The sequence below is a fragment of the Caballeronia hypogeia genome (assembly GCF_001544875.2).
Taxonomy (GTDB): Bacteria; Pseudomonadota; Gammaproteobacteria; order Burkholderiales; family Burkholderiaceae; genus Caballeronia; species Caballeronia hypogeia.
Genome location: NZ_FCOA02000012.1, coordinates 169,080 through 213,920, shown reverse-complemented (window position 1 = coordinate 213,920; position 44,841 = coordinate 169,080). Strand labels below are relative to the sequence as shown.

The window sequence follows — 44,841 nt, the reverse complement described above, 5'->3', positions numbered from 1 at the left end:
AACGGATTCATCGACATCTTCACGTTGGCGATATCGACGCCCGTGTTGTCCGACTTCACGCGGACCTTCACGTTGTAGTCGACCACGCGCTTGACTGGCACCAGAATTTTCATGCACACGCTCCAAAGTTACGATTACGTCAACCCAGCGTCATTATACGAGCGACGCGTCGACTGTTCCCCTCCTTAACTGGGGGGGATCGGGTTGTCGTGTTCATCGTGCAATAGGTATGGGACGAATTTTATCGAACGATCGTTCTATTTATATCCACGAAAACCCGAACTCCACCCTGAAAACGATTACTAGGCGGTGATCACCGCCCCCGCGTATTTGCCTTCGATGTACTGCTTCACCTCCGGCGAGTGATATGCCGCGACCAGCTTGGCGACCCACGGCTTGTCCTTGTCGGCGGCGCGGATCGCGATGATGTTCACGTACGGCCCGTGCGGGTCCTCGATCGCGATCGCGTCCGACTTCGGCTTGAGGCCGGCTTCCATCGCGAAGTTGGTGTTGATCGCGGCGGCGTCGACGTCGTCGAGTGAGCGCGGAATCTGCGCCGCGTCGAGTTCGACGATCTTCAGCTTCTTCGGGTTCTCGACGATGTCGAGCGGCGTCGCCTTGAGGCCCGCGTCGGCGCGCAGCTTGATCAGGCCTTGCTTCTGCAACAGCAGCAGCGCGCGTCCGCCATTGGTCGGATCGTTCGGCACCGCAATGCGCGCGCCGTTGCCGAGCGCCGCCAGCGACTTCAGCTTCTTCGAGTAGATGCCCATCGGGAACGTGACCGTGTCCGCGATCTTGATGAGCTTGTAGCCGCGATCCTTCACTTGCGCGTCGAGATACGGCAGATGCTGATAGCTGTTCGCGTCGAGATCGCCGGCGGCGAGCGCGGCGTTCGGCTGCACGTAATCCGAGAACTCGATGACGGTGATCTTCAGGCCGTTCTTGGCGGCGACCTGCTTCACCACGTCCATGATCTGTGCGTGCGGACCGCCGGTCACGCCCATCTTGATCGAGTCCTCGGCGTGCGCGACGCCGTTGAACAGCGTTGCGCTCAAAAGGGCTGCGGCGAACTTCAGAATGAATCGACGTTGCATGGTCTTGGATAGGTTTATTTGTGGCTTAGACGGCGAACGAGCCAGTCGCCGAACGATTGCACCAACTGCACGAACACGATGAGAATGACCACGACCGTGATCATCACTTCAGGCAAGAAACGCTGATAGCCATAACGGATGCCGAGATCGCCGAGCCCGCCGCCGCCGATCGCGCCGGCCATCGCCGAATAGCCGACGAGCGACACGAAGGTGATCGTCAGGCCTGCGACGACGCCCGGCAGCGATTCCGGCAACAGCACCTTGAACACGATCTGGCTGGTGGTCGCGCCCATCGATTGCGCGGCTTCGATCAGTCCGCGATCCACCTCGCGCAACGCGGTTTCCACCAGACGCGCGATGAACGGGGCGGCGGCGATGGTCAGCGGCACGACCGCGGCCGCCGTGCCGATCGACGACCCGACGATCAGCCGCGTGAAAGGAATCACCGCGACGAGCAGAATGATGAACGGCGTCGAGCGCACCGCATTGACGATGCCGCCGAGCACGCGATTCACGCCGATGTTCTGCAGCACGCCATCGCGATCGGTCAGATACAGCAGCACGCCGAGCGGCAAACCCACGGCCGCGCCGACGAGCCCCGAGATGCCGACCATGACCAGCGTTTCCCAAAACGACTGCACGAACATGTCGAACATTTCACTCAACATGGGACATCTCCTCCACCACGACGCCTTGCGAGCGCAAATACGCGATCGCCTCCGCGACCTTCACCGGTTGCCCGCCCGCGAGCACCGCCAGCGAGCCAAACGCCTGACCCTGAATCTCGTCGATCTGGCCGTGCAGGATGTTGAAATCGAGTTCGTAGCGGCGGATCGTTTCCGAGAGAATCGGCTGATCGACGCCCGAGCCCGTGAACGCGAGCCGCAGCAGATGTCCGCTGCCGGTCCTGAGACGTTCCGTGACGCGCGCCTTCAATGCCGGCGGAAGCTCGTGCGCGATCACGTCGCCGATCAGCGCGCGCGTGACTTCGTGATGCGGCTGCATGAACACATCGACGACCTTGCCCTCCTCCACCACGCGTCCAGCGTCGAGCACCGCGACGCGATCGCACACCTGCTTGATGACTTCCATCTGGTGCGTGATCAGCACGATCGTCAGACCGAGCTCGCGATTGATCTTGCGCAGCAAATCGAGAATGGCGCGCGTGGTTTCGGGATCGAGCGCGGAGGTGGCCTCATCGGAAAGCAGCACTTTCGGATTGCTCGCGAGCGCCCGCGCGATACCCACGCGCTGCTTCTGCCCGCCGCTGATCTGCGCCGGGTACTTGTCCTTGTGCTGCGTCAGGCCGACGAGCTCCAGCAAGGGCGAAACGGCCGCGTCGATTTCCGCGCGCTTCTTGCCGGTGAGCTCGAGCGGCAACGCGACGTTGTCGAACACCGTGCGCGAGCTCAGCAAGTTGAAGTGCTGGAAAATCATGCCGATGTCGCGGCGCGCGGCACGCAGATCGTCCTTGCCGAGCGCCGTAAGATCGCGTCCGTCGACGATCACGTTGCCTTCGCTCGGGCGCGTCAGCAGATTGATAGTGCGCACCAGCGTGCTCTTGCCCGCCCCGCTGCGCCCGATGATGCCGAACACTTCCCCGGCGGGAATCGACAGATTGATGCCGTGAAGCGCTTCGACCCAGCCCCGGGGACCCGCGAAACGCTGCGAAAGATTGCGTATTTCGATCATGAAAATGAAAACGGCGGAAGGCTCGCCAGGTGACACGCACCCGCGCAGCCGGCCGCCGCTCGTTCTAGCTGTTTAGTACCGTCGCCGCGATTTTACAGGACACGCTACATTCTGTTTAATAATGATTTTCGATCGGCTAATAACGTGGAGAAATTTACCGGCTCATGTCACGCAACATCCATTCGACCAGCATCGTCACGACGCGACACGGCGTCGAACTGTTCCTGCACCGCTGGCAGCCCGCGCCGGGCGTCGAACTCAAGGCGCGCATCGCGCTCGTGCATGGACTCGGCGAACACGCCGGACGCTATGACGCGCTCGCGATCGCGCTGAACGCGACGGGCGTCGAGCTGATCGCGATCGATCTGCGCGGACACGGGAAATCGTCTGGCAGGCGTGTTTCGGTGCGCTACTTCGTCGACTATCTGCGCGATGCCGACGTGCTGCTCGAAGCCTGCGCCGCGACGCCGCCCACGGACCTCCCGCTATTCCTGATGGGCCACAGCATGGGCGGCACGATCGCCGCCCTCTACGCGGCGGAAAACACGCAAGACAGAAAGCTGGCCGGATTGATCCTTTCGAGTCCGGCGCTTACGCCCGGCGCCGGCACGCCACGCTGGAAGGCGAAGCTGAGCCGCCTCGTCGCGCTGGTCGCGCCGCGCATGGCGGCGTTCACCCTCGATCCCGCGCTGCTCTCGCGTGCGCCGGGCGTGGTCGAGGCATATAAGCGCGATCCGCTCGTGCATCACGGTCCGGTACCGGTGCGCACAGCGGCGCAGATTCTCGCCGGCATGGAGCGCGTCGCGGCGAAGCGCGGCGAAATCGAACTACCGCTGCTGATTTTCCACGGCACGGCGGACGCGATCTGCGATCCGGCCGGCAGCCGCGACTTCGAGGCGCACGTCGGATCGACCGACAGCACGCTCGCGATGCACGAAGCGAGCGCCCACGAAACGCTCAACGATCTGGATCGCGACCGCGTGATCCGCGCGCTGATCGACTGGACGCTCGTGCGCGCCGACTACGCGCGCACGCACGCGCGAGACTAGATTTCGGCGAGCACGCGCAGATGCGCGACCACACTGCGCCCGAGCGCCGACAGGTTGTAGCCGCCTTCGAGGCAACTTACGATGCGCCCTTGCGCATGCCGTTTCGCGACGCCGCGAATCTGCTCGGTGATCCACGCGTAATCGTCCTCGACGAGGCCCATGTTGGCCATGTCGTCCTCGCGGTGCGCGTCGAAACCGGCGGAGACGAAGATCATCTGCGGCTTGAATTCCTCGAGCCGCGGCAGCCACATCAGGTCGACGACCTCGCGCACCTGCATGCCCTTCGTGCGCGCGGGCAGCGGCACGTTGACCATGTTCGACGCGTGATTGTCGGCGCCGCTGAACGGATAGAAAGGATGCTGGAAGAAGCTGCACATCAGCACGCGCGAGTCGCCGCTGAACGCGGCTTCCGTGCCATTGCCGTGATGCACGTCGAAATCGACGATCGCGACGCGTTGCAGTCCGTGCACTTCCAGCGCATGACGCGCGGCGATCGCGACGTTGTTGAACAGGCAAAAGCCCATCGCGCGCGCGGGCTCGGCGTGATGGCCGGGCGGACGCACGCTGCAGAACGCGTTCTCATAGCGTCCTTCGATGACGGCATCGGTGGCGGCGATCGCCGCGCCCGCCGCGCGCAACGCGGCGCGATACGACTCGGGGCACATCGAGGTATCCGGGTCGAGTTCGCTTCTGCCCGACTCCGGCGTGCGGCTCTTGAGGTAATCGATGTGCGCCTGCGTATGCACGCGCGCCAGGTCGGTTTCCTCGGCAAGCGGCGCTTCCTCTCGCTCGATGAGCGCGTCGATGCGGCTCGCGATCAGTTGATCCTCGATGGCCTGCAGGCGCGCCGGGCATTCGGGATGCCACTGACCGTTGTCGTGCGCCAGGCAGTCGGGATGGGAGTAAAAGCCGGTGGCCATGATGTCTCGCAATGCCGCTTTCGTCGGCTCTCGTCTCGTATTTTTTCGTCATACGCGACCGCGTGCCGCGCATTTGACGTTAAGTTACCACACCGTTCGCCCCGGCCGCCCCGGCCCGGACACACGGCCGATACCGGCGCGATGCGTCGGTTATACTGCCCCGACGCTTAGCCGGCCGAGCGAAACGCGCGAGGCTTGTCGCAGGCTGTTGCGTTCCGTTGAGAATCGTTGCGGATCGTTGCGGATCGATTCAACTTCACAAGGCGTTTGGCCGGTCGTGCATCAGGCATCGCGCCAGGCGTCCCAACCACGCACACTATGACCTTCCAGTTTGCTCCGTTCGACTCCACGGCTCCATCCAGGCCGACCAAGCGCGCGCTCGTCGCCTCACTGCTCTGCGCGTTCGGCCTTCTCTCCGCCAGCAGTGCCTTTGCGCAGTCGCAGCAGCCGCAGACCGCGACGCCGCAAGGGCAGGTGTTCGAAGAAGAGATCGTGCCGCAGCGCTACGCGAACAACCCGAACGTCGATGCGTTCATCAACGACATGGTCGCGCGCTACGACTTCGATTCCTCGGCGCTGCATGACCTGTTCGCGCGCGTGAGCTATTCGGCGACCGCCGCCAAGCTCGTGCTGCCCTCGCCCACGCCGCAGGCCAAGAACTGGCGCGCGTATCAGGCGCGCTTCATCGAGCCGGTGCGCTTCAACGCGGGCGTGAAGTTCTGGCGCGCGAATCAGGCCACGCTGCAGCGCGCGGCGGAGCAGTTCGGCGTGCCGCCCGAGATCATCGTCGGGATCATCGGCGTAGAGACGATCTACGGGAAGTACATGGGCAACTTCCGCGCGCTCGATGCGCTGACCACGCTCACGTTCGATTACCCGAACACGCCGAACCGCACCGAGCGCATGGCGACGTTCCGCAAGAATCTCGCAGACCTGCTCGTGTGGACGCGCGATTCACAGATCGATCCGACCACCGTGCTCGGTTCGTACACCGGCGCGATCGGCATTCCGCAGTTTCTGCCGAGCAGCATCGTCCAGTACGCGGTCGATTTCGACGGCAACAGCCGCATCGATCTGCGCACGAGCCCGGCGGACGCGATCGGCAGCGTCGCGAACTATCTCAAGCAGAATGGCTGGGAGCCGGGCCGGCCGGTCGTGTGGCGCATTGCCGGCGATGTCGGCAGTCAAGGCATCGCGCAGGCGGCGGCGGATGGCGCGCCCGAACCGAAATGGTCGCTTGCGCAACTCACCAAGGCCGGCATGCTGCTCAACGAGCCAGGTCTGAATCTCGAGGCGGAAGCGCCGACACCGCTTACCGTCGTCGATCTGCCGACACCCGGCCGCGCGACCGAATATACGCTCGGGCTGAAGAACTTCTACGTGCTCACGCGCTACAACCGCAGTTTCTTCTACGCGCTCGCCGTCTATCAGCTTGGCGAAGCGGTGAAAGCGCGCATGATGGCGGGCGAGGCGCCGCAGTGATGCCGCGTAGGATTCGCATGTAAAAAACCCCGGCGTGCCGGGGTTTTTTATTGTCCAGGGTACGTAAAGCTCAGGCGGGAAACACGCCGGTCGACAGATAGCGGTCGCCGCGATCGCAGACGATGAACACGATCGTCGCGTTCTCGACCTGCCGCGCGATGCGCAGCGCGACTTCGCACGCGCCGCCCGACGAGATGCCCGCGAAAATGCCCTCCACCGAGGCCAGCCGACGCGCCATCGCCTCGGACGCGGCCTGACTCACGTTCTCGACGCGATCCACCCGGCTGCGATCGAAGATCTTCGGCATATACGCTTCCGGCCACTTGCGGATACCCGGAATGCGCGAGCCCTCTTCCGGCTGCGCGCCAATGATTTCGATCTGCTGGTTCTGCTCTTTCAGATACTTCGACACGCCCATGATCGTGCCCGTCGTGCCCATCGACGAGACGAAGTGCGTGAGGCGCCCTTCCGTCTGCTTCCACAGCTCCGGACCGGTGCCTTCGTAATGCGCGAGCGGGTTGTCGGGGTTGGCGAACTGGTCGAGGATGATGCCTTTGCCGTCGCGCTGCATCTGATCGGCGAGATCGCGCGCGTATTCCATGCCGCCGGTGACCGGCGTAAGCACGATCTCCGCGCCGTACGCGGCCATGCTCTGACGACGCTCGACGGAGAGGTCCTCGGGCATCAGCAGCACCATCTTGTAGCCGCGCATCGCGGCGGCCATGGCGAGCGCGATGCCGGTGTTGCCGCTCGTCGATTCGATCAGCGTGTCGCCGGGCTTGATGCGGCCGCGCTCCTCAGCTTTCCTGATCATCGAGAGAGCCGGGCGATCCTTCACCGAGCCCGCCGGGTTGTTGCCTTCGAGCTTGCCCAGCACGATGTTGTTACGGCTGCGGATTTCATCGTCCACGACGCGGACGAGTTGCACGAGCGGCGTGTTGCCGACCGTGTCTTCGATAGTCATGTAAGCCATATGCGGAGCGGATTTCATCCCACGGCAGAACGCGACTGCAGCGGGATTTTTGATATAGGGATTCGTGGATTGTAGCCCAGCGCTCCCACCGATGCCGGCGCAGCCCTGAGGGTCACGCGGATATCCCGCTTCGGGACGTTCTGCGCGGCCTCATCGGCAAGCCAGCGCCTCAATCGAAGGCGTATCGTAATGTTCCAATTCGGGGGCGGTATGAGCACGTGTTCTCTTGATACCATCGCCCGCGACCGCCGCCGTCCGCGGTCCGCGGTCCGCGCCAAAAGGAAACACGCCATGCTCGATCTCAACGATTTGTATTATTTCGCCACACTCGTCGAGCGAGGCAGTTTCACCGCGGCGGCGCAAGCGATCGGCGTGCCCAAGGGAACACTGAGCCGCAGGCTCAGCAGGCTCGAAACGCACTTGGCGCTGCGCCTGATCGACCGTACCACGCGCCGTTTTTCGCCGACGCAGGCGGGCGAGAAGCTTTACGTCTATGCACGCACCGCCGTCGAACAGGCGAGTACAGCGGAAGCGCATCTGCGCGCGCTGACGGGCGAGCCGGCCGGGCGCATCCGCGTCACATGCCCGCACGGCATCCTGCGGGCCCTGCTCGCGCCATTGCTGCCGCAATTCCTTGCAATCCACCCGAAGGTCTACATCGATCTCGTCGCGAGCAGCCGTTACTGCGATCTGATCGCAGATGGCTTCGATATCGGCTTGCGCACGCATCAGCACGATCTGGCCGATTCCTCCCTGATCGCTCGTCGCCTGGCCGTTCTGAAAATGATATTGGTCGCAAGTCCTCTTCATTTTTCCGGGCAGGCTCCTGTGAACCCCTCGGACCTGGACGGTCTGCACGGATTGCATCTCGAAACGCGGGACGGGCCCGCCGCATGGACCCTGCACGGACCGGATGATCGACGGACGACCATCCATCTCCAGCACAAACTCGGTTCCGACGACGTGTCGGTGCTCAAAACGGCGGCAATGAGCGGACTAGGCGTAGCCGTCATGCCATTGGCGGTTTGCCGTGACGAGCTTGCGAGCGGAGCGCTCGTGCGAGTGCTTCCAGAGTGGGAAGTACCTGACCGAAATCTCAGTCTCGTCCTACCGGCTTCGAAAGGACTCATGCCGGCCGTACGCGCCTTCGCGGATTTTGTGGTCGCGCACATGCCCGATCTGGCTGAATAGTCTCTACCCGTCGATCACAAAATTTGACTGTTTCCACGACAGGATACTTTGTTCTGCAATCCCGACTTCAACGGTTGATTACGTGCAGCTAATATTTGGCAGACCATGAATATGTGGTCGGCCACGCTTTCTCGAGCTGGCCGTCTTTCTCTATCGGTTCCACCATGAAACAGCTCTCTTTCCTGAAGCGCACGGCATCCGCGCTGGTCGTCCTGTCCGCGCTCGGCATCTCTCAACACGCTCTCGCGGAAAACGCAACCATGAACGCAGGCAACTCCATTACCGCATCCGAAAACACCGCGCTGAAGAAGCTGAAGCGTGAAGACACGGTCCTTCTTTTGGTCGATCATCAAGTGGGTCTGTTCACGGGCGTGACCGATATTTCGACTAGCGAACTGAAGCATAACCTCGTGGCCCTCGCCAAGGCGGCGCGCGTGCTCGGCATTCCGGTGATCGTGACCGCGACGATGCCCGACGGCATGTGGGGCCCGACGATTCCCGAACTGCGCGCCGCTCTGCCGGACGTCCCGGTGATCGTGCGCGGCACCATCGACGCATGGCAGGATCCGGCCGTGCAGTCGGCGATCAAGAAGACCGGCCGTCACCAGTTGCTCGTCGCGGGCGTGTCGACCGAAATCTGCGCGTCGTTGCCCGCGTTGTCCGCCAAAGCCGACGGTTATGACTCGCGCGTCGTGATCGACGCATCAGGCACGTTCAGCGAAGCCAAGAAGACGGCAGGCCTCGCGCGCCTGCAGATGGCCGGAATTCCGATCGTCGATTACGCGACCGCGGCAGTCGAAATGCTCGGCAGCAACGACGACCCGAAGGCACACGACGTCTACGGCGCGCTCGATATCCCGTTCGCCGGACTGGTCTACAACCTCCAGCAGGCATTCACCAAGAAGAAGTAACGGCTCGCGTACCGCAAGCTGACTCAGCGAGGCGGGCTCCCTGCCTCGCGCGATGCATCCGGCGTCCGGGCCAATACGTGCAATGCCGACGCTCCCCGGAAGGGCGCCTATTTCGGCGTGAACAGCGGCACCATGCAGGAGAGTCGATGGGGATTGCGTGGCGTCGAAGATCTGGGCGGCGGAATCAAGGCAATCTTTACGCTGGAGAATGGGTTCAGCGTCAGTCTGGAACAGGCGCCGGAACCTCGTGATGCCTGCACTCTCGCTTGGCGCCGCCTATTCGTACACCGTGCGCAAGCCGACCACGGTCGCCGCTGGCAAGAGCAAGTACAACTATCATCAGTTCGGCGTTCAGGCCAACTATGCGTTGTCCAAACACACGGACCTGCGCATGTCGGGCGTGATGCAAATTGCATCGGGCGGCTCGACGGGCGAATACCCGGCCGCTGCGATTTTCAACCCGCCAGGCACGTACGGCGCGTCGTCGGGCACCGGCGACTCGTGGTGAACGCCGGCATCCGTCACCGCTTCTGACAGACTCGATTCGCGACACGTTGAGGCGTCACGACTCATTGTTTCACCGCTGAAACACTGACTCTCAGCTTTTGGCCTTTGCTCACTGACGTCCCCATAATATGCTCTCCGGCAGTGGGGTTGACCTGGCCTTCGTTGCACGCGTCATCGCCCCGCGACGCTCGAACGTGTCATCTATTTAAGATAGCAAATCAAATTCATTGAATAACCGGCACGCAGGACAATCGAAGAAGACGCCGGGTTCGGTTAGGAAGAAAGGCATGAACAGCAAACTCAGCATCTCCCGCGTGGTCGACGGTCACGACATGCGCATCGGCACGGGCTTCACCGCCAAGCATTTCAGCGAAGACATGTTCGACGGCCTGATCGATCCCGTCGTGATGGTCGATCACTTCCACATGACGTCTCCCACCTTCGAGCCACATCCGCACGCGGGCATCTCGGCGGTCACGTACATGTTCGAGGATTCGACCGCGCCGCACGTCAACTACGACTCCATGGGCAACAACCATGTGCCCATCCGCCCCGGCGAACTGCACTGGCTGGCAGCCGGGGCCGGTGCGGTTCACACCGAGCAGCCGGAAGGACGCAATCCGCACGTCCACGCGTTGCAGATCTTCGTCAATCTGCCGGCCGCAAGGAAATTCGATGCGCCCTTCGCGACCCATGTCAACGCCGAAGACGTGCCGGTCCATCAGGCGAACGGCGTGCGCATGCGCGTGGTCGCGGGTGAATCGCAAGGCCTGAAATCGACGCCAACGCTGCCGGAGCCGTTCACGCTGCTCGACGTCTTTCTGGATGCAGGTGCGAGCGTCGAACATCTCCTGCCTGCGGATTGGTGCGCGATGATCTGCGTCGTGTCGGGTCACGTGACGCTGACCCACGGCGAGCAGTCGGCGCGAGTCGGTCAAGCGCAAGCCATTGGCGTCGCGGCCGGCGCGGTCAATGCCACGCTCGAACTCAGTGCCAGTGAGAACGCGCACTTCGCGCTGCTTTCCGGGCGGGCGTTGCGCGAGCCGCTGGTGAAGCACGGTCCGTTTGTGATGAACACCGCAGAACAGATCAACGATCGTATCCGCGCGTATCAGCGCGGCGATTTCGGCCGGCTCGACATGTCGTGACCCGCTTCATCGCAGGGACGCGATCCACGCGACCTGCGCAACGTGTCCGGCCGGCGAAGCGCCGACCGGACACGCAGGGCGCCTACTTCTTCACCACCACAGGCTTGGACGACCCGGACGCGGAAACTGGCGTCGCGACGGCGGAATTGGCTGCGCCCGGCGGTGCGGCGGAAGCCGTTTTGGGCGCCGCACCGATGGTCAGCCCCTCCGCTTCGAGGCGCTGGACGGTCTTGCCGCCCATGCCTTTCACGCGCGTGCCGAGATCGCCGGCGTCCTTGAAGGGGCCGTGCGCCTGACGTTCATCGAGAATGGCTTTCGCCTTGGCCGGACCAATGCCCTTGATGCCGCGCAGGGCATCCGCGTTGGCAGTATTGACGTCGACGGCCGCGAACGCGGAGCCGATGGAAAAGATCAGCGCGAGTGCGGCGATCGACGAGCGTGCTTGCTTGAACATGACTGAGTCTCCATGAAGAACGGCCGGCGGCTGCCGACCGTGAGACCCAGTGTAGGGAGACTACAGACGCGTTTATAGCTGGCCGAACAGCCAACGCACATAGCGATCGACGCCTTCCTGAACCGTCAGGAACGGCGCCTCGTAACCCGCTGCGCGAAGCTTGGACTGGTCCGCCTGCGTGAAGCACTGGTACTTGCCGCGCAGCGCATCCGGAAACGGAACATATTCGATGAGCCCGCGCTGCACCAGTTCCGCGAGCGACAGCGAAGCCTCGCCATTGAGCGCGCGCAACGAATTCACCACCGTCGACGCAATGTCGTTGAACGGCTGCGCCCGCCCGGTGCCCAGATTGAAGATGCCCGACTTCTCCGGATGATCGAAGAAGAACAGGTTGACCTTCACCACGTCCTCCACCGAGATGAAGTCGCGCGTCTGCTCGCCCGCCGCATAGCCGTTGTATTCGCCGAACAGCTTGACCTTGCCTTCCGAGCGGAACTGGTTGAAGTTGTGGAACGCGACCGACGCCATGCGCCCCTTGTGCGTTTCGCGCGGGCCGTACACGTTGAAGTAGCGGAATCCGACGATCTGGCTTTTCGCGTTCGGCAGCACCTGGCGCACGATCTGATCGAAGAGGAACTTCGAATAGCCATACACGTTGAGCGGCTTCTCGACCTCGCGCTCCTCCACGAAACGGCTCGAACCGCCATAAGTCGCCGCCGACGACGCATACAGGAACTGCGCGCCCTGCGCGAGACAGATGTCCATCACGTCGCGCGAATAGCGGAAGTTGTTGTCCATCATGTAGCGGCCGTCGGTTTCCATCGTGTCCGAACAGGCGCCTTCGTGGAACACCGCGCGCACCTTGCCGAAATCGCCGCGCCGGAAGCGCTCGACGAACTCGGTTTTATCGAGATAATCGTCGATCTCGCAATCGACGAGATTCTTGAACTTGTCCGCGCGCGTGAGATTGTCCACCGCGATCACGCGATTCTCGCCGCGCTCGTTGAGCGCCTTGACGATATTGCTGCCGATGAACCCGGCCGCACCGGTAACGATGATAGTCATGGTGAATTCAGGCGAAGAGTTCGTTGTAGTCGACGGTTGCCGTGCCGAGCTTGCCGACCACGATACCCGCCGCGCGGTTCGCATAGACGATCGAGTCGACGAGCGGCACTCCCGCGCCCAGCATGGTCGCGACGGTGGCGATGACGGTGTCGCCCGCGCCCGAGACATCATACACTTCGCGTGCTTCCGCCGAAGTGTGCAGCACCTGGCCTTCGGTGAAGAGCGTCATGCCCTCTTCCGAACGCGTGAGCAGCAACGCCGAGAAATCGAGTTCCGCGCGCAGTTTCGTCACGCGTTCGTGCAGGTCGTCCTCGGATTTCCACTGGCCGACCACTTCACGCAGCTCGGCGCGATTCGGCGTGATGAGCGTCGCGCCGCGATAACGGTCCCAGTCATCGCCTTTCGGATCGACGAGCACCGGCTTTCCGGCGCGCTTCGCGTCCGCGATCATCTGCGTGACGTGCGTGAGGCCGCCCTTCGCGTAGTCGGACATCAGGATCACGTCATGCTGCGGCAGGATTTCCGCGAAGCGCGCGAGGCACGCGCGCAGCACTTCGTGATTCGGCGTGTTCTCGAAATCGACGCGCAGTAGTTGCTGCTGGCGCGACAGCACGCGCAGCTTGATGGTCGTGAGCAGTTCGGGATCGCGTTCGAGATGCGCCGCGACGCGGCTCTCGCCGAGCAGTTCGACGATACGCTCGCCCGGTTCGTCGTGTCCCACCACGCACAGGAGGCCAGCCTGCGCGCCGAGCGCCGCCGCATTGCGCGCGACGTTGGCAGCGCCGCCCAGCCGATCTTCCTTCTTCTGCACGTGCACGACCGGCACGGGCGCCTCGGGCGAAATGCGGTTCACGTCGCCGAACCAGTAGCGGTCGAGCATCACGTCGCCGACGACGAGCACGCGCGCCGCCGCGACGCGCGCGCGCGGCACGACGGGAATGTCTGCCTTAGTTGCCGGCGTTGGCTTGGCCGTTGCGGTCGAGTTCGACATGGGGACGTCCTATTGCGTAGTAGTCGATGCCCAGTTCGGCCATCGCTTCCGGTTCATACAAATTGCGGCCGTCGAAAATCACCGGCAGCTTCAATGCGCTCTTCAAGTGCGCGAAATCCGGGCTCTTGAATTCCTTCCATTCGGTCACGATGACGAGCGCGTCCGCGCCCGCCAGCGCGTCCTGCTGCGTCCTCACGAAGTGCACGCGCTTCATGTCCTCCGGGCGGTCCACGAGATCGAGCGCGAACACCCGCTCAGCCTCGTCGCGCGCAACGGGATCATAGGCGCGCACGGTCGCGCCGCGCGCAAGCAGCGCCTCGACGATGCGGCGGCTCGACGCCTCGCGCATGTCGTCGGTATTGGGCTTGAACGCGAGACCCCAGACGGCGAAGGTGCGTCCGCGCAAATCCTCGCCCATGCGCTTCGTGATCTTGTTGACGAGCACTTCCTTCTGGTCGGAATTGACCGCTTCGACCGCTTCGAGAATGCGCAGTGTGTGGCCGTTCTCGCGCGCCGTCTGAGCCAGGGCCTGCACGTCCTTCGGGAAACACGAGCCGCCGTAGCCGCAGCCCGCATACAGAAAGTGATAGCCGATGCGCGGGTCCGAACCGATCCCACGCCGCACGGCTTCGATATCGGCGCCGACGGTATCGGCCAGATTCGACAGATCGTTCATGAACGAGATGCGCGTGGCGAGCATCGCGTTGGCGGCGTATTTGGTGAACTCCGCCGAGCGTACATCCATGTACAGCGTGCGCTCGTGATTGCGGTTGAACGGCGCGTACAGGCGCTTCATCTTCTCGCGCGCGACGTCGCCCGCGCGGTCGCCGTCGATACCGATCACGATGCGGTCCGGCCGCATGAAATCATCGACGGCCGCACCTTCCTTGAGGAACTCAGGATTCGACACGACCGAGAAGCCGTGCTTGTCCGATGCATCGAGACCGCGCGCCTTCAGCTCTTCCTCGACCACGCGCCGCACTTGCAGCGCCGTGCCGACCGGCACCGTCGATTTATCGACGATCACCTTGAAGCCGTTCGAATATTTGCCGATGTTGCGCGCCGCCGCGAGCACGTATTGCAGATCGGCCGAACCATCTTCGTCGGGCGGCGTACCCACCGCGATGAACTGGATGTCGCCGTGCTCGACACTCGCTTTCACGTCGGTCGAAAACTGGATGCGGCCCGCCGCGCGGGTGCGCCTGAGCATTTCCTGCAGGCCCGGCTCGTGGATCGGCACGCCGCCGTTGTTGAGGATTTCGATCTTTCGCGGATCGACATCCACGCAAAACACGTCATTGCCGATTTCGGCAAGACACGCGCCGGTCACAAGACCGACGTAACCCGTGCCGACGATGGTTACTTTCATACGCTTTCCGGTGGTTCGTGAAATGCCGGTGGCGGAAGCGGCGCGCTCACGCGCCGCCCGGTTTGCTGACTGCTTCGTTGCCAGTCCTGCGCGGGCTCAGGCCGAGCTCGTGATCGGCTCGACGCGGCGCGGCGCATACGTCTCCCAGCCGCTGCAGCCGGGACATTGCCAATAGAAAAGTCGCGCGCGGAATCCACAAGTTTGACACGTATAGCGGGGCAGATTCTTGGTGCGCTGTTTCACCAGATTACGCATCAGTTCGAGCTCGCCACGGCGCGGCTCCTCGGCGGTCGCTTCCTGCGCTTCCAGGAGGCGCGTCATGCCGGCGAGATTCGGCGCGCTCTGCATCTGTTTTCGCGCGAGCGCGTGCGCTGGCTCCAGTCCGCGCAATTCCTGCACGTGCTTGTAAGCCACATCGAGCAGATCGTTCGACGGATATCGCGTCGCGTAGTCGATCAGCAGATCGACGCCCTCTTCCTTGCGTCCGAGCGCGGCGTACGCCTTCATCAGCTTCTCGGCGACGAGCGGCAGATACGCTTCATTCTGCTCTTCGACGCGCTTCCAGTTCGCGATCGCCACGTCGACATTGCCCGCGGCGGCTTCGACATCGCCCGCGAGAATGGTGGCGCGCACGTTGTCCGGATTCGACGCCAGCGCGAGCTTCAGCTCAGCGCGCGCGCCATCAGCGTTCTTGCGCTGCAGGGCTTCCTGCGCGAGTTCGCAATGAAAATGCGCGATCTCCATGTGCAGCGACGGCGCGCCCATTTTCTCGATCTGCTCGGCGGTCGCAATCGACTTCGGCCAGTCCTTTTCGATCTCGTAGATGGTGAGCAGCGCGCGTTGGGCCCCGAGCGAATATTCGCCCACGTCGAGCGAGCGGAAGGTTTCCTCCGCGCGATCCAGCAGGCCCGCTTTCAGAAAGTCCTGTCCAAGCTCGTAAAGCGCGTGATCGCGTTCGGCCACGGGCAAATCGGCGCGGCTCAGAAGGTTCTGATGCACGCGGATCGCGCGATCGGTCTCGCCGCGGCGGCGGAACAGATTGCCGAGCGCGAAGTGCAGTTCGATGGTTTCGGGATCGAGCTTGGCGACTTCGATGAACGCATCGATGGCTTTGTCGTGTTGCTCGTTCAGCAGAAAATTGAGGCCGCGAAAATACGAGCGCGGCAGATTCGCATTCTCGGACAGCAGCGTTTTCAGGTCATAGCGGGACGCCATCCACCCCAGCGCGAACGCGACGGGAATGACGAGCAGCCACCAGAAGTCTAGATCCATGCGATTAGTCGAAGATTGTTAGATGCCTGCTGGCGCGTATCGTCAGATGAGCGGCGGCATCGGCGGCTCTTCCTTCACGACCGGAGTTTCCCGCGCGACGCGCAACTCGCGCTTCAGGCGCCCGTTCTCCATGCGCAGGCGCACCCGGCCCGGCACGGCCGACACCAGTCCCGCCAGCAACCCGACGACGAAAAACGCGAGGCCGATGAGGATCAGCGGCGCCGTCCAGGCGTAACCGGCGAGGAAGTTCAGCGTCGCCGGCTGTGTATTGGCAAGCGCCAGCACCAGCAGCAGCACGAAGACCAGAACGCGGATCAGCCAGACGATGAATTTCATGTAGGGGTCTCGATGGAGCGGTTGCACCCGAGGGCCCGTCCGTTCCGGCCGGGCCTGAGCGGTTGAACACCCAAGTCAAAGTGATCGGTATTGTAATTGATGCGTCCAGGTGCAGGCACACGCCGGTTCGTCGCACGATTTTCAGCAAACTACGCACCCGTTGCGTACCAAACAATCGCGCATAAAAAAAGCACCCCGAAGGGTGCCTTTTTTCTGGTCGATTGCCTCGTGGCGGAAGCCGTGCTCCGGCACATCAGGCGATGCGCGTCGATCAGAGATCGTCCGCATCGTCGTCATTCGACTGCTTCAGCGGCTCGCCCGCGCGACCATCGACGCGCTCGCGCAATTCCTTGCCCGGCTTGAAGTGCGGCACGAATTTCTCCGGCACCAGCACCTTTTCACCCGACTTGGGATTGCGCCCCACGCGCGAAGGACGACGGTTGAGCCCGAAGCTGCCGAAGCCGCGAATTTCGATGCGGTGACCGTTGGCCAAGGCCTCCGACATCGCATCGAGCATCGTCTTCACCGCGAAATCCGCATCCTTGAGGACAAGTTGCGGAAATCGCGACGCCAACTGGGCGACCAATTCGCTTTTGGTCATTCTGCAGCAGTGCCTTTAGGGCTTAGCTGTTCTGGCCGTCGAGCTTGGCCTTGAGCAGCGCGCCGAGGTTGGTCGTGCCGGTCGCGGCGGCGTTCGAGTCGCCCTGCAGGCTGCGCATGGCTTCCTGCTGTTCGGCCGAATCCTTCGCCTTGATCGACAGGTTGATGCCACGCGACTTGCGATCGATGTTGATGATCATCGCGTTGACCTTGTCGCCTTCCTTCAGCACGTTGCGAGCATCTTCCACGCGGTCTTGTGCGATTTCCGAAGCACGCAGGTAGCCTTCGACTTCGCCGGACAGCGTGACGACCGCACCCTTCGGATCGACCGACTTCACGACGCCGTCAACAATGGCGCCCTTGTCGTTGATCGCGACGAAGTTGCTGAACGGATCGCCTTCGAGCTGCTTGATGCCCAGCGAAATGCGTTCCTTCTCGACGTCGATGCCCAGAACCACGGCTTCGACTTCGTCGCCCTTCTTGTACTTGCGGACGGCTTCTTCGCCGGTTTCCGACCACGACAGATCCGACAGGTGAACCAGACCGTCGATGCCGCCAGGCAGACCGATGAACACGCCGAAGTCGGTGATCGACTTGATGGCGCCGCTGATCTTGTCGCCCTTCTTGAAGTTGCGGCTGAAGTCATCCCACGGATTCGGCTTGCACTGCTTCATGCCGAGGGAGATGCGGCGGCGGTCTTCGTCGATTTCGAGAACCATGACTTCGACTTCGTCGCCCAGCTGAACAACCTTCGACGGCGCAACGTTCTTGTTGGTCCAGTCCATTTCCGACACGTGAACCAGGCCTTCGATGCCCGATTCCACTTCGACGAATGCGCCGTAGTCGGTGATGTTCGTGACCTTGCCGAACAGGCGCGTGCCCGACGGGTAACGGCGCGAGATGCCTTCCCACGGATCGTCGCCCAGTTGCTTGATGCCGAGCGAAACGCGGTTCTTCTCTTGGTCGAACTTGAGGATCTTGGCCGTGACTTCCTGGCCGACCGACAGCACTTCCGACGGGTGACGCACACGGCGCCATGCGATGTCGGTGATGTGCAGCAGGCCGTCGATGCCGCCGAGGTCCACGAACGCGCCGTAGTCGGTGATGTTCTTGACCACGCCTTCGACGATCGCGCCTTCCTTCAGCGTCTCGAGCAGCTTCGCGCGCTCTTCGCCTTGCGTCGCTTCGATCACCGCGCGGCGCGACAGCACCACGTTGTTACGCTTGCGGTCGAGCTTGATGACGCGGAATTCGAGCGTCTTGCCTTCGTACGGCGTCGTGTCCTTGACCGGACGCGTGTCGACGAGCGAACCCGGCAGGAACGCGCGGATGCCGTTGACCATCACGGTCATGCCGCCCTTGACCTTGCCCGTGATCGTGCCGGTCACGAGTTCGTTGTTGTCCAGCGCCTTTTCCAGCGACAGCCACGAAGCCAGACGCTTCGCCTTGTCGCGCGACAAGATGGTGTCGCCATAGCCGTTTTCCAGCGCGTCGATCGCGACGGAAACGAAGTCGCCCGCCTGCACTTCCACTTCACCCGCGTCGTTCAGGAATTCTTCGAGCGGAATATAGGCTTCGGACTTGAGACCAGCGTTGACGACCACGAAGTTGTGGTCGACGCGCACGACTTCGGCGGAGATCACTTCGCCGGCGCGCATGTCCTGCTTGGTCAGCGACTCTTCGAACAGGGCCGCAAAGGATTCGGTATTCGGGGTGGAGGTTTGCAGGTCGGACATAAAAATCTGTATTTGCACAGTCTTGCGCAGTGGTCCGGTATTGGACCTGTGATGCGCGAAACCGCACGGGGTTAAGAGGTTTAACACACGCCCCGCTTTTGGCGGAGCACCTTGCTTCTACTGCCTCAACGCGTTACACGCGAACTTCGCTGTACCAGCCGATGATCTGTTCGACCGCTTGATCGATCGACAAACCGGAGGTGTCCAGCGTCTTCGCATCCGCCGCGGGCTTGAGCGGCGCGGCCGCGCGGTTCATGTCCCGGGCGTCGCGCTCGCGCAAATCTCGCAGCAAGTCATCCATATTAGCAGAAAAACCTTTTTGCATCAATTGCTTATACCGTCTGGCCGCGCGCGCCTCGACGCTCGCGGTCAAAAATACCTTCAGCGTGGCGTCCGGGAAGATGACAGTGCCCATGTCGCGGCCGTCAGCCACGAGGCCGGGGCGCTTGCGAAAGGCCCGCTGGCGGGCGACGAGCGCCTGGCGCACGTCCGCGTGAACGGCGATGGCGGAGGCGCGGTTGCCGATTTCCTCGCGGCGGATGTCAGCGGAAACTTCGACGCCGTCGAGCTGCGCGCAACCTTCGCGGAAGGTGATATGAAGCGCTTCGACCAGCTTTGCAAGGCCCGCCGCGTCGTCCTTCGCCACTTCGTAGCGGATGCTGGCGAGCGCGGCGAGCCGGTAGAGCGCGCCGCTGTCGAGCAGGTGAAAGCCGAGCGTCGCCGCGACGACGGCCGCGACCGTGCCCTTGCCCGACGCCGTCGGCCCGTCGATGGTGATCACTGGAGTGGGGTCGAAAGGACGGGTCGGTTTCATCGAATCTGGCCGTTCTGGCCCGTTATTGCTGTCATTGATGTCGAAAAAATCGCGTTTCACGGGAACACCTCTCCGATTACGCTTTGACGAGCGTCGCGAAACGGTCGAAATAATCGGGGAACGTCTTGTTGACACATTTCGGGTCGTTGATGCGCACCGGCACGCCCCCGAGACTGGCGAGCGAGAAGCACATCGCCATGCGGTGATCGTCGTAGGTGTCGATCGCGGCGTTCGGCGTCAATTGCGCAGGCGGCGTGACGACAAGGTAATCCGCTCCCTCTTCCACCGTCGCGCCTACCTTGCGCAGCTCGGTCGCCATTGCGGCGATGCGGTCGGTTTCCTTCACGCGCCAGCTCGCGATGTTGCGCAACGTCGTCGTGCCGCTCGCGAACAGCGCCGCGACGGCAATGGTCATCGCGGCGTCCGGAATCAGGTTGAAATCCATGTCGATGGGGGCGAGTTTTCCGTCGTCCGACTCCACGCCGCGCACTTCGATCCAGTCCTCGCCCATCATCACGTTCGCGCCCATGCGATTCAACGCATCCGCGAACCCGACGTCGCCCTGGATGCTCGCTCGCCCGACGCCCTCGACGCGCACCGGCCCGTGGCCGATCGCGCCCGCCGCGAGAAAATACGACGCCGACGACGCGTCGCCTTCGACCATGATCGCGCCCGGCGACTTGTAGCTCGCGCCCGCTGCGACCGTGAAGCGCGCCCAGCCCTCGCGCTCGACCTTGACGCCGAAACGCTCCATCAGCTTGACCGTGATTTCGATGTACGGCTTCGAGATCAGTTCGCCCTCGACCTCGACCGTAACCGGACCGTTGCGGCCTTCGATCACCGGCAGGCTCATCAGGAGCGCGGTGAGGAACTGGCTCGACACGTCGCCGCGCACGCGAATGGGTTTGTCGATCGCGATTTTCGCGGGATGAATCTTCAGCGGCGGAAAGCCGTCGTTCAGATCGTAGTCGATAGAAGCGCCGATCTGACGCAGTCCGTCCACGAGATCGCCGATCGGCCGCTCGTGCATGCGCGGCACGCCGTGCACGCGATATTCGCCGCCGTTCACCGCGAGCGCCGCGGTCAGCGGACGCACCGCCGTGCCCGCGTTGCCGAGAAACAGCTCCGCCGACTTCGACGCAAACGCGCCCCCCGTGCCGCCGACGATCACGCGCTCGCCGTCCTCGCGCACCGCGACGCCGAGCGTCTTCAGCGCGGCGATCATGACGCGCGTGTCGTCCGAATCGAGCAGATTGGTGATCGACGTTTCGCCGCTCGACAAGGCCGCGAGCAGCAGCACGCGATTCGAGATGCTCTTCGAGCCGGGCAGGCGCACCGTGCCTGACGCGCGGGAGAAAGGTCCGAGATCGAGATGTTCCATAGTGTTTCCTTGTTTCGCGACTTACTTTGCGACGGCGTCGCCGGAGGGCTTGATGCCGCCACGTTCCTGCCATTCCTTGCGCGCCACGCGCGAGCGCGCGAACGCGGCTTCGAGCGCGGCGCCGTCCGAGGCGTCGATCGCGGCGCGAAAACGCGCCAGCACCGCTGTGTAATCGTCCAGTTCGGCCAAAAGCGCGGCGCGATTCGCGAGACAGATATCGCGCCACATTTCCGGGCTCGACGCCGCGATGCGCGTGAAATCGCGAAAACCGCCCGCGGCGAACGAGAATTTGAGCTCGGCGTCGGGCGTGGCGAGAATCTGATCGACCAGCGCGAACGACAGCACGTGCGGCAAATGACTCACCGACGCGAACACGCGATCATGCTGCGTCTCGCTCATTTCACGCACGCACGCGCCGGTCGCGCGCCACATCGACGCGATGCGCTCCACATTGTCCGGCGCATTTTCGGGCATCGGACACAGCACGACGTTGCGATCGACATAAAGCTCCGGCAACGCCGCATCGACGCCGCTCGACTCGCGACCGGCGATCGGATGCCCCGGCACGAACTGCTCGATGCGTGCGCCGAGCGCTTGTCGCGCCGACTCCACGACGTCGCTTTTGGTGCTGCCCGCGTCGGTGACGATCGTGCGCGCGTCCAGAAACGGCGCGATGCGCGCGAGCAGCGGCCCGGTCTGCGCGACGGGGGCGGCGATCAACACGATGTCGGCGCATTGCAGCGCTTGCGCGAGCGCGATGTCGTCGCCGAGCGCGGCGGCTTCGTCGATCACGCCGAGTTCGAGCGCCCGCTCGACCGACCGGACCGACCGGCCCACGCCGACGACGCGCCCCGCCAGCCCCGCGCGCTCACGCAACGCGCGCGCGAGCGATCCGCCGATCAGGCCGACACCAAAAATAACCAATTTGTTGAAAGAGAACGCGGCCACGGGGACATCGATAAAAGCGCGTCGTCCGACGCAGGGAGAAACGGGCCGCCACGAACGCTCGCGACGGCTACGAGCAATCAGCGAGCGCGCGGATACGAGCCGAGAATCTTCAGGAACGCGGCCTTGCGTCCGAGTTCGTCCAGCGCCGCGGCCACGGCGGCATTGTCGCGATGGCCTTCGATGTCGATATAGAAGTAATACTCCCACGTGCCCGAGCGTGCCGGACGCGACTCGAAGCGCGTCATGGAGACGCGGTGCTTCGCAAGCGGCTCCAGCAGCTTGAACACTGCACCCGACTCGTTCTTGACCGTGACGATCAGCGAAGTCTGGTCGTGACCGCTCGAATCGGTCGGCTGCTTGCCGACGATCACGAAGCGCGTGCGATTGTGCGGATCGTCCTGAATCATCGAGAACACGACGCCCAGGCCGTAGTGCGTCGCGGCGCGGTCGCCGGCGATCGCCGCCACGGTGGAATCCTCAACAGCCATGCGCGCGGCCTCCGCATTGCTCGACACCGCATGGCGCTCCAGATGCGGCGCGTTCGCGGAGAGCCAGCGCTGACACTGCGCGAGCGCCTGCGGATGGGCGCACACGCGCTTGACGCCGTCGAGCGTGCCGGAAGCGGTCAGCAGATTGTGATGGATCGGCAAGGCGAGTTCGCCGCCGATCAGCAGCGATGTCTGCAGCAGCAGATCGAGCGTGCGCGACACCGCGCCTTCCGCCGAATTCTCGACGGGCACGACGCCATATTGCGCGGCGCCCGCTTCGACCGAGCGGAACACTTCGTCTATGGACGGGCAAGGCACGCCGTGAATGGAATGGCCGAAGTACTCGAACATCGCCTGTTCGCTGTACGTTCCGACCGGACCCAGGAACGCCGCGCTGATGGTCTGCTCGAGCGCCCGGCTCGCGGCCATGATCTCGCGCCAGATCGACGCGATGTGTTCGTCCGCCAGCGGGCCCGCGCTCATTTCCTGCAGACGCGCGATGACCTGCATTTCGCGCTCCGGACGAAACACCGGCGCGTTGAAATGCTTCTTCACCTCGCCCACTTCGAGCGCTACGGAAGCGCGCTGGTTCAGGAGCGCGATGAGCTGGGCGTCGAGCGCGTCGATGCGCTCACGCAGCGGTTTGAGTTGTGAATTGAGATCGTCGTCCATGCGGTACTTGAATGCGATGCTTGGGTGATTAAGCGCTCGTGCGCTCGAATTCCTTCATGTATTCGACGAGGGCCTTTACGCCCTCGACCGGCACCGCGTTGTAGATCGATGCCCGCATGCCGCCGACGGACTTGTGGCCCTTCAGTTGCAACAACCCGCGCGCCTTCGCGCCGGCCAGGAAATCCAGATTACGCGATTCGTCGGCAAGGAAGAACGGCACGTTCATGCGCGAACGGTTCGCGCGCTCGACCTTGTTGACGTAGAAATCGCTGGAATCGATGGTGTCGTAAAGCAGCTTCGCCTTTTCGACGTTGCGCGCTTCGATCGCCGTGAGGCCGCCCTGCTTCTTCAGCCACTTGAAGACGAGGCCCGCGATATAGATCGCGTAGGTGGGCGGCGTGTTGTACATCGAATTGTTTTCCGCGACGGTCTTCCACTCGAACGCCGACGGGCAAATGGCCAGCGCCCGGTCGAGCAGATCCTCGCGCACGATCACGACGGTCACGCCCGCCATGCCGATGTTCTTCTGCGCGCCGCCGAAGAGCACGCCGTACTTGGCGATGTCCATCGGGCGCGACAGGATATGCGACGAGGCGTCGGCGACCAGCGGAACGTCGCCGAGATCGGGAATCTCGAAGGCCTCGACGCCGTCGATGGTTTCGTTCGAGCACAGATGCACGTACGCCGGATCGTCCGAGAGCTGCCATTCGCTGAAGGCCGGGACGCGCGTGAAGCCTTGCTCGGTCTTGCCGTTGGCGGCGAGGTGCGGCGTGCCGTACTTTTGCGCTTCCTTGAACGATTTCGTCGACCAGGAACCGGTCACGACGAAGTCGGCCGTCTGCTTCTTGCCGAGCAGGTTCATCGGCACGATCGCGTTTTCGCCAATGCCGCCGCCCTGCAGAAACAAAATGCGATGCGACGCGGGCACGTTCAGCAGTTCGCGCAGGTCGGTGAGCGCCGCCTCGTGGATCGACATGAACTCCGCGCCGCGGTGGCTCATTTCCATCACGCTCATGCCGCTGCCTTGCCAGTCGAGCATTTCATCGGCTGCTTGCCTCAGGACTTCTTCTGGCATGGCGGCTGGGCCGGCGGAGAAATTGAACACGCGCATCTGGAGATCCCGGAATTCCGATTCGGACAGGCGCGAAATGAACGGCGAAGTACGAAGCCCGCGTTTTCACGCCCGAAAAAGAAATGGCTGCTTGCGCGTTCGCGCAAACAGCCATTATCGCACTGTCCTGAAAACCCGCCAATGCACGGGGCGGCACGCCCCGTCAGCGAGTTCCAGTCAGGATGTCGCCGCCGGGCTTACTTCGCGGCGGGCTTGACGCTCGCCACTTCCTGGTCGGCTTGCGCGCGCGTCGCCTTGATGGCTTGCGGCATGTACTTCTGCATCAGACCGTTCACGACGTCGCGGCCAACCTGATCCTGGACCTGGATGAACTTGCGGCCGGTCGTGCTCTTGTAGAAGTTGGTCAGATCCTTGATCTCGTCGGTGCTGTAGTACTTCGCGTACGCGTCGTACTGAGCCTGCATCGCGTCCTTGCGGAATGCGTCGGTCGCGAAGACCTGACCAGCGGAGTCGACCAGCTTCGGCACCGCGTTCTTCTGCAGCGACGGCACAGCAGCCTGCTTCTGCTTGTCGTTCATCGTCTTGTTTTCCGACAGCGCATCCGACAGGATCGCCGGCACGAGCTGCTTCGATTGCATCTGCGCGCTGTTACCGATCGCACCGACCAGCTTCTGCGCGTCGATCGCGTCGAGCAGATCCTTGATCGCGGCTTGCTTGGCCGGATCAACCGGGGCTGCTGCCGGAGCCGGAGCTGCCGACTGCGCGGGCGCCTGATTCTGAAGCGACTGAGCCATCGCAATAGTCGGCACGAAAGCGGCCAGCAACATCCACTGCTTGAAACGTCCTTGCATCATTACTCCCTGTAAAAAATATCCAGTTCCACACTGGCGACGAGCCTTTGCTTGTCGGATCGATGACGGACTCGCCGAACGCGAGGCACGAACGATAGCAACGAGCTCAAGTCGCGCAGCTTAACCAATCCAGGCTTTCAAAAGCGATAACGAGAAACCTGTGGCACAAAAAATATCAGGCGCCCGCTCAGCCTTCACCGTTTTCCGCATCACCGGGCTTGGCCGTGTCGTCCGCACCGTTGTCGCCTTCGAGCTCGGCTTCGGCTTCGGCTTCGGCGATATGTTGCAGTCCGGACAACTTGGTTCCTTCGTCAAGGCTGATGAGTGTAACACCTTGAGTTGCACGGCCCATTTCACGGATCTCGGAAACGCGGGTGCGTATGAGCACGCCCGAATTCGTGATCAGCATGATTTCGCTCTCCGGCTCGACTAGCGTCGCCGCGACCACGCGACCGTTGCGCTCCGAAGTCTGGATCGCGATCATGCCCTTCGTACCACGGCCGTGACGCGTGTACTCGTTGATCGGCGTGCGCTTGCCGAAACCGTTTTCGGTTGCGGTCAGCACCGACTGATTCTCGCCGCCCGCGACCAGCATGGCGATGACCTGCTGGCCATCTTCCAGCTGCATGCCGCGCACGCCGCGTGCCTCGCGGCCCATCGCACGGACGTCGTTTTCGTCGAAACGCACGGCCTTGCCCGCGTCGGAGAACAGCATGACGTCGTGTTCGCCGTCGGTGATCGCCGCGCCGACGAGATAATCACCCTCGTCCAGTCCGACCGCGATGATGCCTTTCTTCATCGGACGGCTGAATGCTTCGAGCGGCGTCTTCTTCACGGTGCCGAGCGAGGTGGCCATGAACACGTACTTGTCCGCCGAGAATTCCTTGACCGGCAGCACGACGTTGATCTTTTCGCCGTCCTGCAGCGGGAACATGTTGACGATCGGCCGGCCGCGCGAGTTGCGCGAACCCTGCGGCACTTCATAAACCTTGACCCAGTACACGCGGCCGCGGTTCGAGAAGCACAGCATGTGATCGTGCGTGTTCGCGATGAACAGCGTGTCGATCCAGTCGTCTTCTTTCATCTGCGTGGCCTGCTTGCCGCGTCCGCCGCGCTTCTGCGCGCGGTATTCGGACAACGGCTGCGACTTCACGTAACCGGTATGCGACATGGTGACGACCATGTCCGTCGGCGTGATCAGGTCTTCGGTGTTGAGCTCCGTCGCGTTCATTTCGATACGCGAACGGCGGTCGTCGCCGAACTCGGCGCGAATCTGGCCGAGTTCCTCGACGATCATCTGGCGGATACGTTCCGGCCGCGCGAGGATGTCGAGCAGGTCGGCGATCTGCGCCATCACTTCGCGATACTCGCTCGTGATCTTGTCCTGCTCGAGTCCCGTCAGGCGCTGCAGACGCATCTGCAGAATTTCCTGCGCCTGAACGTCCGACAATTTGTAGAGGCCGTCCGCCTGCAGACCGTACGCCGGATTCAGCCCTTCCGGCCGATATGCCGCGCGCCCCCCCGATTCCTCGGTCTCGGTGCGCGTGAGCATTTCGCGCACGAGCGACGAGTCCCACGGACGCGCCATCAGTTCCGACTTGGCAATCGGCGGCGTGGGCGCGGCCTTGATGATCGCGATGAATTCGTCGATGTTCGCAAGCGCGACGGCGAGGCCTTCGAGCACGTGGCCGCGATCGCGCGCCTTGCGCAGTTCGTATACAGTGCGCCGCGTCAGCACTTCCCGTCGATGCGACAGGAAGCACTCGATCATTTCCTTCAGATTCAGCAGTTTGGGCTGGCCGTCGACGAGCGCGACCAGATTCATGCCGAACGTGTCCTGCAACTGTGTCTGCTTGTACAGGTTGTTCAGAATGACTTCCGGCACTTCCCCGCGCTTCAGCTCGATCACGACGCGCATGCCGGACTTGTCGGATTCGTCGCGGATATCGGAGATGCCTTCCAGCTTTTTCTCGTTGACGAGTTCGGCGATGCGCTCGAGCAGCGTGCGCTTGTTCACCTGATAAGGAATCTCGTCGACGATGATCGCCATGCGCTGGCCGCGGTCGATTTCCTCGAAGTGCGTGGCCGCCCGCATGACGACGCGCCCGCGTCCGGTGCGGTAACCGTCACGCACGCCCGCAACGCCGTAGATGATGCCGGCGGTCGGAAAATCGGGGGCCGGAACGATTTCGATGAGTTCGTCGACCGTGGCTTCGGGCGTGTTCAGCAGATGCAGACAGGCGTCGACGATTTCGCGCAGATTGTGCGGCGGAATGTTGGTCGCCATGCCGACCGCAATGCCGGCCGAGCCATTGATCAGCAGATTCGGGATGCGCGCCGGAAGAACGAGCGGCTCGTTCTCGCTGCCGTCGTAGTTCGGTCCGAAGTCGACGGTTTCCTTGTCGATGTCGGCCAGCAATTCGTGGCCGATCTTCGCCATGCGGATTTCGGTGTAGCGCATGGCCGCGGCGTTGTCGCCGTCGACGGAACCGAAGTTGCCCTGACCGTCCACCAGCATGTAGCGCAGCGAGAACGGCTGCGCCATGCGAACGATCGTCTCGTAGACGGAGGCGTCGCCGTGAGGATGGTACTTACCGATGACGTCGCCGACGATACGCGCCGACTTCTTGTATGCACGGTTCCAGTCGTTGTTCAGCTCGTGCATCGAGTACAGCGCCCGGCGATGCACCGGCTTCAGGCCATCGCGGACATCGGGAAGCGCGCGCCCCACGATCACGCTCATCGCGTAATCGAGATACGAACGGCGCATTTCCTCCTCAAGGGAGATTGGCAGAGTCTCTTTGGCGAATTGATCCATTATCCGTGTCTTGAACTGAGCAGCAGCGACACGGCTGCGCGCGCGGCGATTAGCGAGACCCGCTCCCGCGCGACGTGCGCCGGCATGGCGCGTAGCCGACGTACGCTGCGCGCTGCGTGTGCAGCGCATGCATTTTTACGCTCTGCGAACGCAGGGCATCGAAAGATTCTACCATGCGCGTCATGTACGCCCGGACGAGTGCGTATACATACAGTTGTGTCGTGAATCAGGCCTCTTTCGCACCGGTATCCGGACAGCCAATCCGCAATGCGCAACGCTGTTCCAATTACTTACAAAAAGCGGGGAACGCATTCCGTCAATTCGTCACGTGCGCGGGCTATCATGCCGCCTCGCCGTTTTGCCTTACGTGAAAGTACCCACGACGAAAATACGCAGGAAATGGCGCTCGGGCACGCAATATGCGCAGGTTTCGCGCCTTCTTCGACCTCGAATGCCTCCTGTCCCTTTCTTGTTGCGCATGCACCACATAAGGTTGCGGGCGTACAGGGTGCGGGGATATTTTTATCGTTGCAAGGGAACGATATGGCAAAATGCCAACGCACAAACTTAGACACTGCTCGAAGTCTATACAGCGCGTTTTGTTCCGTAGGGAATGTTATACTTCGAGCAATGTATGACTTGTCTTCGTCTACAGGCTCGCAGTAAACCTGCGGTAATCTCAATTTCGAGAGGAGAAATATGAATAAACTTTCAAAGCTCGCGTTCATTGCAGCTACCGCAGTTATGGCTGCATCGGCCTCGGCTCAGTCCGTGCCGGCCTCGCGACAAGCTGTGAATGACAACTGGGTGAACGGTACGGGCGAGTACGTGTGGATGAACGGCACGAACGAACTGTGCTGGCGCGACGCGTTCTGGACCCCGGCTACGGCAAACGCAAAGTGCGATGGCGCGCTGGTCGCGCAAGCACCGACGCCGCCGGCACCGGTCGCTCCGCCGCCGCCCGCTATCACGAGCCAGAAGGTCACCTATCAGGCTGACGCACTGTTCGACTTCGACAAGGCTGTCCTGAAGCCGGCTGGCAAGCAGCAACTGGACGATCTGGCATCGAAGATCGGCGCGCTGAACCTCGAAGTCGTGGTTGCAACGGGTTACACCGACCGCATCGGTTCGGACAAGTACAACGATCGTCTGTCGCTGCGCCGTGCGCAAGCTGTGAAGGCTTACCTGGTCAGCAAGGGCATCGAAGCCAACCGTATCTACACGGAAGGCAAGGGCAAGCGCGACCCGGTCACGAAGGGTTCGTGCAACCAGAAGAATCGCAAGCAACTCATCGCCTGCCTCGCACCGGATCGTCGCGTGGAAGTCGAAGTTGTCGGCACGACGCGTCAGCCGCAGCAGTAATCGCGAACTGGATTGCCGCAGATCAAACCCCCGCTTCGGCGGGGGTTTTTTTATGCCCGAAGCGTACGAGCACCCGCCCATCCCGCGCACCGGGCGGGCTTGATGCGTCCGGCTTTTTGCCGGCCCCATGCGTCGCCTATATACTCGGTCCTAATCGATTCACGACTCAAACAAGGCACTTCAGAACATGACCAACGTCGATCCCCACGAACTGCAGAAATTCAGCGAGCTGGCGCATCGCTGGTGGGACCCGAACGCCGAGTTCAAGCCGCTGCACGAGCTGAACCCGGTGCGGCTCGACTGGATCGATGCACACGCCCATCTTGGAGCCAAACGGGTGCTCGACATTGGCTGTGGCGGCGGCATCCTGTCCGAGTCGATGGCGACGCGTGGCGCGAACGTCAAAGGTATCGACCTGTCGTCGAGCGCGCTCGGCGTCGCCGATCTGCATAGCCTCGAAAGCGGCGTCGAGGTCGCGTACGAGGAGATTTCGGCGGAAGCCCTCGCCGCGCGTGAGCCCGGTACCTACGATGTCGTCACCTGCATGGAGATGCTCGAGCACGTGCCGAATCCCGCCGGAACGGTGGCCGCATGCGCGGCGCTCGTGAAACCGGGCGGCTGGGTTTTCTTCTCCACGCTGAACCGCAACGCGAAGGCTTATCTGTTCGCTGTCATCGGCGCGGAATACATCGCGCGCATGCTGCCGCGGGGCACCCACGACTACGCACGCTTCATCAAGCCGTCGGAACTCGCCACGTTCGCGCGCGCGGCGTCGCTCTTGCCCGTGGACATCAAGGGCATCACCTATCGGCCGATCTCCAAACACTTTGGCCTGTCGAACGACACGAGCATCAACTACATGATGGCTTGCCGCCGTGAAGCCTGACGCCATGAACCAGGACGATTCCCTTTCCACGGGCAATATCGATACCAAGCCGCTGCCCGACGACCCCACGCCCCTGCCCCAGCGCGTTGCCGAAGGCGATGGCCTCGGGCTCTGCCAGGCCGTGTTGTTCGACCTCGACGGCACCATCGCCGACACCGCGCCCGATCTCGTCGCGGCGGTGAACAAGATGCGCCACGATCGCGGTCTCGAAATGCGTCCACTCGAGACGCTGCGGCCTTTCGCGTCGGCAGGCGCGCGCGGTCTGCTCGGCGGCGCATTCGAGATCGGGCCGGAGCACCATGAGTTTGCCGCGATGCGCGACGAATTCCTCGCCAATTACGAAGCCGATCTGTGTATCGAGACGACGCTGTTTCCGGGCATCGCCGAGATACTCGATCAACTCGATGCGCGCGGCGTGCGCTGGGGTATCGTCACCAACAAGGTGACCCGGTACGCCGCGCCGCTCGTTGGCCTGCTGGGTCTGGACACGCGCGCGGGTTGCCTCGTGTGCGGCGACACCACGCCGCATTCGAAGCCGCATCCCGCGCCGCTCCTGCACGCGGCGGAATTGCTGGATGTCGCGCCGGAGCGCATTGTCTATGTCGGCGACGACCTGCGCGACGTGCAAGCCGGATTCGCGGCGGGCATGATCACCGTGGCGGCCGCCTATGGATATTGCGGGGACAACATTCCGCCGCGCCGCTGGCACGCCAGTCACGTGGTCGATACGCCGGAAGAACTCCAGCACTTGCTGCGCGATATTGCGTGACGCGCGGGACTCGGAAGACGAATGCGCCGGCTTGAAAAGCACACCATTCGCCTCACATGAGTTTTCGTGGGATAATTTGGGTTCCGCTTGGGGGCGACCTGGTTTCGACAGGGGTTGTGAAGCGGTCAGGGCATACCGAGGACCCGTCACCTCGTTAATCAATGGGAAAAACGTAACTGCAAACGACGATACGTTCGCACTGGCAGCCTAAGGGCTAGCCGTCCTCTCACTAATTCGCTGACGGGTTAGGGTAGCAATACCACGAGAGGTCATATACGTCAGATAAGCTTTGGCGGCGTCACGACGCCCGAGTCGAAAATTTAGTGAATCGCCGTAACGCAGCGTGTTCGTCCGCGTCGTTGCGGTTAAATCAAAAGACAGAACTAAGTATGTAGAACTGGTCGTAGAGCGCTTCTGGACGCGGGTTCGATTCCCGCCGCCTCCACCAAAACACCCCCGCATCAACCCGCGATTGCACATGCATCGCGGGTTTTTGTTTTTTGTGGCCCATCGGCTCAAAAAAAAGCCCCGCACGGAGCGGGGCGAACATCCTTGAGAGACATAGTGAGGACAGAGACAACCTGCACTACGCCGTAAAGCATAGGCGGGGGAAGGAATCGTTCGTATCAGAGCGATCCTAATGCTGCTTTCGGTCAATGGTTAGCCGCCGGGCAGGTGTCACGCGCTTGGAAATCTGCCGCGAGCCAGCTATCCAGCCAATCCTTACGAATCACGACAATTGCATGCGCGACCCGCCGCGGATGCGGTGTTCTTCCCAGTACGTTGTCCTCGTCTCGTGCGAGACCTTTTCCGACTGCGACGAAGCGAGCCGCATCGCACATCCTTCATACCTTCGCTTCACCGACCACCCTCCGGACGGCGGCGCAATCTTCCGCTTTCTCCTGCACACTGGCCCGCGTCGCAAACGCTCGCGGGGAGATTATGCGCAAAGGCATAGCCGCGATTCCGACGTGGGCGGAGCGGCTTTTGCGCGCGCCCTCCTCTTCGTGCGTCCCCTGTCCGGGTCGACGCCGACCCGCCGCCAGATTGCCGCGCCAGCACGCTCGTCACCGTCGTCGGGCATCTCGATGACGCCCTCCTCTTCGCGAATCCCGGCATTAGAGAAAAGCAAGATACTGCCGTCGCCATACCAAACGCCTGCCATCACGTAGTGATTTTCGGTCGCGGTTCGATGACGAGTCGGGAGAAGTGGACGGCAGGCGAGCGCCGCCGTGCGCCGCCGCAAAGGAAAACCGATGGGGTCGAGAAACGATGTATTCGCGACGCGCGAGGGCACGCGCCGCGCTTCAGGTCAAAAGCCAGCGGCGCTCAGTTGGTGCCGTCCTTCGGACACTTGAGGTTGCAGCCATTGGGGTCGCCATTGTCGCCACGGCGGCGCATGGCCGATTTGCCGTTCTGAAATTTTTCCGACGGCGCGGACGCGGCGAACTGCAACTGCGGATGTTCGTTGAGACGAAACTGGTCTGGCAGCACGCCGCCCGGCACGCCCGGCGAATTCTGGGCGAAGGCGGCAGGAACCAGGTAAATGGCGCCGGCGACAAGGGCGGCTGAAGTGCAAGCGAGCAACGAAAATTTCATGGCGGTATTTCGGGCGTAGAGCAGAAAAGTCGACAACAAGCCGTAAGGTTAACCCAATTTGCAGCCGATGACAGTTTCGCGCGCGCCCCACTCTCTTACCGCGCGTTTCGAGGCTTCGTTATGCGCTCACTTCACCGCGCAGACCTTCGTCGACATCGACGAGCGAGCCGCATTGCGCGGGATCGTATCCTTCGAGTTGCGCGACGCTGTCGGCGAAGCCGTCGCTGCGCAGGATGCGCAACACGGAGGCGAGCCGCGCCTCGTCGAGACGAGCGCGTTCGCACGCGAAAAAATAATCCTCGTCGATGATCGGAATGAAGTCGAGCGCGAAATGCTGCGCGGCCGGCTGCACGCCGAAGCCCAGATCGGCCATGCCGCTCGCGACGAACGCCGCGATCGCCGAGTGCGTGAGTTCGGTGGTGGCGTAGCCGTTGATCTGATCCGGATCGACGCCCACGCGCCTGAGCGACAGATCGAGCAGCATGCGCGTGCCCGAGCCCGGCTGGCGGTTCACGAAGCGCACGTCGCCGCGCGCGAGATCGCGCAAGCCCGCGATGCCCTTCGGATTGCCCTTCGGCAGAAACAGTCCCTGCGTGCGCCGCGTGAGCCGGATCAGCTGATGCTTGTTGCGGTCCAGATACGGCCGATAGATTTCGGCGCAGGTCGCGCGGAATTCGCCGATCGGCAAATGGAAGCCCGCCAGTTCGCACTCGCCGCGCGCGAGTGCGCTGACCGCTTCCGCGCTCTCGCGATATTTGATGTCCACAGGCACGCGCTGATCGCCGAGCGCGCGCACGAGCGTCGCGACCGCATAACCATGCGACGCGTGAATCCGCACCTGGCTGACGCCGCCCGAGAGCCGCCGGTTCAGCTCGCCGGCGACTTCGTTCGCCACGGCCTGCAATGGCGCCTCCAGCCGGTCGCCGCAGACGCGTTGCGCACGCAGCACCGACTCGCCCAGCTCCGAAAGCACCGAACCGCGTCCGCGCGACTTCGTGATCAGCGCGCCGCCGAGACGCACCTCGATTTCGCGCAACAAACCCCATGCATGCCGATAGGACAAACCCTTAGCGCTCGCGGCATTCGCGATGCTTCCCGTCTGAGCGACGAGCTGCAAAAGCGGCACAACCGCGCTGAGACTGGTTTCCCGGCCATCGGCGTCGCGCAGGACCAGTTCGGCCCGGCATTCAACGTCCACCATATGCACTCCCCCTTCCTATTGCCAAGATATATCACGACGCCTATTGTTCTTTTACAGGCTCGGCACCCCAGATTATATCGATTCAAATATGCGCTAACAAAACATATGCCGAGCGTTGGAGGAGCCCCATGACACATCCGCAGCTATCCGCCGCTGCATCCGCTGAGCTGGTGCGTCGCCACGCCGTACAGGGCGCGACGCTCATGTCCATTCTTCACGCCATCCAGGACGAAATCGGCTACGTGCCGGAGTCTACCGTCGCGCCGCTCGCGCAGGCGCTATCGCTCTCGCGAGCAGAGGTGCATGGCGTCATCACCTACTATCACCACTTCCGTTCCGCGCCGCCCGCGCATGTCACCGTGCAGCTCTGCCGCGCGGAAGCATGCCGCAGCATGGGCACAGAAGCGCTGAAGGAACACATCGAAGGGCATACGGGTTGCCGCTTCGACAGCGGTCACGCCGAAGACACCGAGCTCGAATCGGTGTATTGCCTCGGCCAGTGCGCGCTGTCGCCGTCGATGATGATCAACGGTGAACTGCACGCGCGCGTGACGCCCGCGAAGTTCGATCGTCTTTATGCCGCCGCGCAGGCCAAGGTCGGCGACAAGACGGAGGTGACGGCATGACGCGCATCTACGTACCCATCGATTCCGCGGCGCTCGCGTTGGGCGCCGAAGCCGTGGCCAAAGCCGTCGCGAGCGAAGCGCAGAAGCGCGGGCTCGACGTGCAGCTCGTGCGCAACGGCTCACGCGGGCTGTTCTATCTCGAACCGCTCGTGGAAGTGGAAACGGAGCAAGGTCGCATCGGCTACGCGAACGTCGAAGCGGAAGACGTCGCCGCGCTGTTCGATGCGGGCTTTCACGAAGGCAAGGCGCACGAGAAGAACGTGGGCGTCGTCGACGAGATTCCTTATCTGAAGAGCCAGCAGCGCCTGACGTTCGCGCGCATCGGCTTGACGGACCCGCTGTCGACGGACGACTACGTCGCACTCGGCGGGCTGCAAGGCTTGCGCAACGTGCTCGACATGAACGGCGACGCCGTGATCGAGTCGCTGCTCGAATCCGGCCTGCGCGGCCGCGGCGGTGCGGCGTTCCCGGCGGCGATCAAGTGGAAGACCGTGCGCGCGGCATACGCGGACCAGAAGTACATCGTCTGCAATGCCGACGAAGGCGATTCCGGCACCTTCTCCGACCGCCTCGTCATGGAAAGCGATCCGTACATGCTGATCGAAGGCATGATCATCGCGGGTGTGTCGACGGGCGCGACGAAGGGCTACATCTACGTGCGCAGCGAATATCCGCATTCGATCGCGACGTTGAATCGCGCCATCGAAAAGGCGCGCGACGCGGGCTGGCTCGGCGCGAGCGTGCTCGGCACCTCGCACGCATTCGAACTGTATGTCGCGAAGGGCGCGGGCTCGTATGTGTGCGGCGAGGAAACGGCGCTGCTCGAATCGCTCGAAGGCAAGCGTGGCATCGTGCGCGCGAAGCCGCCGGTGCCGGCGCTGGTCGGCCTGTACGGCAAGCCCACGGTGATCAACAACGTCATCACGCTCGCGACCGTGCCGATCATCTTCGCGAAGGGCGCGGCGTTCTATCGCGACTACGGCATGGGCCGCTCGCGCGGCACGCTGCCCTTCCAGATCGCAGGCAACGTGAAGCAAGGCGGACTGGTCGAACTGGCGTTCGGCGTGACGCTGCGCGAACTCCTCTACACCTACGGCGACGGCACGGCGAGCGGCCGTCCGGCGCGCGCGGTGCAGGTGGGCGGCCCGCTCGGCACTTATCTGCCCGAGAGCCAGTGGGACATTCCGATCGACTACGAGGAATACGCGAAGGTCGGCGCGGTGGTCGGCCACGGCGGTCTCGTCGTGCATGACGACACTTCGAACCTGGCCGAGCTCGCGCAATACGCGATGCACTTCTGCGCGATCGAATCGTGCGGGAAATGCACGCCGTGCCGCATTGGCTCGACACGCGGCGAGGAAGTCATCGCGAAGATCCGCGAGGGCGACACGTCGGTGAAGCAGATCACGCTGTTGCGCGAACTGTGCGACACGATGGTGTCAGGCTCGCTCTGCGCGATGGGCGGCATGACGCCGTTCCCGGTCGTGTCCGCGCTCGATCACTTCCCCGAAGATTTCGGCTTGCCGCGCACGCCGGCGCAGAAAGCGGCGTAAAGAACAGGAGACAACACAATGTCCAACACCAACAACGGCTGCGGCTCGGGCAACTGCGCGTGCAAGAGCGCGGCGTCGGTGCAGCGCCGCGATCCGCTCGACGAAACCGACTACGGCACGCCGCTGCGTCATGCCGATACCGACGTGACGCTGGAAATCGACGGCCAGAGCGTGACGGTTCCCGCGGGCACCTCCGTGATGCGCGCGTCGATCGAAGCCGGCGTCAACGTGCCGAAGCTCTGCGCGACGGATTCGCTGGAGCCGTGGGGCTCGTGCCGTCTGTGCCTCGTCGAGATCGAAGGCAAGCGCGGTTACCCGGCTTCGTGCACGACGCCGGTCGAAGCCGGCATGAAAGTGCGCACGCAAAGCGACAAGCTGCAATCGCTGCGCAAGAACGTGATGGAGCTCTACATCTCCGATCACCCGCTCGACTGCCTCACCTGCCCCGCAAACGGCGACTGCGAACTGCAGGACATGGCGGGCGTGGTCGGCCTGCGTGAAGTGCGCTACGGCTACGAAGGCGCGAACCATCTGAAGGACAAGAAGGACGAGTCGAATCCGTACTTCACCTACGATCCGTCGAAGTGCATCGTCTGCAACCGCTGCGTGCGCGCGTGCGAGGAAACGCAAGGCACGTTCGCGCTGACCATCGCGGGACGCGGCTTCGAATCGCGCGTGGCGGCGAGCGAAAACGTGCCGTTCATGGAGTCGGAATGCGTGTCGTGCGGCGCGTGCGTCGCCGCGTGCCCGACCGCGACGCTACAGGAAAAGAGCGTCATCATGCTCGGTCAGGCCGAACATTCGGCGATCACGACCTGCGCGTACTGCGGCGTCGGCTGCTCGCTCAAGGCGGAGATGAAGGGCAACACCGTCGTGCGCATGACGCCGAACAAGAACGGCCAGGCGAACGAAGGTCACGCGTGCGTGAAGGGCCGCTTCGCATGGGGCTACGCGACGCACAAGGACCGCATCAAGAAGCCGATGATCCGCGCGAAGATCACCGATCCGTGGCGCGAAGTGTCGTGGGAAGAAGCGATCAACTACGCGGCGAGCGAATTCCGCCGCATCCAGGACAAGTACGGACGCGACTCGATCGGCGGCATCACCTCGTCGCGCTGCACGAACGAAGAGACGTATCTCGTGCAGAAGCTCGTGCGCGCCGCGTTCGGCAACAACAACGTCGACACCTGCGCGCGCGTGTGCCATTCGCCGACAGGCTACGGCCTCAAGACCACGCTCGGCGAATCTGCCGGCACGCAGACCTTCGCGTCGATCGAGCAGTCGGACGTGATCATCGTGATCGGCGCGAATCCGACCGATGGCCACCCCGTCTTCGGTTCGCGTCTGAAGCGCCGCGTGCGCGAAGGCGCCAAGCTGATCGTGATCGATCCGCGCCGCATCGATATCGTCGATACGCCGCACGTGAAGGCGCAGTATCACCTGCAGTTGCGTCCCGGCACGAACGTCGCGATGGTCAACTCGCTCGCGCACGTGATCGTCACGGAAGGCCTGCTGAAGGAAGATTTCATCGCCGAGCGTTGCGAGGCGCGCGCGTTCGATCAATGGCGCGAGTTCGTCGCGCGCGAGGAAAATTCGCCGGAAGCGATGGAAGCGATCACCGGCGTGCCCGCGAACAAGGTCCGCGAAGCCGCGCGCGCCTATGCGACGGGCGGCAACGGCGCGATCTACTACGGCCTCGGCGTGACCGAGCATGCGCAAGGCTCGACGACCGTCATGGGCATCGCGAACCTCGCGATGGCCACGGGCAACATCGGCCGCGAAGGCGTCGGCGTGAATCCGCTGCGCGGCCAGAACAACGTGCAGGGCTCGTGCGACATGGGCTCGTTCCCGCACGAGTTGCCGGGCTATCGCCATATCGGCGACGCTGCCGTGCGCTCGCTCTTCGAGGAAGCGTGGGACGTGAAGCTCCAGCCGGAGCCGGGCCTGCGCATCCCGAACATGTTCGATGCCGCGCTCCACGGCACCTTCATGGGCCTCTATTGCCAGGGCGAGGACATCGTCCAGTCCGATCCGAACACGCAGCATGTCGGCGCGGCGCTGTCGTCGATGGAGTGCATCGTCGTGCAGGACATCTTCCTGAACGAAACGGCGAAGTACGCGCACGTGCTGCTGCCGGGTTCGACCTTCCTGGAGAAGGACGGCACCTTCACCAACGCCGAGCGCCGCATCTCGCGCGTGCGCAAGGTGATGCCGCCGCTCGCCGGCCTCTCCGACTGGGAAGTGACGATCAAGCTCTCGCGCGCGCTCGGCTACGAGATGAACTACGCGAACCCGTCCGAGATCATGGACGAGATCGCGCGTCTCACGCCGACGTTCCATGGCGTTTCCTTCGACCGCATCGACGAACTGGGCAGCATTCAGTGGCCGTGCAACGAGAAGGCGCCGGACGGCACGCCGACCATGCACATCGATGAATTCGTGCGCGGCAAGGGACACTTCGTCATCACCAAGTTCATCGCGACGCCGGAGAAGGTCACGCGCAAGTATCCGCTCTTGCTGACGACCGGGCGCATCCTGTCGCAGTACAACGTCGGCGCGCAGACGCGGCGCACCGAGAACTCGAAGTGGCACGACGAGGACCGGCTGGAGATTCATCCGGTGGACGCGGAAGATCGCGGCATCAAGATGGACGACTGGGTGGGTATCGAGTCGCGCGCGGGTCAGACCGTGCTGCGCGCGAAGATCTCGGAGCGCATGCAGCCGGGCGTCGTGTACACGACGTTCCACTTCCCCGAATCGGGCGCGAACGTCATCACGACGGATTCGTCCGACTGGGCGACGAACTGTCCGGAGTACAAGGTGACGGCGGTGCAGGTCATGCCGGTGGAACAGCCGTCGCAATGGCAGAAGGACTACTCGCGCTTCAACACGCAGCAGCTCGAGCTGATGAACATGCGCGACGTCGCGCCGACCATTTCAGGAAAATAAGCAATGGATGTCGATAACCTGATCGAGATGGCGAACCGCATCGGCGAGTTCTTCGATTCGATGCCGGATCGCGCCGAAGCGGTGGACAATATCGCGGATCATATCCGCCGCTTCTGGGAGCCGCGCATGCGGCTCGCGATTCTCGCCGCACTGGAGAACCCGGAAGCGAGCGCGACGATCGAGCCGATCGTGCTCGAAGCGCTGAACCTGCACAAGGAGGATCTGCAGCCTAAGACGGCGCCAGCCTGACGCTTCGGGCCGCTTTCTTTGTCTCGACGCACAAGCCCCGCTCTCGCGGGGCTTGTCGCTTTTCAGTCCTCGCGATATTCGCGCTCCGTCTGCCGTTCGGCGCTCGTGTCCTGTGCGCCGAACCACAGCTCGCAATGACGCAGCAAGCCATGCACATCCGATGGCGCGCGGCCGCGCGCGGCGATATAGCCATCGGGACGCACGAGATAGAACGCGGGACGCGTGCGGCCGTAGTTGTCGGTGAGCGAATGCGCGCCGTCGCCGTGCGTGTCGGTGATGCGCCAGATGCGCACTGCATTCGGCAGGATCGCTTCGATGGATTTCGCGAGGCCGTCGAGGTCCGGGTCACGCATCGCGTGCGCAACGGTGATGGTCGCGGGCGCAAGCGCGATGTCATCCTCGCCCGACGGGCTCACCAGCAGAAACAGCGAGAAGCAGCCGGGGTCATGCAGGTCGTACAGACAACCGACACCCGGCACGCGCCCGAGCGGCCCGTCCACGACATGCACGCGCGCATCGGGTGCGCGTTCCCCCGCGCGCGGGCCGCCGTCGAGCAGACGTTCCAGCGTGAGCGGGCTCTTGCGATAGTTGATCGACAGTTCGCTCACGGTGCGCCGCATCGCGTCGCGCAACGGGCCGATCGCCGCGAGCGCCGGCATCACGTGCTCGCGCATCAGCTTCATCGGGCCATGCTCGGCGCCGGCCATCTGCGTGAGCATGCTGGTCTGGCGCAACACGTCGCGCTCGATCGGATGCCGCTCGGTGTGATAGCTGTCGAGGAGCCGCTCGGGCGCGCCGCCCGCGAGCATGCGCGCGATCTTCCAGCCGAGATTGAAGGCTTCCTGAATGCCGGTGTTCATGCCCTGCGCGCCGGCCGGGCTGTGCACGTGCGCCGAATCGCCCGCGAGAAAGACGCGCTCCACGCGCAGCCGGTCCACCATGCGGCTGTTGAGATGGAAATACGACGACCACGTCAGGTTCGACAGCGTCATCTTGTGATGCACGCGCCGCTCGATGAGCGCGCGGCATTCGTCGAGCGTCGGGCCGGTCCTGGTGCGGTCGGCGTTCAGCGCGCTCGCCACGGGCGCGGGCAGATCGGCGATCAGGCGCGCGCGGTCGTTGCCCATCGGAAAGAGCGCGGCGAGCCCTTCGCCGGACGCGAAGATATGGAACTCGTCGTCGGGCCAGTCGGAGTCCGCCTGGAGATCGGCGAGCAGATAGGTCTGGTCGAAGGTCTTGCCATCGAAGCCGATACCCAGCCGATGCCGCACGAAGCTATGCGCGCCGTCCGCCGCGATCAGATACGAAGGCCGCAGCAGTTCTTCGCGGCCGTTCGGATGACGCAGCGTGGCCTGCACTCCGGCCGAACCTTGTGAAACGTCGACCAGTTCGACGCCGCGCTCGATGTGCACGCGCAGCCCCGCGAGATGTTCGGCGAGCAGCAGTTCGGTCTGCGATTGTTCGAGAAAGAGCAGATACGGATAGCGCGTCTGCAAAGGATCGAAGTCGAGCCGCGCGAGGCGCTGGCCGTTCGAATAGAGATTCGCGACGCGCGCCCGATGCCCGAGTTCGAGAAACGGCTTGACGATCCGATGTTGCTCGAAAAGTTCGAGCGTGCGCGCCTGGATGCCGATGGCGCGCGAATGCGGCGACGGCGTGCGCGCCTTGTCGGCCAGCCGCACCGGAATGTGTGCACGCGCGAGGCTCATCGCGGCGGCAAGGCCCGTCGGACCGGCGCCGACGATCAGAACGGGCGCCACGTCCAGCTTGTCGTTCGGATTCAGCTTTGGCGCAAACATGCGGTCCTCCCTGAAACGTCGCGACGTCTAGTGTACGCCCGCCCCTTCTGATCCGACGCGCGCCCGCGCTCAGTGTGCGTGGCCGCGCTCGTCGAGCACGCAGGCATCGCAGGCGCCGCCGAACTCCACCTGCACGGTCGCGTGATGCATCGCGTAATCGCGGCGCAGCGTCATCACGACGCCCTGGACGAAAGCGTCGCCGGGATGGCCGTCCGGCATCACGAGATGCACGGTGAGTGCGTTCTCGGTGGTCGACAGCGCCCAGACGTGCAGGTCGTGCACGCCGCGCACGCCGGGAAGCTGCTTCAGATAGCCTTCGATGCGCGCCAGATCGACGGACGGCGGAACCGCCGCCATCGCGAGGCGCATCGCGTCGCGCCCGAGTCCCCACGTGCCCCAGACGATGACCGACACGACGATCAGGCTCATCAGCGGGTCGAGCCAGCTCCATCCCGTGAACAGGATGACGAGACCGCTCACCGCGACGGCGGCGGAGATCGCGGCATCGGCGGCCATGTGCAGGAAGGCGCCGCGCACGTTGAGGTCTTCCTTGCTGCCGCGCATGAAGAGCCACGCGGAGAAACCGTTCACGACCATGCCGAGGGTCGCGACGACGAACACGTCGAGTCCCGCGACCGGCGCGGGATTGATGAGGCGCTGGATCGCTTCGAGCACGATCGCGCCGCACGCGAACAGCAACAGGGCGGCATTCGCGAGCGATGCAAGAATCGACGAGCTGCCCAGGCCGAAGGTATAGCGCTCGTTCGGACGGCGGCGGCCGAGCCAGACGGCGCCCCACGCGAGCAGCAGGCCGAGCACGTCGGAGAGGTTGTGGCCGGCGTCGGCGAGGAGTGCGGTGGAATGCGCGAGGACGCCGTAGATCGCCTGCACGACGACGATCAGCACGTTCAGGCCGACCGCGAGCGCGAAGGTGCGCCCCTGCCCTTCCTGCGGCGCGTGATGATGGTGATGACCGCCCGCGCCGTGGCCGTGGCCGTGGCCGTGGCCGTGGCCGTGGCCGTGGCCGTGGCCGTGGCCTTTGTGATCGTGGCCGTCGTGCGCGTGGGCGTGACCGTGCCCGTCGTGGGAATCGTGTTCTTCGTGGTGTTGCGTGCTCATCGGCGTGTGGCTCTCACTCGATTTCCGTGGCGGAGGCCTGCGGCTCCGCAATGTGCTCCAGCAGCTCGCCGAGCATCGCGCTGATGTGGCGGTCAGCGGCCACGTAGAACACCTGCTTGCCCTGTCGCTCCGCCCGCACGATGCGCGCCGCGCGCAACAACCGCAAATGGTGGCTCACCAGCGACGCCGACAGCCCGAGCAATTCCGCGATCGCACCGACCGCGCGCCTTTGCTCGACGCACGCCAGCACGATGCGCAGCCGCGTCGGGTCGCCAAGCAGGCGGAACAGGTCGGCGAGCGGCACGACGCGGTCGTCGGAGGTGATTTCTGCGGAGGGAGACGCCACGATCTCTGGCAAACATATGAATAGGTGTTCACATGTTAAGTGCCATCTCCGCAACATGTCAACTGCGCTTTGGCCGGGCGATGCCGCCGGTGTGGGAAAATGCGGGGTTTGCAATCCGGGACAGAAGTAGCTCCCTCCGTCATGGACACCGTTTTCGCCCGCGGTTTCGCGGCCCATCGTGACGGTCGCTTGACCGACGCGGAGCGCGACTATCAGGCCGCGCTCGCCGTCGAACCCCATCACGTCGATGCCCTCCACTACCTCGGCGTGCTGCGCCATCAGCAAGGCCAGCACGAGGAGGCAGCTGCGCTCGTGCGCCGCGCGGTGGATCTGCGTCCGACCGACGCCAGCCTGCAACTGAACCTAGGCAATGCGCTAAAGGCGCTCGGCCGCCTCGACGACGCGATCGAGCGCTTTCGCAACGCGCTCACGCTCGCGCCGGGCTTTCCGCTCGCGCAATACAACCTCGGCAACGCGTACACGGCGGCCGGCCGTCACGAAGACGCCGCCGACGCCTTCGAAAAAGCGCTGCGCCTGCAGCCGAACGACGCCGCCGCGTGGAACAACTTCGGCAACGCGCTCTCTGCGCTGCGCCGCTTCAAGGACGCGGCGCACGCGTTCAGGCGCACGCTCGCGCTGCGTCCGCGCCATGCCGGCGCGCACAACAACCTCGGCATGGCGCTGAACGCGCTCGGCGATACACACGGCGCGGTCTCGCACTTTCGTGCCGCGCTCGATGTCGAGCCGGGTTACGCTGCGGCGCATTTCAATCTCGGCAATCTCCTCGACGCGAACGGTCATCCGGATGAGGCCCTTCCCGCTCTGCAAAAGGCGGTGCGCCTGCAGCCGCGTTTCGCGCCGGCGCACTTCGGCCTGGGCCACGCGCTCGGCAAGCTCGGCCGTCACGACGAAGCCTTGCCCCATTTCGAGCGCGCGATCGGTCTCGATCCGAAATACGGCGTCGCGTGGCTGTGTCTCGGTAACACGCAACTGGCGCTCGGTGCGCATCGGGCGGCGCTGCGCGCGTTCGATCAGGCGCTGCGCCTCGACCCCGGCATGCCCGCCGCGCATCTGAATCGCGGCCTCGCGCTGCTCGCGACGGGCGACTACGCGCGCGGCCTGCCCGGCTACGAATGGCGCCTGCAGACGCCGGGCAGCGAGCCCGCGCCGTCCTTGCCGCGCTGGAACGGCGAGCCGATGCCGGTGCGCACGCTGCTCGTGCGCGCCGAGCAGGGCTTCGGCGACACCTTGCAGTTCGTGCGCTTCGTGCCGTTCGCCGCGAAGCGCGTCGGCAAGCTCGTGCTGGAGGTGCAGCCCGCGCTCGTGCCGCTCCTTGCGCCGGCGGCGCACGCGGCGCGCGTCGAACTGAAAAGCAAATCGGACGACGCTCCTGCGCGCGCGGACGCATTCTGTCCGCTGCTCAGCCTGCCGCTCGCGCTCGGCATGAGTTCGCCCGACGCGATTCCTGCGCGCGCGCCGTATCTCGTCGTGCCTGCAGATTACCGGCGCAAGTGGCGCGGTTCGATCGGCGGCCAGCACCGGCGCAAGATCGGCATCGCGTGGTCCGGGCGGATTCAGCCGGGCGAGACGCGCTCCGCACCCGTCGATGCGCTCGCGCCGCTGTTCGCGCTCGAAGGCATCGACTGGATCGTGCTGCAGCCGTTGGTCACCGGGCGCGAGCGCGACGTGCTGCGCGCGCATCCCAATGCGGGCGCGATCCATCTCATGGACGGACATCTCGAGAATTTCGCGGATACAGGCGCGATCGTCGACCGGCTGGACGCGGTGGTATCGGTGGATACGTCAGTCGCGCACCTGGCGGGCGCGCTCGGCAAGCCGGCCTTCGTCATGCTGCCCCACGCCGCCGACTGGCGCTGGGGCGTCGACTCGGACCGGAGCGCGTGGTATCCGGGCGTGCGGCTCGTGCGCCAGCCGGCGCCGGGAGACTGGCAGGCGGTCATCGCGGAGATCGCCGCGGCGCTTGTGTCGTAGAAACTTTCGCCAAGCCGGACAACCACGAGCGAAGTGTCGGGCGCGCGGTCTCTTCGTGTTCGAAGGCTTCTATCGTTCCGGAGCGCTCGTGTTCGGCGGCGGGCATGTCGCTTTGCCATTGCTACAACAACGCACGGTGGATGCCGGATGGGTTTCGCCAAACGCGTTCCTCGCCTGATACGGCGCCGTCCAAGCCGTTCCCGGTCCGCTGTTCAGCTTCGCCGCGTTTCTCGGATGGTCGATGAACCAGGCGGCCGATCGCTGACTCGGCTCCGCGATCGCAACGCTCGGCATCTTTGTTCCTGGCATGCTGCTCGTGGTCGCGTCGCTCCCCTTCCGGCAGACTTTGCGCGCTCGCCCGAACATGGCCGCCGCCTTGGCGGGCCGGAACGCTGCCGTCGTCGGCTTGACGGCGAGCGCGCTGTATTCACCCGTATCGACGAGCGCCGTGCATTCGGCTTCCGATTTCGTCATCGCGGCCGCAGCTTTCGTTCTGCGCGTCCGCTGGCGAACGCCGCCCCTGGCGATCGTGGGGCTCTGCTCGCTGCTGGGCATCG

General features: G+C 63.6%; 39 protein-coding genes, 1 other RNA gene and 2 pseudogenes (1 of these 42 cut by a window edge). 16 read left to right on the top strand and 26 right to left on the bottom strand.

The genetic code is table 11. The annotated features are described in order from the left end of the window. The 4 genes and pseudogenes from AWB79_RS38340 to AWB79_RS19535 all read right to left on the bottom strand — a co-directional run. A pseudogene (locus AWB79_RS38340) lies at positions 1-113 on the bottom strand (electron transfer flavoprotein subunit beta/FixA family protein); the annotation flags it as partial. A 189-nt stretch (positions 114-302) separates the two neighbouring features. Next, positions 303-1,094 carry a MetQ/NlpA family ABC transporter substrate-binding protein gene (locus tag AWB79_RS19545; protein ID WP_061169071.1) on the bottom strand — a complete coding sequence of 264 codons (792 nt, stop codon included), beginning with the start codon at positions 1,092-1,094 and terminating at the stop codon, positions 303-305. A gap of 14 nt (positions 1,095-1,108) precedes the next feature. Continuing rightward, on the bottom strand, positions 1,109-1,762 hold the full coding sequence (locus AWB79_RS19540) for a methionine ABC transporter permease (RefSeq protein WP_061169070.1): 654 nt from the start codon (positions 1,760-1,762) through the stop codon (positions 1,109-1,111). Continuing rightward, positions 1,752-2,786: a methionine ABC transporter ATP-binding protein gene (locus AWB79_RS19535; RefSeq protein ID WP_061169095.1), complete on the bottom strand. Its 1,035-nt coding sequence runs from the start codon at positions 2,784-2,786 to the stop codon at positions 1,752-1,754. The genes AWB79_RS19540 and AWB79_RS19535 overlap by 11 nt, the downstream gene beginning before the upstream one ends. 164 nt (positions 2,787-2,950) lie before the next feature. Between AWB79_RS19535 and AWB79_RS19530 the strand changes: the two genes are divergently transcribed. Further along, positions 2,951-3,835, top strand: coding sequence for an alpha/beta hydrolase (locus AWB79_RS19530; protein WP_061169069.1), 885 nt, complete (start codon positions 2,951-2,953; stop codon positions 3,833-3,835). On the opposite strand, the gene AWB79_RS19525 is transcribed toward AWB79_RS19530, so the two are convergent. Further along, positions 3,832-4,755, bottom strand: a complete 924-nt coding sequence (locus AWB79_RS19525) for a histone deacetylase family protein (protein WP_061169068.1) — start codon at positions 4,753-4,755, stop codon at positions 3,832-3,834. The genes AWB79_RS19530 and AWB79_RS19525 overlap by 4 nt on opposite strands. A gap of 318 nt (positions 4,756-5,073) precedes the next feature. On the opposite strand from AWB79_RS19525, the gene mltB reads away from it, so the two are divergent. Next, a complete protein-coding gene (gene mltB / locus AWB79_RS19520; protein WP_061169067.1) occupies positions 5,074-6,237 on the top strand; it encodes a lytic murein transglycosylase B in 1,164 nt (387 codons plus the stop codon). A 70-nt stretch (positions 6,238-6,307) separates the two neighbouring features. Here mltB and cysM read toward each other — a convergent pair whose 3' ends face one another. Further along, a complete protein-coding gene (gene cysM, locus AWB79_RS19515) occupies positions 6,308-7,210 on the bottom strand; it encodes a cysteine synthase CysM (RefSeq protein WP_061169094.1) in 903 nt (300 codons plus the stop codon). Between the two features lie 291 nt (positions 7,211-7,501). On the opposite strand from cysM, the gene AWB79_RS19510 reads away from it, so the two are divergent. The 4 genes from AWB79_RS19510 to AWB79_RS19495 all read left to right on the top strand — a co-directional run bounded on the left by AWB79_RS19510 (position 7,502) and on the right by AWB79_RS19495 (position 10,967). After that, positions 7,502-8,401 carry a LysR substrate-binding domain-containing protein gene (locus tag AWB79_RS19510; RefSeq protein ID WP_061169066.1) on the top strand — a complete coding sequence of 300 codons (900 nt, stop codon included), beginning with the start codon at positions 7,502-7,504 and terminating at the stop codon, positions 8,399-8,401. 164 nt (positions 8,402-8,565) lie between these two features. Continuing rightward, positions 8,566-9,312, top strand: a complete 747-nt coding sequence (locus tag AWB79_RS19505) for an isochorismatase family protein (protein ID WP_061169065.1) — start codon at positions 8,566-8,568, stop codon at positions 9,310-9,312. Positions 9,313-9,562: 250 nt separating this feature from the next. Next, positions 9,563-9,820, top strand: a complete 258-nt coding sequence (locus AWB79_RS39570) for a porin family protein (protein WP_061169064.1) — start codon at positions 9,563-9,565, stop codon at positions 9,818-9,820. Positions 9,821-10,106: 286 nt separating this feature from the next. Then, positions 10,107-10,967 carry a pirin family protein gene (locus AWB79_RS19495; RefSeq protein WP_061169063.1) on the top strand — a complete coding sequence of 287 codons (861 nt, stop codon included), beginning with the start codon at positions 10,107-10,109 and terminating at the stop codon, positions 10,965-10,967. 82 nt (positions 10,968-11,049) lie between these two features. On the opposite strand, the gene AWB79_RS19490 is transcribed toward AWB79_RS19495, so the two are convergent. The 15 genes from AWB79_RS19490 to gyrA form a co-directional block, all read right to left on the bottom strand. Continuing rightward, the gene (locus AWB79_RS19490; RefSeq protein WP_061169062.1) at positions 11,050-11,421 is read right to left on the bottom strand and encodes a ComEA family DNA-binding protein; all 372 of its coding nucleotides are present in this window, start codon (positions 11,419-11,421) and stop codon (positions 11,050-11,052) included. 72 nt (positions 11,422-11,493) lie between these two features. Then, positions 11,494-12,486, bottom strand: a complete 993-nt coding sequence (rfaD, locus tag AWB79_RS19485; RefSeq protein ID WP_061169061.1) for an ADP-glyceromanno-heptose 6-epimerase — start codon at positions 12,484-12,486, stop codon at positions 11,494-11,496. A 7-nt stretch (positions 12,487-12,493) separates the two neighbouring features. Continuing rightward, the gene (gene rfaE1, locus AWB79_RS19480) at positions 12,494-13,477 is read right to left on the bottom strand and encodes a D-glycero-beta-D-manno-heptose-7-phosphate kinase (RefSeq protein WP_061169060.1); all 984 of its coding nucleotides are present in this window, start codon (positions 13,475-13,477) and stop codon (positions 12,494-12,496) included. Further along, a complete protein-coding gene (locus AWB79_RS19475) occupies positions 13,434-14,846 on the bottom strand; it encodes a UDP-glucose dehydrogenase family protein (protein ID WP_061169059.1) in 1,413 nt (470 codons plus the stop codon). The genes rfaE1 and AWB79_RS19475 overlap by 44 nt, the downstream gene beginning before the upstream one ends. A gap of 96 nt (positions 14,847-14,942) precedes the next feature. Next, the gene (gene lapB / locus AWB79_RS19470) at positions 14,943-16,118 is read right to left on the bottom strand and encodes a lipopolysaccharide assembly protein LapB (protein WP_061169058.1); all 1,176 of its coding nucleotides are present in this window, start codon (positions 16,116-16,118) and stop codon (positions 14,943-14,945) included. Between the two features lie 42 nt (positions 16,119-16,160). Then, complete coding sequence (locus AWB79_RS19465; protein WP_061169057.1) at positions 16,161-16,454, bottom strand: LapA family protein; 294 nt, start codon at positions 16,452-16,454, stop codon at positions 16,161-16,163. A 271-nt stretch (positions 16,455-16,725) separates the two neighbouring features. After that, positions 16,726-17,055 carry an integration host factor subunit beta gene (locus AWB79_RS19460; RefSeq protein WP_061122718.1) on the bottom strand — a complete coding sequence of 110 codons (330 nt, stop codon included), beginning with the start codon at positions 17,053-17,055 and terminating at the stop codon, positions 16,726-16,728. Positions 17,056-17,077: 22 nt separating this feature from the next. Then, a complete protein-coding gene (gene rpsA / locus AWB79_RS19455; RefSeq protein ID WP_181291061.1) occupies positions 17,078-18,808 on the bottom strand; it encodes a 30S ribosomal protein S1 in 1,731 nt (576 codons plus the stop codon). Positions 18,809-18,923: 115 nt separating this feature from the next. Beyond that, a complete protein-coding gene (cmk, locus tag AWB79_RS19450; RefSeq protein ID WP_061169055.1) occupies positions 18,924-19,604 on the bottom strand; it encodes a (d)CMP kinase in 681 nt (226 codons plus the stop codon). Positions 19,605-19,680: 76 nt separating this feature from the next. Continuing rightward, a complete protein-coding gene (gene aroA, locus AWB79_RS19445; RefSeq protein WP_061169054.1) occupies positions 19,681-20,985 on the bottom strand; it encodes a 3-phosphoshikimate 1-carboxyvinyltransferase in 1,305 nt (434 codons plus the stop codon). Between the two features lie 21 nt (positions 20,986-21,006). After that, positions 21,007-21,933 (bottom strand): prephenate dehydrogenase, encoded by a 927-nt coding sequence (locus AWB79_RS19440; RefSeq protein ID WP_198399055.1) that lies wholly within the window; start codon positions 21,931-21,933, stop codon positions 21,007-21,009. 77 nt (positions 21,934-22,010) lie between these two features. Further along, complete coding sequence (pheA, locus tag AWB79_RS19435) at positions 22,011-23,093, bottom strand: prephenate dehydratase (protein WP_061169053.1); 1,083 nt, start codon at positions 23,091-23,093, stop codon at positions 22,011-22,013. A gap of 28 nt (positions 23,094-23,121) precedes the next feature. Then, positions 23,122-24,204 (bottom strand): 3-phosphoserine/phosphohydroxythreonine transaminase, encoded by a 1,083-nt coding sequence (gene serC, locus AWB79_RS19430; protein WP_061169052.1) that lies wholly within the window; start codon positions 24,202-24,204, stop codon positions 23,122-23,124. 197 nt (positions 24,205-24,401) lie between these two features. After that, positions 24,402-25,016, bottom strand: coding sequence for a DUF2059 domain-containing protein (locus tag AWB79_RS19425; RefSeq protein WP_061169092.1), 615 nt, complete (start codon positions 25,014-25,016; stop codon positions 24,402-24,404). A gap of 187 nt (positions 25,017-25,203) precedes the next feature. After that, complete coding sequence (gyrA, locus tag AWB79_RS19420; protein ID WP_061169051.1) at positions 25,204-27,834, bottom strand: DNA gyrase subunit A; 2,631 nt, start codon at positions 27,832-27,834, stop codon at positions 25,204-25,206. 699 nt (positions 27,835-28,533) lie between these two features. Between gyrA and ompA the strand changes: the two genes are divergently transcribed. The 4 genes from ompA to ssrA all read left to right on the top strand — a co-directional run bounded on the left by ompA (position 28,534) and on the right by ssrA (position 31,299). After that, on the top strand, positions 28,534-29,196 hold the full coding sequence (gene ompA / locus AWB79_RS19415) for an outer membrane protein OmpA (protein WP_061169050.1): 663 nt from the start codon (positions 28,534-28,536) through the stop codon (positions 29,194-29,196). Between the two features lie 187 nt (positions 29,197-29,383). Beyond that, on the top strand, positions 29,384-30,082 hold the full coding sequence (ubiG, locus tag AWB79_RS19410) for a bifunctional 2-polyprenyl-6-hydroxyphenol methylase/3-demethylubiquinol 3-O-methyltransferase UbiG (protein WP_061169049.1): 699 nt from the start codon (positions 29,384-29,386) through the stop codon (positions 30,080-30,082). Positions 30,083-30,086: 4 nt separating this feature from the next. Beyond that, entirely contained in the window at positions 30,087-30,851 is a 765-nt protein-coding gene (gph, locus tag AWB79_RS19405) for a phosphoglycolate phosphatase (protein WP_061169091.1), read from the top strand. A gap of 89 nt (positions 30,852-30,940) precedes the next feature. Continuing rightward, positions 30,941-31,299, top strand: a transfer-messenger RNA (tmRNA) gene (gene ssrA, locus AWB79_RS19400). An 881-nt stretch (positions 31,300-32,180) separates the two neighbouring features. Here ssrA and AWB79_RS19390 read toward each other — a convergent pair. Together AWB79_RS19390 and AWB79_RS19385 are read right to left on the bottom strand one after the other, a co-directional pair. Beyond that, positions 32,181-32,450 (bottom strand): hypothetical protein, encoded by a 270-nt coding sequence (locus AWB79_RS19390; protein ID WP_061169047.1) that lies wholly within the window; start codon positions 32,448-32,450, stop codon positions 32,181-32,183. Between the two features lie 118 nt (positions 32,451-32,568). Next, entirely contained in the window at positions 32,569-33,651 is a 1,083-nt protein-coding gene (locus AWB79_RS19385; protein WP_061169046.1) for a substrate-binding domain-containing protein, read from the bottom strand. 128 nt (positions 33,652-33,779) lie between these two features. Between AWB79_RS19385 and AWB79_RS19380 the strand changes: the two genes are divergently transcribed. From AWB79_RS19380 to AWB79_RS19365, 4 genes are read left to right on the top strand one after another with little or no spacing between them, the layout of a single operon-like run. Further along, the gene (locus AWB79_RS19380) at positions 33,780-34,277 is read left to right on the top strand and encodes an NAD(P)H-dependent oxidoreductase subunit E (RefSeq protein ID WP_061169045.1); all 498 of its coding nucleotides are present in this window, start codon (positions 33,780-33,782) and stop codon (positions 34,275-34,277) included. Beyond that, entirely contained in the window at positions 34,274-35,830 is a 1,557-nt protein-coding gene (locus AWB79_RS19375) for a formate dehydrogenase beta subunit (RefSeq protein WP_061169044.1), read from the top strand. The genes AWB79_RS19380 and AWB79_RS19375 overlap by 4 nt, the downstream gene beginning before the upstream one ends. A gap of 18 nt (positions 35,831-35,848) precedes the next feature. Further along, positions 35,849-38,779, top strand: coding sequence for a formate dehydrogenase subunit alpha (gene fdhF, locus AWB79_RS19370; protein ID WP_061169043.1), 2,931 nt, complete (start codon positions 35,849-35,851; stop codon positions 38,777-38,779). Positions 38,780-38,782: 3 nt separating this feature from the next. Beyond that, positions 38,783-39,028: a formate dehydrogenase subunit delta gene (locus AWB79_RS19365; RefSeq protein ID WP_061169042.1), complete on the top strand. Its 246-nt coding sequence runs from the start codon at positions 38,783-38,785 to the stop codon at positions 39,026-39,028. Positions 39,029-39,090: 62 nt separating this feature from the next. Here AWB79_RS19365 and AWB79_RS19360 read toward each other — a convergent pair whose 3' ends face one another. The 3 genes from AWB79_RS19360 to AWB79_RS19350 all read right to left on the bottom strand — a co-directional run bounded on the left by AWB79_RS19360 (position 39,091) and on the right by AWB79_RS19350 (position 42,349). Further along, entirely contained in the window at positions 39,091-40,827 is a 1,737-nt protein-coding gene (locus AWB79_RS19360; protein ID WP_061169041.1) for an FAD-dependent monooxygenase, read from the bottom strand. 69 nt (positions 40,828-40,896) lie between these two features. Continuing rightward, a complete protein-coding gene (locus tag AWB79_RS19355; RefSeq protein ID WP_061169040.1) occupies positions 40,897-41,946 on the bottom strand; it encodes a cation diffusion facilitator family transporter in 1,050 nt (349 codons plus the stop codon). Positions 41,947-41,959: 13 nt separating this feature from the next. Beyond that, entirely contained in the window at positions 41,960-42,349 is a 390-nt protein-coding gene (locus AWB79_RS19350; RefSeq protein ID WP_232470933.1) for an ArsR/SmtB family transcription factor, read from the bottom strand. 84 nt (positions 42,350-42,433) lie between these two features. Between AWB79_RS19350 and AWB79_RS19345 the strand changes: the two genes are divergently transcribed. Further along, on the top strand, positions 42,434-44,284 hold the full coding sequence (locus AWB79_RS19345) for a tetratricopeptide repeat protein (RefSeq protein ID WP_096031567.1): 1,851 nt from the start codon (positions 42,434-42,436) through the stop codon (positions 44,282-44,284). A gap of 55 nt (positions 44,285-44,339) precedes the next feature. Beyond that, positions 44,340-44,841: pseudogene (locus tag AWB79_RS38915) on the top strand (chromate transporter); its annotated part runs 5 nt beyond the window's last position; the annotation flags it as partial.

Bases quoted from the DNA above. Each gene is read 5' to 3' on its own strand.
- ubiG (WP_061169049.1), top strand. From the start codon at position 29,384: ATGACCAACGTCGATCCCCACGAACTGCAGAAATTCAGCGAGCTGGCG.
- AWB79_RS19465 (WP_061169057.1), bottom strand. From the start codon at position 16,454: ATGAAATTCATCGTCTGGCTGATCCGCGTTCTGGTCTTCGTGCTGCTG.
- AWB79_RS19460 (WP_061122718.1), bottom strand. From the start codon at position 17,055: ATGACCAAAAGCGAATTGGTCGCCCAGTTGGCGTCGCGATTTCCGCAA.
- AWB79_RS19545 (WP_061169071.1), bottom strand. From the start codon at position 1,094: ATGCAACGTCGATTCATTCTGAAGTTCGCCGCAGCCCTTTTGAGCGCA.
- AWB79_RS19345 (WP_096031567.1), top strand. From the start codon at position 42,434: ATGGACACCGTTTTCGCCCGCGGTTTCGCGGCCCATCGTGACGGTCGC.
- AWB79_RS19355 (WP_061169040.1), bottom strand. From the start codon at position 41,946: ATGAGCACGCAACACCACGAAGAACACGATTCCCACGACGGGCACGGT.
- AWB79_RS19475 (WP_061169059.1), bottom strand. From the start codon at position 14,846: ATGAAAGTAACCATCGTCGGCACGGGTTACGTCGGTCTTGTGACCGGC.
- AWB79_RS19540 (WP_061169070.1), bottom strand. From the start codon at position 1,762: ATGTTGAGTGAAATGTTCGACATGTTCGTGCAGTCGTTTTGGGAAACG.
- AWB79_RS39570 (WP_061169064.1), top strand. From the start codon at position 9,563: ATGCCTGCACTCTCGCTTGGCGCCGCCTATTCGTACACCGTGCGCAAG.
- AWB79_RS19525 (WP_061169068.1), bottom strand. From the start codon at position 4,755: ATGGCCACCGGCTTTTACTCCCATCCCGACTGCCTGGCGCACGACAAC.
- gph (WP_061169091.1), top strand. From the start codon at position 30,087: ATGAACCAGGACGATTCCCTTTCCACGGGCAATATCGATACCAAGCCG.
- AWB79_RS19390 (WP_061169047.1), bottom strand. From the start codon at position 32,450: ATGAAATTTTCGTTGCTCGCTTGCACTTCAGCCGCCCTTGTCGCCGGC.
- mltB (WP_061169067.1), top strand. From the start codon at position 5,074: ATGACCTTCCAGTTTGCTCCGTTCGACTCCACGGCTCCATCCAGGCCG.
- aroA (WP_061169054.1), bottom strand. From the start codon at position 20,985: ATGGAACATCTCGATCTCGGACCTTTCTCCCGCGCGTCAGGCACGGTG.
- AWB79_RS19360 (WP_061169041.1), bottom strand. From the start codon at position 40,827: ATGTTTGCGCCAAAGCTGAATCCGAACGACAAGCTGGACGTGGCGCCC.
- cysM (WP_061169094.1), bottom strand. From the start codon at position 7,210: ATGGCTTACATGACTATCGAAGACACGGTCGGCAACACGCCGCTCGTG.
- AWB79_RS19425 (WP_061169092.1), bottom strand. From the start codon at position 25,016: ATGCAAGGACGTTTCAAGCAGTGGATGTTGCTGGCCGCTTTCGTGCCG.
- AWB79_RS19385 (WP_061169046.1), bottom strand. From the start codon at position 33,651: ATGGTGGACGTTGAATGCCGGGCCGAACTGGTCCTGCGCGACGCCGAT.
- AWB79_RS19350 (WP_232470933.1), bottom strand. From the start codon at position 42,349: ATGTTGCGGAGATGGCACTTAACATGTGAACACCTATTCATATGTTTG.
- AWB79_RS19530 (WP_061169069.1), top strand. From the start codon at position 2,951: ATGTCACGCAACATCCATTCGACCAGCATCGTCACGACGCGACACGGC.
- lapB (WP_061169058.1), bottom strand. From the start codon at position 16,118: ATGGATCTAGACTTCTGGTGGCTGCTCGTCATTCCCGTCGCGTTCGCG.
- AWB79_RS19375 (WP_061169044.1), top strand. From the start codon at position 34,274: ATGACGCGCATCTACGTACCCATCGATTCCGCGGCGCTCGCGTTGGGC.
- AWB79_RS19535 (WP_061169095.1), bottom strand. From the start codon at position 2,786: ATGATCGAAATACGCAATCTTTCGCAGCGTTTCGCGGGTCCCCGGGGC.
- AWB79_RS19365 (WP_061169042.1), top strand. From the start codon at position 38,783: ATGGATGTCGATAACCTGATCGAGATGGCGAACCGCATCGGCGAGTTC.
- gyrA (WP_061169051.1), bottom strand. From the start codon at position 27,834: ATGGATCAATTCGCCAAAGAGACTCTGCCAATCTCCCTTGAGGAGGAA.
- serC (WP_061169052.1), bottom strand. From the start codon at position 24,204: ATGCGCGTGTTCAATTTCTCCGCCGGCCCAGCCGCCATGCCAGAAGAA.
- AWB79_RS19505 (WP_061169065.1), top strand. From the start codon at position 8,566: ATGAAACAGCTCTCTTTCCTGAAGCGCACGGCATCCGCGCTGGTCGTC.
- fdhF (WP_061169043.1), top strand. From the start codon at position 35,849: ATGTCCAACACCAACAACGGCTGCGGCTCGGGCAACTGCGCGTGCAAG.
- AWB79_RS19380 (WP_061169045.1), top strand. From the start codon at position 33,780: ATGACACATCCGCAGCTATCCGCCGCTGCATCCGCTGAGCTGGTGCGT.
- pheA (WP_061169053.1), bottom strand. From the start codon at position 23,093: ATGGACGACGATCTCAATTCACAACTCAAACCGCTGCGTGAGCGCATC.
- cmk (WP_061169055.1), bottom strand. From the start codon at position 19,604: ATGAAACCGACCCGTCCTTTCGACCCCACTCCAGTGATCACCATCGAC.
- rfaD (WP_061169061.1), bottom strand. From the start codon at position 12,486: ATGACTATCATCGTTACCGGTGCGGCCGGGTTCATCGGCAGCAATATC.
- AWB79_RS19495 (WP_061169063.1), top strand. From the start codon at position 10,107: ATGAACAGCAAACTCAGCATCTCCCGCGTGGTCGACGGTCACGACATG.
- AWB79_RS19510 (WP_061169066.1), top strand. From the start codon at position 7,502: ATGCTCGATCTCAACGATTTGTATTATTTCGCCACACTCGTCGAGCGA.
- AWB79_RS19490 (WP_061169062.1), bottom strand. From the start codon at position 11,421: ATGTTCAAGCAAGCACGCTCGTCGATCGCCGCACTCGCGCTGATCTTT.
- ompA (WP_061169050.1), top strand. From the start codon at position 28,534: ATGAATAAACTTTCAAAGCTCGCGTTCATTGCAGCTACCGCAGTTATG.
- rfaE1 (WP_061169060.1), bottom strand. From the start codon at position 13,477: ATGTCGAACTCGACCGCAACGGCCAAGCCAACGCCGGCAACTAAGGCA.